At 67.2% G+C, this 55422-nt stretch carries 55 protein-coding genes (2 of these 55 only partly in view); 34 read left to right on the top strand and 21 right to left on the bottom strand.

Annotated elements, in window-relative coordinates:
• The 4 genes in view from coxB to N7607_RS11550 are tightly spaced (at most 12 nt apart) and all read left to right on the top strand, a layout consistent with a single transcriptional unit that may run on beyond the window.
• On the top strand, positions 1 to 128 hold the 3' end of the coding sequence (gene coxB / locus N7607_RS11565; RefSeq protein ID WP_279865876.1) for a cytochrome c oxidase subunit II. It extends 997 nt beyond the left edge of the window; only the last 128 of its 1125 coding nucleotides appear in the window; its start codon lies beyond the left edge, outside the window; its stop codon occupies positions 126 to 128.
• 4 nt (positions 129 to 132) lie between these two features.
• Positions 133 to 1737 carry a cytochrome c oxidase subunit I gene (gene ctaD / locus N7607_RS11560; RefSeq protein ID WP_279865877.1) on the top strand — a complete coding sequence of 535 codons (1605 nt, stop codon included), beginning with the start codon at positions 133 to 135 and terminating at the stop codon, positions 1735 to 1737.
• 10 nt (positions 1738 to 1747) lie between these two features.
• A complete protein-coding gene (locus tag N7607_RS11555; protein WP_279865878.1) occupies positions 1748 to 2326 on the top strand; it encodes a cytochrome c oxidase assembly protein in 579 nt (192 codons plus the stop codon).
• Between the two features lie 12 nt (positions 2327 to 2338).
• Positions 2339 to 3226, top strand: a complete 888-nt coding sequence (locus N7607_RS11550; protein WP_279865879.1) for a cytochrome c oxidase subunit 3 — start codon at positions 2339 to 2341, stop codon at positions 3224 to 3226.
• Between the two features lie 6 nt (positions 3227 to 3232).
• Here N7607_RS11550 and N7607_RS11545 read toward each other — a convergent pair whose 3' ends face one another.
• Positions 3233 to 3436 carry a twin transmembrane helix small protein gene (locus N7607_RS11545; protein ID WP_192398903.1) on the bottom strand — a complete coding sequence of 68 codons (204 nt, stop codon included), beginning with the start codon at positions 3434 to 3436 and terminating at the stop codon, positions 3233 to 3235.
• Positions 3437 to 3779: 343 nt separating this feature from the next.
• Between N7607_RS11545 and N7607_RS11540 the strand changes: the two genes are divergently transcribed.
• The 5 genes from N7607_RS11540 to N7607_RS11520 all read left to right on the top strand — a co-directional run bounded on the left by N7607_RS11540 (position 3780) and on the right by N7607_RS11520 (position 7813).
• A complete protein-coding gene (locus N7607_RS11540) occupies positions 3780 to 4535 on the top strand; it encodes an SURF1 family protein (RefSeq protein ID WP_279865880.1) in 756 nt (251 codons plus the stop codon).
• Positions 4498 to 5091, top strand: a complete 594-nt coding sequence (locus N7607_RS11535; RefSeq protein WP_225592285.1) for a hypothetical protein — start codon at positions 4498 to 4500, stop codon at positions 5089 to 5091. The genes N7607_RS11540 and N7607_RS11535 overlap by 38 nt, the downstream gene beginning before the upstream one ends.
• 42 nt (positions 5092 to 5133) lie before the next feature.
• Complete coding sequence (locus N7607_RS11530; RefSeq protein WP_279865881.1) at positions 5134 to 6192, top strand: COX15/CtaA family protein; 1059 nt, start codon at positions 5134 to 5136, stop codon at positions 6190 to 6192.
• A 15-nt stretch (positions 6193 to 6207) separates the two neighbouring features.
• On the top strand, positions 6208 to 7107 hold the full coding sequence (cyoE, locus tag N7607_RS11525) for a heme o synthase (protein WP_279865882.1): 900 nt from the start codon (positions 6208 to 6210) through the stop codon (positions 7105 to 7107).
• 70 nt (positions 7108 to 7177) lie between these two features.
• The gene (locus N7607_RS11520) at positions 7178 to 7813 is read left to right on the top strand and encodes an SCO family protein (protein ID WP_279865884.1); all 636 of its coding nucleotides are present in this window, start codon (positions 7178 to 7180) and stop codon (positions 7811 to 7813) included.
• 212 nt (positions 7814 to 8025) lie between these two features.
• Here the strand turns inward: N7607_RS11520 and N7607_RS11515 are convergent, their stop codons facing one another.
• From N7607_RS11515 to N7607_RS11485, 7 genes are all read right to left on the bottom strand, one after another.
• Positions 8026 to 8805 (bottom strand): MetQ/NlpA family ABC transporter substrate-binding protein, encoded by a 780-nt coding sequence (locus N7607_RS11515; RefSeq protein WP_279865885.1) that lies wholly within the window; start codon positions 8803 to 8805, stop codon positions 8026 to 8028.
• Positions 8806 to 8873: 68 nt separating this feature from the next.
• Entirely contained in the window at positions 8874 to 9554 is a 681-nt protein-coding gene (locus tag N7607_RS11510) for an ABC transporter permease (protein WP_279865886.1), read from the bottom strand.
• Positions 9554 to 10561 (bottom strand): methionine ABC transporter ATP-binding protein, encoded by a 1008-nt coding sequence (locus tag N7607_RS11505; RefSeq protein ID WP_279865887.1) that lies wholly within the window; start codon positions 10559 to 10561, stop codon positions 9554 to 9556. The genes N7607_RS11510 and N7607_RS11505 overlap by 1 nt, the downstream gene beginning before the upstream one ends.
• A gap of 208 nt (positions 10562 to 10769) precedes the next feature.
• Positions 10770 to 11777 carry a hypothetical protein gene (locus tag N7607_RS11500; RefSeq protein ID WP_279865888.1) on the bottom strand — a complete coding sequence of 336 codons (1008 nt, stop codon included), beginning with the start codon at positions 11775 to 11777 and terminating at the stop codon, positions 10770 to 10772.
• A 53-nt stretch (positions 11778 to 11830) separates the two neighbouring features.
• A complete protein-coding gene (gene znuB / locus N7607_RS11495; RefSeq protein WP_279865889.1) occupies positions 11831 to 12619 on the bottom strand; it encodes a zinc ABC transporter permease subunit ZnuB in 789 nt (262 codons plus the stop codon).
• Positions 12619 to 13410, bottom strand: a complete 792-nt coding sequence (gene znuC, locus N7607_RS11490) for a zinc ABC transporter ATP-binding protein ZnuC (RefSeq protein WP_279865891.1) — start codon at positions 13408 to 13410, stop codon at positions 12619 to 12621. Before znuC ends, znuB begins: the two co-directional genes overlap by 1 nt.
• On the bottom strand, positions 13407 to 13907 hold the full coding sequence (locus N7607_RS11485) for a Fur family transcriptional regulator (protein ID WP_279865892.1): 501 nt from the start codon (positions 13905 to 13907) through the stop codon (positions 13407 to 13409). The genes znuC and N7607_RS11485 overlap by 4 nt, the downstream gene beginning before the upstream one ends.
• Before the next feature lie 64 nt (positions 13908 to 13971).
• On the opposite strand from N7607_RS11485, the gene N7607_RS11480 reads away from it, so the two are divergent.
• Entirely contained in the window at positions 13972 to 14874 is a 903-nt protein-coding gene (locus N7607_RS11480) for a zinc ABC transporter substrate-binding protein (RefSeq protein ID WP_279865894.1), read from the top strand.
• Positions 14875 to 14883: 9 nt separating this feature from the next.
• The gene (locus N7607_RS11475) at positions 14884 to 15234 is read left to right on the top strand and encodes a hypothetical protein (protein ID WP_279865896.1); all 351 of its coding nucleotides are present in this window, start codon (positions 14884 to 14886) and stop codon (positions 15232 to 15234) included.
• 127 nt (positions 15235 to 15361) lie between these two features.
• On the opposite strand, the gene N7607_RS11470 is transcribed toward N7607_RS11475, so the two are convergent.
• Both N7607_RS11470 and N7607_RS11465 read right to left on the bottom strand, forming a co-directional pair.
• Positions 15362 to 16312 (bottom strand): homoserine kinase, encoded by a 951-nt coding sequence (locus tag N7607_RS11470; protein ID WP_279865898.1) that lies wholly within the window; start codon positions 16310 to 16312, stop codon positions 15362 to 15364.
• Between the two features lie 6 nt (positions 16313 to 16318).
• The gene (locus tag N7607_RS11465) at positions 16319 to 16603 is read right to left on the bottom strand and encodes a DUF2782 domain-containing protein (RefSeq protein WP_279865900.1); all 285 of its coding nucleotides are present in this window, start codon (positions 16601 to 16603) and stop codon (positions 16319 to 16321) included.
• Between the two features lie 74 nt (positions 16604 to 16677).
• Between N7607_RS11465 and polA the strand changes: the two genes are divergently transcribed.
• Positions 16678 to 19449 carry a DNA polymerase I gene (polA, locus tag N7607_RS11460; protein ID WP_279865902.1) on the top strand — a complete coding sequence of 924 codons (2772 nt, stop codon included), beginning with the start codon at positions 16678 to 16680 and terminating at the stop codon, positions 19447 to 19449.
• Between the two features lie 354 nt (positions 19450 to 19803).
• On the opposite strand, the gene yihA is transcribed toward polA, so the two are convergent.
• Positions 19804 to 20454 carry a ribosome biogenesis GTP-binding protein YihA/YsxC gene (gene yihA, locus N7607_RS11455; RefSeq protein WP_279865905.1) on the bottom strand — a complete coding sequence of 217 codons (651 nt, stop codon included), beginning with the start codon at positions 20452 to 20454 and terminating at the stop codon, positions 19804 to 19806.
• A gap of 203 nt (positions 20455 to 20657) precedes the next feature.
• Here yihA and N7607_RS11450 point away from each other — a divergent pair, with 203 nt between their 5' ends.
• From N7607_RS11450 to N7607_RS11430, 5 genes are all read left to right on the top strand, one after another.
• Entirely contained in the window at positions 20658 to 20951 is a 294-nt protein-coding gene (locus N7607_RS11450) for a c-type cytochrome (protein ID WP_279865907.1), read from the top strand.
• A gap of 45 nt (positions 20952 to 20996) precedes the next feature.
• Positions 20997 to 21620: a c-type cytochrome gene (locus N7607_RS11445; RefSeq protein ID WP_279865909.1), complete on the top strand. Its 624-nt coding sequence runs from the start codon at positions 20997 to 20999 to the stop codon at positions 21618 to 21620.
• A gap of 146 nt (positions 21621 to 21766) precedes the next feature.
• Positions 21767 to 22396 carry a thiol:disulfide interchange protein DsbA/DsbL gene (locus N7607_RS11440; RefSeq protein ID WP_279865911.1) on the top strand — a complete coding sequence of 210 codons (630 nt, stop codon included), beginning with the start codon at positions 21767 to 21769 and terminating at the stop codon, positions 22394 to 22396.
• Positions 22397 to 22406: 10 nt separating this feature from the next.
• Complete coding sequence (locus N7607_RS11435; protein WP_279865913.1) at positions 22407 to 23252, top strand: endonuclease/exonuclease/phosphatase family protein; 846 nt, start codon at positions 22407 to 22409, stop codon at positions 23250 to 23252.
• 24 nt (positions 23253 to 23276) lie between these two features.
• The gene (locus N7607_RS11430) at positions 23277 to 25205 is read left to right on the top strand and encodes a diguanylate cyclase (RefSeq protein WP_279865915.1); all 1929 of its coding nucleotides are present in this window, start codon (positions 23277 to 23279) and stop codon (positions 25203 to 25205) included.
• A gap of 24 nt (positions 25206 to 25229) precedes the next feature.
• Here N7607_RS11430 and N7607_RS11425 read toward each other — a convergent pair whose 3' ends face one another.
• The gene (locus tag N7607_RS11425) at positions 25230 to 26651 is read right to left on the bottom strand and encodes a DASH family cryptochrome (protein WP_279865917.1); all 1422 of its coding nucleotides are present in this window, start codon (positions 26649 to 26651) and stop codon (positions 25230 to 25232) included.
• Between the two features lie 188 nt (positions 26652 to 26839).
• Here N7607_RS11425 and N7607_RS11420 point away from each other — a divergent pair, with 188 nt between their 5' ends.
• The 3 genes from N7607_RS11420 to N7607_RS11410 all read left to right on the top strand — a co-directional run bounded on the left by N7607_RS11420 (position 26840) and on the right by N7607_RS11410 (position 30095).
• Positions 26840 to 27433, top strand: a complete 594-nt coding sequence (locus tag N7607_RS11420) for a MarC family protein (RefSeq protein ID WP_137973836.1) — start codon at positions 26840 to 26842, stop codon at positions 27431 to 27433.
• A gap of 35 nt (positions 27434 to 27468) precedes the next feature.
• Positions 27469 to 28242, top strand: a complete 774-nt coding sequence (locus N7607_RS11415; RefSeq protein ID WP_279865919.1) for an N-acetylmuramoyl-L-alanine amidase — start codon at positions 27469 to 27471, stop codon at positions 28240 to 28242.
• Positions 28243 to 28520: 278 nt separating this feature from the next.
• Positions 28521 to 30095 (top strand): EAL domain-containing protein, encoded by a 1575-nt coding sequence (locus N7607_RS11410; protein WP_279865921.1) that lies wholly within the window; start codon positions 28521 to 28523, stop codon positions 30093 to 30095.
• On the opposite strand, the gene N7607_RS11405 is transcribed toward N7607_RS11410, so the two are convergent.
• From N7607_RS11405 to N7607_RS11395, 3 genes are all read right to left on the bottom strand, one after another.
• Complete coding sequence (locus tag N7607_RS11405) at positions 30092 to 30502, bottom strand: DUF1330 domain-containing protein (protein ID WP_279865923.1); 411 nt, start codon at positions 30500 to 30502, stop codon at positions 30092 to 30094. The two genes, N7607_RS11410 and N7607_RS11405, sit on opposite strands and share 4 nt — an antisense overlap.
• A gap of 86 nt (positions 30503 to 30588) precedes the next feature.
• Positions 30589 to 31245, bottom strand: a complete 657-nt coding sequence (locus N7607_RS11400; RefSeq protein ID WP_279865925.1) for a DUF3313 domain-containing protein — start codon at positions 31243 to 31245, stop codon at positions 30589 to 30591.
• A gap of 66 nt (positions 31246 to 31311) precedes the next feature.
• Complete coding sequence (locus N7607_RS11395; protein ID WP_279865926.1) at positions 31312 to 31701, bottom strand: response regulator; 390 nt, start codon at positions 31699 to 31701, stop codon at positions 31312 to 31314.
• A gap of 113 nt (positions 31702 to 31814) precedes the next feature.
• On the opposite strand from N7607_RS11395, the gene N7607_RS11390 reads away from it, so the two are divergent.
• The 6 genes from N7607_RS11390 to N7607_RS11365 all read left to right on the top strand — a co-directional run bounded on the left by N7607_RS11390 (position 31815) and on the right by N7607_RS11365 (position 38586).
• Positions 31815 to 35312 (top strand): response regulator, encoded by a 3498-nt coding sequence (locus N7607_RS11390; protein ID WP_279865927.1) that lies wholly within the window; start codon positions 31815 to 31817, stop codon positions 35310 to 35312.
• The gene (locus N7607_RS11385; RefSeq protein WP_279865929.1) at positions 35313 to 36122 is read left to right on the top strand and encodes a protein-glutamate O-methyltransferase CheR; all 810 of its coding nucleotides are present in this window, start codon (positions 35313 to 35315) and stop codon (positions 36120 to 36122) included.
• Positions 36119 to 36733 (top strand): chemotaxis protein CheB, encoded by a 615-nt coding sequence (locus N7607_RS11380; RefSeq protein WP_279924023.1) that lies wholly within the window; start codon positions 36119 to 36121, stop codon positions 36731 to 36733. Before N7607_RS11385 ends, N7607_RS11380 begins: the two co-directional genes overlap by 4 nt.
• A complete protein-coding gene (locus N7607_RS11375) occupies positions 36727 to 37914 on the top strand; it encodes a hybrid sensor histidine kinase/response regulator (RefSeq protein ID WP_279867909.1) in 1188 nt (395 codons plus the stop codon). The genes N7607_RS11380 and N7607_RS11375 overlap by 7 nt, the downstream gene beginning before the upstream one ends.
• A 171-nt stretch (positions 37915 to 38085) precedes the next feature.
• Positions 38086 to 38382, top strand: coding sequence for a hypothetical protein (locus N7607_RS11370; protein ID WP_279867908.1), 297 nt, complete (start codon positions 38086 to 38088; stop codon positions 38380 to 38382).
• Positions 38383 to 38400: 18 nt separating this feature from the next.
• Positions 38401 to 38586 carry a PA3371 family protein gene (locus N7607_RS11365; protein ID WP_279867907.1) on the top strand — a complete coding sequence of 62 codons (186 nt, stop codon included), beginning with the start codon at positions 38401 to 38403 and terminating at the stop codon, positions 38584 to 38586.
• A 26-nt stretch (positions 38587 to 38612) separates the two neighbouring features.
• Here N7607_RS11365 and N7607_RS11360 read toward each other — a convergent pair whose 3' ends face one another.
• Both N7607_RS11360 and algB read right to left on the bottom strand, forming a co-directional pair.
• Positions 38613 to 40436, bottom strand: coding sequence for an ATP-binding protein (locus N7607_RS11360; RefSeq protein ID WP_279867906.1), 1824 nt, complete (start codon positions 40434 to 40436; stop codon positions 38613 to 38615).
• A gap of 12 nt (positions 40437 to 40448) precedes the next feature.
• Entirely contained in the window at positions 40449 to 41801 is a 1353-nt protein-coding gene (algB, locus tag N7607_RS11355; protein ID WP_279867904.1) for a sigma-54-dependent response regulator transcription factor AlgB, read from the bottom strand.
• A 213-nt stretch (positions 41802 to 42014) separates the two neighbouring features.
• On the opposite strand from algB, the gene N7607_RS11350 reads away from it, so the two are divergent.
• From N7607_RS11350 to N7607_RS11335, 4 genes are all read left to right on the top strand, one after another.
• Positions 42015 to 42449 carry a PA2169 family four-helix-bundle protein gene (locus N7607_RS11350; RefSeq protein ID WP_279867903.1) on the top strand — a complete coding sequence of 145 codons (435 nt, stop codon included), beginning with the start codon at positions 42015 to 42017 and terminating at the stop codon, positions 42447 to 42449.
• 41 nt (positions 42450 to 42490) lie between these two features.
• A complete protein-coding gene (locus tag N7607_RS11345; RefSeq protein ID WP_279867902.1) occupies positions 42491 to 42622 on the top strand; it encodes a hypothetical protein in 132 nt (43 codons plus the stop codon).
• Between the two features lie 34 nt (positions 42623 to 42656).
• Positions 42657 to 42818, top strand: a complete 162-nt coding sequence (locus N7607_RS11340; RefSeq protein WP_192313808.1) for a DUF1328 domain-containing protein — start codon at positions 42657 to 42659, stop codon at positions 42816 to 42818.
• A 256-nt stretch (positions 42819 to 43074) separates the two neighbouring features.
• A complete protein-coding gene (locus tag N7607_RS11335) occupies positions 43075 to 44301 on the top strand; it encodes a nucleoside recognition domain-containing protein (protein ID WP_279867898.1) in 1227 nt (408 codons plus the stop codon).
• Positions 44302 to 44434: 133 nt separating this feature from the next.
• Here N7607_RS11335 and norR read toward each other — a convergent pair whose 3' ends face one another.
• On the bottom strand, positions 44435 to 46000 hold the full coding sequence (norR, locus tag N7607_RS11330; protein ID WP_279867896.1) for a nitric oxide reductase transcriptional regulator NorR: 1566 nt from the start codon (positions 45998 to 46000) through the stop codon (positions 44435 to 44437).
• 141 nt (positions 46001 to 46141) lie between these two features.
• On the opposite strand from norR, the gene hmpA reads away from it, so the two are divergent.
• A complete protein-coding gene (hmpA, locus tag N7607_RS11325) occupies positions 46142 to 47323 on the top strand; it encodes an NO-inducible flavohemoprotein (RefSeq protein WP_279867895.1) in 1182 nt (393 codons plus the stop codon).
• Between the two features lie 107 nt (positions 47324 to 47430).
• Entirely contained in the window at positions 47431 to 49047 is a 1617-nt protein-coding gene (locus N7607_RS11320; protein ID WP_279867893.1) for a methyl-accepting chemotaxis protein, read from the top strand.
• Positions 49048 to 49051: 4 nt separating this feature from the next.
• Here N7607_RS11320 and N7607_RS11315 read toward each other — a convergent pair whose 3' ends face one another.
• Complete coding sequence (locus N7607_RS11315) at positions 49052 to 49657, bottom strand: hypothetical protein (protein WP_279867892.1); 606 nt, start codon at positions 49655 to 49657, stop codon at positions 49052 to 49054.
• Between the two features lie 62 nt (positions 49658 to 49719).
• The gene (locus N7607_RS11310) at positions 49720 to 50724 is read right to left on the bottom strand and encodes a DUF5924 family protein (RefSeq protein WP_279867891.1); all 1005 of its coding nucleotides are present in this window, start codon (positions 50722 to 50724) and stop codon (positions 49720 to 49722) included.
• A gap of 180 nt (positions 50725 to 50904) precedes the next feature.
• Between N7607_RS11310 and N7607_RS11305 the strand changes: the two genes are divergently transcribed.
• The gene (locus N7607_RS11305) at positions 50905 to 51579 is read left to right on the top strand and encodes a transporter substrate-binding domain-containing protein (RefSeq protein ID WP_279867889.1); all 675 of its coding nucleotides are present in this window, start codon (positions 50905 to 50907) and stop codon (positions 51577 to 51579) included.
• 3 nt (positions 51580 to 51582) lie between these two features.
• Here N7607_RS11305 and N7607_RS11300 read toward each other — a convergent pair whose 3' ends face one another.
• Positions 51583 to 53256, bottom strand: a complete 1674-nt coding sequence (locus tag N7607_RS11300; protein WP_279867887.1) for a Na/Pi cotransporter family protein — start codon at positions 53254 to 53256, stop codon at positions 51583 to 51585.
• A gap of 213 nt (positions 53257 to 53469) precedes the next feature.
• Here N7607_RS11300 and recC point away from each other — a divergent pair, with 213 nt between their 5' ends.
• Positions 53470 to 55422: the 5' portion of an exodeoxyribonuclease V subunit gamma gene (recC, locus tag N7607_RS11295; RefSeq protein ID WP_279867886.1), read on the top strand. 1320 nt of this gene lie beyond the right edge of the window; the window shows 1953 of its 3273 coding nt (coding positions 1-1953); its start codon is at positions 53470 to 53472; its stop codon lies off the right edge, out of view.

Here is a 55422-nt window from a genome sequence, read left to right as displayed (position 1 = left end):
TCGGCAAGCAGCTGTCGGAAGTCGACCTCGCCGCCATCATCACCTACGAGCGCAACGCCTGGGGCAACGCCATGAACGACATGGTCACGCCGAAGGACATCCTCGCGTTCAAACAGGCTCAGGAGTAAGGACATGAGTGCAGTGATCGATCCGGGCCATGCTGGCCACGGTCATGCCGGACATGACCATCACCATGGCCCTGCCAAGGGCCTGATGCGCTGGGTGCTGACCACCAACCACAAGGACATCGGCACGATGTACCTGTGGTTCAGCTTCGCCATGTTCCTGCTCGGCGGGTCCATGGCCATGGTGATCCGCGCCGAACTGTTCCAGCCCGGCCTGCAGATCGTCGAGCCGGCCTTCTTCAACCAGATGACCACCATGCACGGCCTGATCATGGTGTTCGGCGCCGTGATGCCGGCCTTCGTCGGCCTGGCCAACTGGATGATCCCGCTGATGGTCGGCGCGCCGGACATGGCCCTGCCGCGGATGAACAACTTCAGCTTCTGGTTGCTGCCGGCGGCCTTCGGCCTGCTGGTCAGCACCCTGTTCACCGAGGGCGGCGGGCCGAACTTCGGCTGGACCTTCTACGCGCCGCTGTCGACCACCTACGCGCCGGAGTCGGTGACCTTCTTCATCTTCGCCGTGCACCTGATGGGCATCAGTTCGATCATGGGCGCGATCAACGTGATCGCCACCATCCTGAACCTGCGTGCCCCCGGCATGACCCTGATGAAGATGCCGCTGTTCGTCTGGACCTGGCTGATCACCGCCTTCCTGCTGATCGCGGTGATGCCGGTGCTGGCCGGGGTGGTGACCATGATGCTGATGGACATCCACTTCGGTACCAGCTTCTTCAGCGCAGCCGGCGGCGGCGACCCGGTGCTGTTCCAGCACGTGTTCTGGTTCTTCGGTCATCCCGAGGTGTACATCATGATCCTGCCGGCCTTCGGCGCCGTCAGCGCGATCATCCCGGCCTTCGCGCGCAAGCCGCTGTTCGGCTACACCTCGATGGTCTACGCCACCGCCTCGATCGCCTTCCTGTCGTTCATCGTCTGGGCGCACCACATGTTCACCGTCGGCATTCCGCTGACCGGCGAGCTGTTTTTCATGTACGCCACCATGCTGATCGCCGTGCCCACCGGGGTGAAGGTGTTCAACTGGGTGAGCACCATGTGGCAGGGCTCGATGACTTTCGAGACGCCGATGCTGTTCGCCGTGGCCTTCGTCATCCTGTTCACCATCGGCGGCTTCTCCGGGTTGATGCTGGCCATCGCCCCGGCGGACTTCCAGTACCACGACACCTACTTCGTGGTGGCGCACTTCCACTACGTGCTGGTGCCCGGGGCGATCTTCGGCATCTTCGCCTCGGCGTATTACTGGTTGCCCAAGTGGACCGGCCACATGTACGACGAGACCCTCGGCAAGCTGCACTTCTGGATGAGCTTCATCGGCATGAACCTGGCGTTCTTCCCGATGCACTTCGTCGGCCTGGCCGGCATGCCGCGGCGGATTCCGGATTACAACCTGCAGTTCGCCGACTTCAACATGATCTCGTCGGTCGGTGCCTTCACCTTCGGCGCTACCCAGTTCCTCTTCCTGTTCATCGTCATCAAGTGCATCCGCAGCGGCAAACCGGCCGCGGCCAAGCCGTGGGACGGTGCCGAGGGGCTGGAGTGGACGGTGCCGTCGCCGGCGCCCTACCACACCTTCACCACTCCGCCGGAAGTGAAGTAGGAGCACGCCCGTGAGCGAAGCCCTGGACACTCGCCGCCTCGTCACTCGCCTGCTGGCGGTGGTGGTCGGCATGTTTGCCTTCGGCTTCCTCCTGGTGCCGATCTACGACGTGATGTGCCAGGCCTTCGGCATCAATGGCAAGACCGCCTCGGCCTACCAGGGCGTACAGGCGGTGGACGAGACGCGCCAGGTGCGTGTGCAGTTTCTCGCCACCAACGCCGCGGACATGGTCTGGGAGTTCCGCCCCAAGGCGGACGAGTTGACGGTAGTGGCGGGTGCGAGCAACGAGATGCTGTTCGTTGCCTACAACCCGACCAATAAGCCGATGACCGCCCAGGCCATCCCCAGCGTGGCACCGTCCAAGGCCGCCGCCTTCTTCCACAAGACCGAGTGCTTCTGCTTCACCCAGCAGGTGCTGCAGCCCGGTGAGCGCATCGAGATGCCGGTGCGCTTCATCGTCGACAGAGATCTACCCAAGGATGTGAAGCACCTGACCCTGGCCTACACCCTGTTCGATATCACTGCGCGCAAACCACCCGTCGCGCAGGCGACTCTTGCCCAGACAGCCCCTAGCCGGGCGGCTCCATAAGGAGAACAAGAAATGTCGAGTCACGAGAACTACTACGTTCCCGCCCAGAGCAAGTGGCCGATCATCGCCACCATCGGCATGCTCGTCACCGTCTACGGTGTCGGCACCTGGTTCAACGACCTCAAGGCCGATCGCGCCGAATCCAACGGTCCGCTGATCTTCTTCATCGGCGGCCTGATCCTCGCCTACATGCTGTTCGGCTGGTTCGGCAACGTCATCAAGGAGAGCCGCGAAGGTCTGTACAGCCCGCAGATGGACCGCTCGTTCCGCTGGGGCATGAGCTGGTTCATCTTCTCCGAGGTGATGTTCTTCGCCGCCTTCTTCGGCGTGCTGTTCTACGTGCGCACCTGGGCTGCTCCCTGGCTCGGCGGTGAGGGCGACAAGGGCGTGTCCAACATGCTGTGGCCGAACTTCGAGTACACCTGGCCGCTGCTGAACAACCCGGACCCAAAACTCTTCCCGGCGCCCAGCGGCGTGATCTCGGCCTGGGGGCTGCCGCTGCTCAACACCATTCTGCTGGTGACTTCCAGCTTCACCGTGACCTTCGCCCACCACGCGCTGAAGAAGGACAACCGCAAGCAGCTGAAGATCTGGCTGGCACTGACAGTACTGCTCGGCATCGCCTTCCTGTTCTTCCAGGTCGAGGAGTACATCCACGCCTACAACGAGCTGGGCCTGACTCTGGGCTCGGGCATCTACGGCGCGACTTTCTTCATGCTCACCGGTTTCCACGGTGCGCACGTGACCCTGGGCGCGCTGATGCTCTCGATCATGCTGGTGCGGGTGTGGCGTGGGCACTTCAATGCCGATCAGCACTTCGCCTTCGAGGCTGCCAGCTGGTACTGGCACTTCGTCGACGTGGTGTGGATCGGCCTGTTCGTCTTCGTCTACATCCTGTAGCAGGGCTCACCAGGTGACATGAGAAACCAGCTGGCCGCTGAAGAAACCCCAGGAGATCAAGGCCAGGGTAGCGGCGGCCAGGATCACGCGAACGGTCAGGGCGTTGACCACTCGCGAACCGCGGCCCTCGTCCTTGACCAGGAAGAACAGGCCGCTGAACAGGCTGACCAGGGTGGCCAGCAGTAGGAGGATGATCGCGGCCTTGAGCATGCGTGACTCCGGGGGATGGGGGAGATGGTGTGCAGTTCCAGTATAGCCAGCTGCATCTAGGGTCGGCTCTTGCTCCGACGCGACCGCGCCGGGGCCAGTTTTTGCGCGGAGCTAGGCACGAGATGAGAAGTTTGGTTGTTCCAAATGAGTCATCGAGTAACGACGATCCGCGCAAAAACTGGCCCGGCCCTACGGGTTGCGCAGCAAAGCTCGCCATGCGTTGTTGCGGGACTTGCCAAGGGAGCGACCATTGCCTGCGTCCCGCGCCTAGCCTGGCGAGCTTTGTTGCGGCAACGCGGCTCGTGTCGGAGCGAGAGCCGACCCTAACTTTCGGGGGAAGGTCGTGAGTGGCTTCCGCCCGGGCGTGTTGCCCAGCATCGTGGTGGCTCTGCTGCTGCCGCTGCTGGTCGGCCTGGGTTTCTGGCAACTGGCGCGCGCCGAGGAGAAGCGCACCCTGCTCGCCGATTTCGAGGCACGCCAGCATGCCGAAGCTATTGACGTGACCGAGCTGGAGCGGCGCTCCGACCTTGCCCACCTGCGCATCCGCCTGCGGGGTCAGTTCGACGAACGCCACAGCCTGCTGCTGGACAACCGCCAGCGCGGCGGCCAGGTCGGCGTCGAGCTGCTGCAGCCCTTCTATGACCAACCCAGCGGTCTGTGGCTGCTGGTCAATCGCGGCTGGTTACCTTGGCCGGATCGACGCAGTCCTCCTGCTTTCACCACGCCCGAGCAGCCGCTGGAGCTGGTGGCACGAGTTTATGTGCCGGTCGGCGAGGCCTTCCAGCTGCAGGCCGACCCGGCGGTCGGCGACTGGCCGCGACTGATCACCGCCGTCGAGCCGGAGCGCCTGTGGCGCCAGCTCGGCCGTGGCGGCATGGACTATGAAGTACGCCTGGAACCCGGCCCCGCCGCCTACCAGGCCGAATGGCCGTTGGTGGCCATGGGCCCGGAGAAACACACCGGTTACGCCGTGCAGTGGTTCGCCCTGGCCGTCGCCCTGAGCGGCCTCTACCTCTATCTCGGCATACACAATTCAAGACAGATCGCGCGGGAGCAACAGCATGAGCACAGCCATGAATCCGGCCCTTTCCACTCCTGAGGCGCCGCCGGCGCGCGCCCGCGGGCGCTGGCAGCTGATCCTGCTGCTGCTGGTGGCGATCGGCCCGATGATCCTCGCCACCGCCATGTACCAGTGGCGCTTCTGGGTACCGGATGCGCGCAACTACCACGGTGCCCTGATCGGCGACGGCAGCCAGCTGGCCGACATCGGCGTGCAAGGCGCTGCCCAGGAACGCTGGCAACTGCTGGTGACCACTCCAGGCGATTGCGCCGACGACTGCCGCCAGCTGGTCTACACCGCCCGGCAAATCCATATTGGTCTGAATCGCGATGCCACCCGCGCCGCGCATGGCCTGGCCGTGGCCCGGCCGCTGGCGGCCGACTACGACCAGCAGTTGCAGCGCGAGTACCCGCAGCTGGGTCGTTACTCGCTGGACACTCTGCGCTACCAGAAAGCCGTGCCGGCTGGTGAAGGCGCCCAACTGTGGATAGTCGACCCGAACGGCAACCTGGTGCTGCGCTACGACGGCAAGACCAAGGGCAAGGACATCCTCAATGATCTGCGCCTGCTGCTGAAGCTGTCGCAGATCGGCTGACCGACTCGGACTGCTGGCCCATAACAATAAGAGAGGCCCCGGATGAGTGAACGCAAGACCCTGCCCGGCTACCGCCTGGCCCTGTTCGCCACCGCCCTGGCGGTGGTGGTGGTGCTGCTCGGTGCCTATACCCGGCTGACCCACGCCGGCCTCGGTTGTCCCGACTGGCCGGGCTGCTACGGCTTTATCGGAGTGCCGATGAGCGAGCACAAGCAGACCCTGGCCGAGGTGCGCTTCCCCGAAGCTCCGGTGGAGGTGGAGAAGGGCTGGAACGAGATGGTCCACCGCTACTTTGCCGGCACCCTTGGGCTGGTCATTCTCGGCCTGGCCGTGCAGGCCCTGCGTCGGCGCGGTGCCAACGGCCAGCCGCTGAAGCTGCCGCTGCTGCTGCTCGGCGTGGTCATCGCCCAGGCCGCCTTCGGCATGTGGACGGTCACTCTCAAGCTGTGGCCGCAGGTGGTCACCGCCCATCTGCTCGGTGGCTTCACCACTCTGGCTCTGCTGTTCCTGCTCAGCCTGCGCCTGTCCGGTGCGCTGCCGGTGTTGTCCGGCCTGTCCCTGCGCCTGCGCGCGCTGGCCGGCGTGGCACTGGTGCTGGCGGGCTGCCAGATCGCTCTCGGTGGCTGGGTCAGCTCTAACTACGCGGCGGTGGCCTGTGTCGACCTGCCGACCTGCCATGGCGAATGGTGGCCGGCGATGGACTTCGCCAACGGCTTCCACCTGAGCCAGCACATCGGCCCCAACTACCTCGGCGGTCAGCTGGACAGCGACGCCCGCACCGCCATCCATATGACCCATCGCCTCGGTGCCGTGGTGCTGAGCCTGGTCCTGCTGCTGCTGGCCTGGCGCTTGCGCGCCGCCGGCCTCGGGCGCCTGGCCGGCCTGTTGCTGCTGGCCCTGGCCACGCAGGTCAGCCTGGGCGTGAGCAACGTGCTGCTGCATCTGCCGTTGGCCGTGGCGGTGGCGCATAACGCTGGTGGCGCTGCCCTGCTGCTGGTGCTGGTACTGATCAACTATCGCCTGCGGGCGGTTCCCCTGGCGGCGAGTAAGCGTGTGGAGGCCAATGTGGCCGACGCCCGCCTCGCTCCGCTGGGTAAATAAGCAAGGAGATACGCCATGGCTACTGTGCTGCGAGCCCACTCCGAATCCGCCAGCTGGCGCGACTACCTGGAGCTGACCAAGCCCCGGGTGGTACTGCTGATGCTGATCACCTCGCTGGTCGGCATGTTCCTCGCCACCCGCGCCGGCGTGCCCTGGACCGTGCTGGTGTTCGGCAACCTCGGCATCGGCCTGTGTGCTGGTGCAGCGGCGGCGGTCAACCACGTGGTGGACCGGCGTATCGACTCGATCATGGCGCGCACCCACAAGCGCCCGGTTACCGCCGGGCGCCTGTCACCTGTGGCAGCGCTGGGTTTCGCCCTGCTGCTGGCGGTCGCCGGGATGGCGTTGCTGCTGAGTTTCACCAACGAGCTGGCTGCGTGGCTGACCCTGGCCTCGCTGCTCGGCTACGCGGTGCTCTACACCGGTTTCCTCAAGCGCGCCACGCCGCAGAACATCGTTATCGGCGGGTTGGCCGGCGCCGCGCCGCCGCTGCTCGGCTGGGTCGCCGTCACCGGGCATATCAGCGCCGAGCCGCTGCTGCTGGTGCTGATCATCTTCGCCTGGACGCCGCCGCACTTCTGGGCCCTGGCCATCCATCGCAAGGAGGAGTATGCGAAGGCCGATATCCCCATGCTGCCGGTGACCCATGGCGAGCACTACACCAAGGTGCATATCCTGCTGTACACCGCCGTGATGCTGGCCGTGACCCTGCTGCCTTACGCCATCCACATGAGCGGGCCGCTCTATCTCGCCGCCGCCCTGGTGCTCGGCGGACGCTTCATGTTCTGGGCCTGGGTGCTGTACCGTGACAGCCGGCCGCACGCGGCGATCAACACCTTCAAGTACAGTATCTGGTACCTGTTCCTGCTGTTCATCGCCCTGCTGGCGGACCACTACCTGCTGCTCAACCTCTGAGCGCAACGCCGCAGCATCCCTGGGCGGCCGCGAGAATCGCGAGCCGCCCGCCGCTTCGAAGAGAGAGTTCATGAGTCGTACGCAGAAAACCGTCGTCGTCCTCGCCGCCCTGGTCGCCCTGGTGCTGGGCCTCACCGTCAACAAGGTTCTCAACAGCAAGGGCGATGGCACCGACAAGGTGGCCTTGCTGGATGCCGGCATCGTCCTGTTGCCGCAGAGCCGCAGCCTGCCGTCGCTGGCGCTGACCGACCAGAACGGCCAGCCGCTGCAGGTCGATCAGTTGAAGGACAAGTGGAGCCTGCTGTTCTTCGGCTACACCTTCTGCCCGGACATCTGCCCGGCGACCCTGGCCCAGCTGCGCCAGCTGCAGGGCATGCTGCCGGCCGAGGCCAAGGACAAGCTGCGCGTGGTGCTGGTGACGGTCGACCCGCACCGCGACACCCCGGAGCAGCTGAAGAAATACCTGGGCTTCTTCGACCCAAGCTTCCTGGGCCTGACCGGCAGCCAGGAAGACCTGCAGAAGCTGGCCGCGGCGGTGAGCATTCCCTATATCCCCGCCGATATCAGCAAGGAGAACTACACCGTCGATCACAGCGGCAACCTGGTGATCATCGGCCCGGATGGCACCCAGCGCGGCTTTATCCGCGCCCCGGTGAACAACGACAAGCTGGCGGCCCAATTACCCTCGCTGTTGCAGACTCAGTAGCCCGGATGCAATCCGGGGAAGAAGCCGCCTGTGTCCCGGATTGCATCCGGGCTACGACTGGGGCTCGCATCCGGCCTCGCATGTAGGGTGGATGGCCGCAGCCATCCACCTGGCGGACAAGCCTTCGGCGTTGTCCACCCTACGAAGCGCAGCCTGCTGAAACGAAAAAGCCCGCTCTCGGAGCGGGCTTTTTGTTGGGCGGCGGACTGCGATCAGAACGCCGGCACAACGGCGCCCTTGTACTTGTCGGCGATGAATTGCTTCACTTCCGGGGTGTGCAGGGCCTTGGCCAGCTTCTGCAGGTCGGCGTTGTCTTTCTTCTCGCTGGTGGTCACCAGGATGTTGACGTACGGCGAGTCGGCGCCTTCGATCACCAAGGCGTCCTTGGTCGGATTGAGGCCGGCTTCCAGGGCGTAGTTGGTGTTGATCAGGGCCAGGTCGACCTGGGCCAGCACGCGCGGCAGGGTGGCCGCTTCCAACTCACGCACCTTGATCGCCTTCGGGTTTTCGGCGATGTCCTTGACGGTGGCGGTGATGCCGGCGCCGTCCTTCAGCTTGATCACGCCAGCCTTCTGCAGCAGCAGCAGGGCACGGCCGCCGTTGGTGGCGTCGTTGGGGATCACGACCTGGGCGCCCTGCGGCAGGTCGGCCAGGTTCTTGATCTTGCTGGAGTAGGCGCCGAAGGGCTCGACGTGCACGCCGGCGATGCTCACCAACTGGGTGCCACGCGAGGCGTTGAACTCGTCCAGGTACGGCTGGTGCTGGAAGAAGTTGGCGTCCAGGCGGCCTTCGGCGACCTGCACGTTGGGCTGCACGTAGTCGGTGAAGACCTTGATCTTCAGCTCGACGCCTTCTTTGGCCAGGGCCGGTTTGACGAACTCGAGGAGCTCCGCGTGCGGCACGGCGGTGGCCGCGACGCTGATCTCGCCAGCGTGGGCGGCGGCGGAGGTGAGGGCCGCAGCGGCGGCCAGGGCAGTCAGCAGTTTCTTCATGTTCAGCTCCTTGTGGGATATGGCGCGAGGTCCGACGGGTGGCCGGTCGCCCGCTGTTCTAGGTGGGGTTACTTGCGCGAGAAGTGGATGACCAGCTTATCGCCAACCATCTGCAGGACCTGCACCAGGATCAGCAGGAGGATGACGGTCACCGCCATTACGTCCGGCTGGTAGCGCTGGTAGCCGTAGCGCACGGCCAGGTCGCCGAGACCGCCGCCGCCGATCAGGCCGCTCATCGCGGTGTAGGACACCAGGGTAATGGCGGTCACGGTGGTGGCTGCGATCAGCCCCGGCAGCGCCTCCGGCAGCAGGGCGCGGAAGATGATCTGCAGGGTGCTGGCGCCCATCGCCTGGGTCGCCTCGATGATGCCGCGGTCGACTTCGCGCAGGGCGGTCTCCACCAGGCGAGCGAAGAACGGCGTGGCGCCCACCACCAGCGGCGGGATGGCGCCGGCCACGCCCAGCGAGGTGCCGGTGATCAGCACGGTCAGCGGGATCATCAGGATCAGCAGGATCACGAACGGCACTGAGCGCAGCACGTTGACCACCAGCGACAGCACGCCGTACAGCGCGCGCTGCTCGAACATCTGCCGCGGGCCGGTAAGGAAGAGCAGCACGCCCAGGGGAAGCCCCAGGAGTACGGTAAATAGCGTGGCGCCGCCGAGCATATTGAGGGTGTCGAGGCTGGCGTAGCCGATCTCTTCCCAGTCGACATTCGGTAGCCAGTTGGCCAGCAGTTGCTCGAGCATCAGCGCAGTACCTCCAGGTGCACGTCGGCGTCGCCGAAGCGCGCCAGCGCGGCGTCGATGTCGCCGCCGGTCAGGGCCAGGGTCAGCTGGCCGTAGGGGGTGTCCTTGATGCGGTCGATGCGCCCGGCCAAGATGCTGTAGTCGACCCCGGTCTCACGGGCCACGGTACCGAGCAACGGCGCATAGGTGGCCTCGCCTTGGAAGGTCAGGCGCAGGATCTTGCCGCTGACATGGGCGAAGTCGTCGCGCTGCTCGTTCTCGTCGATGTGCTCGTCTTCCTGCACGAAGCGGCGGGTGGTCGGGTGCTGCGGGTGGAGGAACACCTGGGCCACCGGGCCCTGCTCGACTATGGTGCCGGCGTCCATCACCGCCACCTGGTCGCAGACCCGGCGGATCACATCCATCTCGTGGGTGATGAGGACGATGGTCAGGCCCAGCTCGCGGTTGATCTCGGCCAGCAGCTGCAGGACCTGGGCGGTGGTCTGCGGGTCGAGGGCGCTGGTGGCCTCGTCGCACAACAGGATCTTCGGTCGGGTGGCCAGGGCGCGGGCGATGCCGACGCGCTGCTTCTGGCCACCGGACAGCTGCGCCGGAAACTTGTTGGCGTGATCGCTGAGGCCGACGCGGGCCAGCAGTTCGGCGACGCGCTGGTTGATCTCGCTGCGGCTCAACTCACCGGCCAGCTCCAGCGGCATAGCCACGTTGGCGGCGACGGTCTTCGACGACAGCAGGTTGAAGTGCTGGAAGATCATCCCGACCTGGCGGCGGAAGCGGCGCAGGCCGTTGGCATCCAGCGCGGTGACGTCTTCGCCATCGATCTCGATGCGGCCGCCGCTGGGCTCTTCCAGGCGGTTGATCAGGCGCAGCAGGGTGCTCTTGCCGGCGCCTGAGTGGCCGATCAGGCCGAACACCTGGCCGCGCTCGACGCGCAGGCTGGTGGGCTGCAAGGCAGGCACATCGCGCCCGGCGACCCGATAGGTCTTGTTGACGTGGTGAAACTCGATCACGGAGCGAACCTTGTGGGTACGTTGAAGGCTGTCTGCCGGCATGGAGGTGGGGCCGGCGATTTCAGCAAGCGTAGGCGGTTGGCCGAAAGCCGCGCATTTTAGCCGCTTTGTTTATGCGCTCTTAGTCTTTATTAGCCTGAATTGTTTTCAGAAGGGAATAAGAGCGAAACGGCCGCCTCATGGGCGGCCGTGGTCACACAGGTAGGAATCAGCCGTTGCTTTGCGGGCTCAGCACCAGGCGCGGCTCCTGATCCGGCTTGAGTACCGGCGAGAACTGCGGGGCGAAGGCGGGATCGAGCTTCTTGATCCGCGCCGAGAGCAGGGCGGCGACGAAGGGATAATCCTTGGCCTCGCGCACTTCCAGGCGCACCGCGCAATCGAAGGCCACCACGTCGGCGGCCACCTGGTCCAACAGGTTGCGCAGGCTGTCGCGATCATTGGCGTCGAGCATTGGCATGGGCACGCTGCTGCTGGCGGCGGCCGGATCGATCAGGCGTGCACGGGGAGTAGTGGCCACGGCCGGCTCGGCGGCTTCGACCTTGGCGACTGCAGGCGCCGGAGCGGCGACAGGTTGTGCGGCGGCAGCCTGCTGGGCACGGGCCTCGCGTTCGGCGGCGGCCTGTTCCTCGGCCAGCTTCTGCTGGCGGGCGCGCTCGGCTTCCTTCTTGGCGATGATCGCCTCGGCTTCCTGCAGGCGGCGCTCGACGTCCTCGCGACGCTCTGCGGGGTTCTCGGCGACGGCGGCCACCGTCGGCTTGGCCGCGACCTTGGCCGGAGCCGGAGCTGGCTGCGCTTGCGGTTTGGCGGCGGCCACCGCTGCCGGCTTGGCACCGCTCTCGGCGGCGCTGGCGGCCAGGCTGGCCTGGTATTCCTGCTTCAGCGCCGGGGAAGCCGCACTCAGGTGCTGCTGGCCCTGGCTCAGGGTGGCGTTGGCCGCAGCGGCATTGCCGGCCTGCAGCTGCTGGCGGCCCTGTTTCAGGTAGGCATTGGCCAGCTCGCGCTGGTACTGGCCGATGCGCACATCGTTGCTGGCGGTGTGCTGGCGCAGGGTACTGAGGCCGCTCTCGGCGGCCTGCAACTCGCCGCGGGAGATCTGTGCGGAGACCTGGCTGAAATCCTTTACCAGTTCGTCCACGGTCCAGTATTCGGCACGGGCTTCGCCCAGCAGCAGGCCGAGGCCGAGCGCGGCGAGATAACGATAGCTTCCCTTGTTCATCATGTGACCCGTTGGTTTTGGTGCGTTTTGGATTGGGCAAAAAACGCCCAATGCTAACGAGCCCGACGGGGCAGAGCAAAGCCTATGAGGAAAATTGCTGCCGCTGATACCACGATAGAAGGCCCGGCTGGCGTGTCCTGGAACCAGGAAAGGCTCAAGCCCGCGGCTACCGCGAGCATGCCGAGCAAACTGGCGCCGATCGCCATCTGTTCCGGGGTGCGTGCATGTCGCTGGGCGGCGGCCGCCGGAATGATCAGCAAGGAGGTGATCAGCAGCACCCCGACTATCTTCATGGCCACGGCGATGACCACCGCGATCAGCAGCATCAGTGCCAGGCGCAGGGGCGCCACCGGCAGGCCTTCGACCCGCGCCAGCTCCTCGTGCACGGTGATCGCCAGCAGACGCCGCCACAGTGGCAGCAGCAGGGCCATGACCAGGGCGCAGCCGCCGAGAATCCAGGCCAGATCGGTACTGCCGACGGCCAGCAGGTCGCCGAACAGGTAGCCCATCAGGTCGATGCGCACCTCGTCCATAAAGCTCAGTACGACGAGCCCCAGCGACAGGGTGGTCGGCGCCAGGATGCCCAGCAGGGTGTCCGAGGCCAGTGCCTGGCGCTGTTGCAGGGTGACCAGCAGCACGGCCAGCAGCAGGCAGCCGACCGTCACCGCCAGGGTCGGGTTGAGGTCGAGCAGAAAACCCAGGGCCACGCCGAGCAGGGCGGCGTGGGACAGGGTGTCGCCGAAATAGGCCATGCGCCGCCACACCACGAAGGAGCCGAGCGGGCCGGCCACCAGGGCCAGGGCCAGGCCGGCGAGCAATGCATTGAGGAGGAAATCGGGCATCAGTGCTTGCACCCTGGGCCGTGCACATGGGCCGGGCCGTGAATGGTCAGGCCGGGCGCCTCGACCACCGCGCCGTGCAGGTCGTGGCTGTGGTCGTGGTGGTGGTGGTAGATGGCCAGGCTCTTGGCGTCCTGGCCGAACATCTCGACGAAGGCCGGATCGTTGCTGACCTGTTCTGGGTGGCCGGAGCAGCACACATGGCGGTTCAGGCAGACCACCTGGTCGGTGGTGCTCATCACCAGGTGCAGGTCGTGGGAGACCATCAGCACGCCGCAGCCGTGGCGGTCGCGCAGGCGAGTGATCAGGCGGTACAGCTCGGCCTGGCCGGCCACGTCGACGCCCTGCACCGGCTCGTCGAGCACCAGCAGCTGGGGTTCGCGTAGCAGCGCGCGGGCCAGCAGCACGCGCTGCAGCTCGCCGCCGGAGATGCTCTGCAGCGGGCTGTCCAGCACCTGCTCGGCGCCCACCTCGGCCAGCGCGGCCATGGCGGCAGCGCGGTCCACGCCCGGCACCAGGCGCAGGAAGCGCAGCACCGACAGCGGCAGGGTCGGCTCGACGTGGAGCTTCTGCGGCATATAGCCGATGCGCAGGCGCGGCTTGCGCTGCACGCTGCCGCGGTCGGGCTTGAGCAGGCCGAGCACAGTGCGTACCAGGGTGGTCTTGCCGGCGCCGTTGGGGCCGATCAGGGTGACGATCTCGCCGGGGCGCACGGTCAGCTGCACGTCCTGCAGCACCGCCTGGCCGGCGAAACCGACCCCGACGCCGTCGAGATGGATCAGCGCCTCGCTCATCGCGGACCCTGGCAGCCGGCGCACAGGCCGACCACTTCGACGGTCTGACTCTCCACGGTGAAGCCGACCTGGCCGGCACCGCTGACGATGGCCTGGCTGATCGACGCCTGTTCCAGCTCTATGGCGGTGTGGCAGCTGCGGCAGATCAGGAACTGGCCCTGGTGCAGCTCGCCCGGATGCACGCAACCGATAAAGGCGTTGAGCGAGGCGATGCGATGCACCAGGCCGTTCTCCAGGAGGAAATCCAGGGCGCGATACACGGTGGGCGGCGCGGCACGGCGGCCGTCCTCGTCGCTGAGTACGCCGAGGATGTCGTAGGCGCCCAGCGGCTTGTGGCTGGCCCAGACCAGTTCCAGCACGCGCTTGCGCAGCGCGGTCAGGCGCGTGCCCTGCTTGGCGCACAGCGCCTCGGCCTCGGCCAGGGCGGCGGCCACGCAGCGCGAATGGTCGTGCGGCAGGCAGGCCAGCGGGGTGTTATCGGTCAGCGGCTTGAACATGACGAGGGACGTCCGGGTGAAGAGACGTTATTCTATAACTCTTTTCCTGCCGAGTCTTGCCGTCGTGTCGCGTCTGTTCGTTGTTCTCGCTTTCTCCCTGTTCAGCCTGGCCGCCCAGGCCGAGGTGCGCGTGCTGACCAGCATCAAGCCGCTGCAGCTGATCGCCGTCGCCGTGCAGGGCGATCTGGGTCAGCCCGAGGTGCTGCTGCCGCCGGGCGCCTCGCCGCACCACTTCGCCCTACGCCCCTCCGACGTGCGGCGGGTGCAGGGCGCCGACCTGCTGTACTGGATCGGCGCGGACATGGAGACCTTCCTGCCGCGCGTGCTGAGTGGTCGCGAGCAGCCGAGTGTGGCCGTGCAGGATTTGCCGGGCCTGACCCTGCGCCACTTCGGCGAAGGCGAACATGAGCACCACGACGAGCATGGCGCGGACGAGCACGACCACGAGCATCGTCCCGGCAGCCTGGATGCTCATCTGTGGCTCCTGCCGGCCAATGCGCGGGTGATCGCCGCGAAGATGGCCGCCGACCTGTCCGCCGCCGACCCGGTCAATGCCGCGCGTTACCAGGCCAACCTGCGGGCGTTCGAGCAGCGCCTGGCCGCCGCCGAGGCGGCGATCAAGACACGCCTGGCGCCGCTGGCCGGCAAGCCCTTCTTCGTCTTCCACCAGGCCTTCGATTACTTCGAGGCTGCCTACGGCCTGCAACACGCCGGTGTATTCAGCGCCGCCAGCGAGGTACAGCCGGGCGCGCGGCATGTGGCGGCGATGCGTGAGCGGCTCAAGGCGGCCGGACCGTCCTGCGTGTTCAGCGAACCGCCGCTGCGCCCGCGCCTGGCCGAGACCTTGTCCGCCGGCCTGCCGGTGCAGCTAGCCGAGCTGGATGCCCTGGGCGCCAAGGCCGAGAGTTATGAACAGCTACTGACAGAACTGAGCAGCGTCCTGGCCGGCTGCCTGGAAAGCCGCTGAGGAGTGAGCATGCGCAAGGGATGGCGCTGGCCAGTGGTGACGCTGGCGATGATGGGAGTCAGTGCACTGTTGGGTTACCAGGCCGCACGCTGGCAGGCCGGGTTGCAGGACATTCTGTGCCCCGGTGATTTCCGCGACTACCGCACCGAGGTGGCCCTGCACGATAGCGGTGGCCTGCAACTGCCCGCCGGCACGCGCCTGCGTGTGCGCTTCTGCGAGTACAACGCCCAGGCGCAGCTGGAGCTGCTGATCGACAAGAGCGAGTTCGGGCGGCTGCAGCCGCTGGACAATCCGCGCGGCGAGCGCTGGCTGTACAACCTGCAGCCGGCCTCAGAACCTGTTTCTGAGCTTCCGAATTAGAGTCAGGCAAGGCAAAGAGGCCGAGAAGCTCAGTTTACGAGCGGTAAATGAGCATTCCGACCGGGCTGGCGATCCAGGCCGCTTTTAACGCAGGCTGGCCGCGAGTCCGGAGGTCGGAAGCAGGTTCTCAGAGGGCGAACGGTAGCGGCAGCCTGACCTGCTGCCGTTGCGCCAGGCGGCGCTGGAACTCGCCGGGGTCCTTGACCAGCACATCGCGACCCTGGAAGCGGCGGGCGGCGATCAGCCTTGAGAGCCAGAAGCGCAGGCAGGCGATGCGCAGCATGGCCGGCCACAGCTCGGCCTCGGCGCGGGTGAACGGCCGCAGCGCGGCGTAGGCGCCGAGCAGGGCGCGACCACGGGCCAGGTCCAGATCGTCGTCGGCCTGGGAGCACCAGTCGTTGAGGGTGATGGCCAGGTCGTAGAGCATCGGCCCGGAGCAGGCGTTGTAGAAGTCGATCACCCCGGCCAGCTGGTTGCCGTCGAACAGCGCGTTGTCGCGGAACAGGTCGGCATGCAGGTTGGCGCGCGGCAGGGCGAGGATGCGCGCTTTCAGCTCACCCACCTCGTGCAGGCTGTCGCGCAGCAGCGGCAGTTGCTCGTCGTGCAGTTCCAGGGCCAGCACCGGGCCTTCTTCCAGCATCCAGTCGAGGCCGCGGTCGCTGCGCCGTTCGAGGATATTGTCGCGAGTCGCCAGGTGCAGACGCGCCAGCCAGGTGCCGACTTCCGCACAGTGATGGGCGTTGGGCTGGCTGACGTGCTTGCCGGCCAGGCGTGGCTGCAGGATGGCCGGCTTCTCGGCCAGTTCGCGCAGCGCCTCGCCGCTCTGCGTCGGCACCGCGTAGGGCACCGGCAGGCCAGCCTGGTGCAGGCGTTCGAGCAGGGCGATGAAGAATGGCATGTCGGACCGCGGGCCACGCTCGACCAGGGTCAGCACGAACTCGCCACCGTCCAGGCTGACGAAGAAGTTGCTGTTCTCGGTGCCGGCGGCGATGCCGCGGAAATCCTTCAGACGGCCGAGGCCGTAGGGAGCGAGGAAGACTTCCAGTTCATGGCGTTCGAGGGGCGTGAAGACCGACATGGCGGGTTACCAGCTGAAGATTTCCCAGGCGGGAATCAGCATGTCCGGTTGATCGGAGCGGATGAAGTTGCCCTCGCTGCCGTCGGCGCGCACCAGGAAGTACGGCTTGCCGTTCTTCGGCGTGACCTTGATGGCGTAGAGGAAGCCGTTCTGCCGGTATTCGGTGATGGTCTTGTCGTCTTCCTGGCGGATGGTCACGTCCGGATCGCCGGTGACCTCGTCCTCGGCCAGGGCGAGCGCGGGGCTGGCGGCCAGCAGGGTGGCCAGAGTCAGGCGGGTGAGCAGGCGCATGGTAACCTTGTCCCTTTCTTCAGGTTGATGCGCACATTCTAGCGCTCGCCCCCGGCAAAAGGTTGATCTTGCGCATGTCCAACGCCCCTCTGGTTCTGGTCGACGGCTCCTCCTATCTATACCGCGCCTTCCATGCCCTGCCGCCGCTGGCCACCTCCAAGGGCCTGCAGACCGGCGCGGTGAAGGGCGTGCTGAACATGCTCAAGAGCCTGCGCAAGCAGTATCCGGACAGCCCCTTCGCCGTGGTGTTCGACGCCAAGGGCGGTACCTTCCGCGACGCCATGTTCGCCGAGTACAAGGCCAATCGCCCGCCGATGCCGGAGGATCTGCGCGGCCAGGTCGAGCCGCTGCACGCCAGCGTGCGCGCCCTCGGTTACCCGCTGCTGTGCGTGGAGGGCGTGGAGGCCGACGACGTGATCGGTACCCTGGCGCGTCAGTGCGCGGCCCTCGGTCGCGACGTGGTGATCTCCACCGGTGACAAGGACATGGCCCAGCTGGTCTGTCCGCACGTCACCCTGGTCAACACCATGACCGGCAGCGTCTATGACATCGACGGGGTGAAGGCCAAGTTCGGCGTCGGCCCCGAGCTGATCATCGACTACCTGGCCCTGATGGGCGACAAGGTCGACAACATTCCCGGCGTGCCGGGTGTCGGCGAGAAGACCGCGCTGGGCCTGCTGGTCGGCGTCGGCGGTGGCCTTGAAGTGCTCTACGCCAACCTCGACAAGGTGCCCGAGCTGCCGATCCGCGGTGCCAAGACCCTGCCGGCCAAGCTGGCCGAACACAAGGACATGGCCTTCCTCTCCTACCAGCTGGCGACCATCAAGACCGATGTCGAGCTGAATATCCAGATCGAAGACCTGCATCCCGGCGAGCCGGATCGCGAGGCGCTGCTGCAGCTCTACACCGAGCTGGAGTTCAAGAGCTGGCAGGACGAGCTGATGCGTGAAAAGGCCAAGAATCCGCCGGCCCCGCCGATCAGCGGCGGCCTGTTCGACGAGGGCCCGCTGAGCGAGGCACCGGCCGTGGCCAGCAACTACGAGACGGTGCTGGAGCAGGCGCAGTTCGATGCCTGGCTGAAGAAGCTGGAAGCCGCCGAGCTGATCGCCTTCGACACCGAGACCACCAGCCTCGACCCGCAGCAGGCCCAGGTGGTCGGCGTGTCGTTCGCCGTCACCGCCGGCGAGGCGGCCTACGTGCCGCTGGCCCACTCCTATATGGGCGTGCCCGAGCAGCTCGATCGCGACGCGGTGCTGCGCGCGCTCAAGCCGATTCTCGAGGACCCGGCCAAGGCCAAGGTCGGCCAGCACGGCAAATACGACATGAACGTGCTGGCCAACGCCTCGACGCCGATCGCAGTGCAGGGCCTGGCCTTCGACACCATGCTCGAATCCTATGTGCTGGATTCCACCGCGACCCGCCACGACATGGACAGCCTGGCGCTCAAGTACCTGGAACACAGCACCATCCGTTTCGAGGACATCGCCGGCAAGGGGGCCAAGCAGCTGACCTTCGACCAGATCGCCATTGAGCAGGCCGGCCCCTACGCCGCCGAGGACGCCGACGTGACCCTGCGTCTGCACCAGACCCTGTGGGCCAAGCTGTCGGCGACGCCGGCGCTGGTCAAGGTGCTCAAGGAGATCGAGATGCCGCTGGTGCCGGTGCTGGCGCGCATCGAGCGCAACGGCGCGCTGGTCGACGCCAAGCTGCTCGGCCAGCAGAGCCTGGAGCTGGGCGAGAAGATGATCGGCCTGGAGCGCGAGGCCTATGCCATCGCCGAACAGGAATTCAACCTCGGTTCGCCCAAGCAGCTCGGCGCCATTCTCTATGAAAAGCTCGGCCTGCCGGTGTTGAGCAAGACCGCCACCGGCCAGCCCTCCACCGCCGAGAACGTGCTGGCCGAACTGGCCGAACAGGATTACGCGCTGCCCAAGGTGATCATGCAGTACCGCTCACTGAGCAAGCTGAAGAGCACCTACACCGACCGCCTGCCGGAGCAGATCAACCCGCGCACCGGGCGCATCCACACCAGCTACCACCAGGCGGTGGCCGCCACCGGGCGGCTGTCGTCGACCGACCCGAACCTGCAGAACATCCCGATCCGCACCGCCGAGGGGCGGCGTATCCGCCAGGCCTTCGTCGCGCCCAAGGGCTACAAGCTGATGTCGGCGGACTATTCGCAGATCGAGCTGCGCATCATGGCCCACCTGGCCAAGGACGAGGGTCTTCTGGATGCCTTCCGCCATGACCGCGACGTGCACCGCGCCACTGCCGCCGAAGTGTTCGGCGTTGCACTGGATGAGGTGAGTAATGACCAGCGCCGCAGCGCCAAGGCGATCAACTTCGGCCTGATCTACGGCATGAGCGCCTTCGGTCTGGCCAAGCAGATCGGCGTCGACCGCAAGCAGTCCCAGGCCTACATCGACCGCTACTTCGCCCGCTATCCCGGCGTGCTGGCCTACATGGAGCGTACTCGCGAGCAGGCCACCCAGCAGGGCTACGTCGAGACCCTGTTCGGCCGTCGTCTGTACCTGCCGGACATCCACGCGAAGAACCCATCCCTGCGCAAGGGCGCCGAGCGCACCGCGATCAACGCGCCGATGCAGGGCACGGCGGCGGACATCATGAAGCGCGCGATGGTCGCCGTGGACCAGTGGCTGCCGCAGTCCGGGCTGGATGCCAAAGTCATCCTGCAGGTACACGACGAGCTTGTTCTGGAGGTTCGCGAGGATCAGGTCGAGCAGCTCAGGGCGGGTCTGCTGCCGCTGATGAGCGGTGCCGCTGCACTGGATGTGCCACTGGTGGTGGAGGCCGGAGTGGGCGACAACTGGGACGAAGCGCATTGATCGGCTGCGGCATAAGGTCGCATGCCTTATGCTGCGTTACAGATTTATTGCCGTTTTTTATGGCAATGCGATTTAAAAAAAACTGAACTAACCGCCAGATTGGCAGGTCAGAGATCACGAATGGCATGCGTGCCTTTCGATGCTCCTAGCTGTGTTTTAGTGTTGGCAGATCTCTGAACCCCGCCCTAGCGGTTCAGAATTGAACCCCGGTCTTCTCCCTCCCCATACGAAGCCCGGGGTTTTTTTTGCTCGCGATTTGCTGCGCGTCGGCCGGGCGTTGTTGAAAGTGGTCTCGGGCTGCTCATTTACAACGCGTAAACTCCGCGCCCTCGCCCACTTTCGCCTAGCCCGGCTCTAGCTCGCGAAATCGCTGCCTTCTTCGCGTTCGATCAGCCCCAGCCACTGGGCCAGCACCAGCTGTGCCTCCTCCACGCCCATGCGCTTGGGCGCCGAGAACAACTGGATGCTGGCGACGTCATCGCCCCACTCCTTGCGGATCTCCTGGCGCACCTTGAGCAGGGTGTTCTTGGCGGCGCCGAAGGTCAGCTTGTCGGCCTTGGTCAGCAGGATATGCAGCGGCATGCCGCTGGCCTTGGACCAGTCCAGCATCATGCAGTCGAACTCGGTCAGCGGGTGGCGGATGTCCATCATCAGCACCAGTCCGGCCAGGCTTTCGCGGCTGCCCAGGTAGGCCTCCAGGTGCTTCTGCCAGTGCTGCTTGAGCGGAATCGGCACCTTGGCGTAGCCGTAGCCCGGCAGGTCGACCAGGCGGCGCTCATCGTCCAGGCGGAAGAAGTTGAGCAGCTGGGTGCGCCCCGGGGTCTTCGAGGTGCGCGCCAGGCTGGCGTGGGTCAGGGTATTCAGCGCGCTCGACTTGCCGGCGTTGGAGCGGCCGGCGAAGGCCACTTCCAGGCCCGAATCGTCCGGGCACTGGTCGACCTTGGCGGCGCTGATGAGGAAGGTTGCCTGCTGGCACAGGCCGAGAATGGGATTCTTGGATGACATGGGAAGTCCGTATGGGCGGGGAGCCGGAGCGCTCGGCGGCGGCCCGGGAGGCCCCGGGGCGCGGCATGCTGTCGCTTCCGTTTCAGCGACGCCAGTATATAATGCCGCAGATTTTGTGTGCGCTTTGTCCTTCCGCCGGGAACGAGACAGAACACGCTGCGCGACTAGACGCAGGCCGTTCCCTCCCTGATGAGGTTTAGGCTATGAATAGAGTGCTGATCGTCGGCGCGGCGTTGCTGTGGTTGTCGGGTGCCGCGAATGCGGCGCAGGATCCGGAAGCGGTTTATGCCAAGGCCTGTGCGGCCTGCCACAATGGTCAGTTGCCGATGGCGCCCAAGCGAGGCGACAAGGCAGCTTGGGAGCCACGCGTGGCCAAGGGCATGGACGCGATGGTGCAGAGCGTCACCAACGGTTTGAATGCCATGCCACCCCGTGGCCTGTGCATGGATTGCAGTGCCGAGGACTACCAGGCCGTCATCAAGTTGATGAGCGAGTAGTCCCGTAAGAAACCTAATTACCTCTAGCCGTTATTGGATTAGCTGATGAACAAAGTACTCGTGAGTCTCCTGTTGAGCCTGGGTGTCTCCGTGGCAGCGCAAGCCGCCGACGCTGGCAAGATCGTCGGCGATGCCGAAGCCGGCAAGGCCAAGACGGCTGTCTGTGGCGCCTGCCACGGTGCCGACGGCAACAGCGCCGCGCCGAACTTCCCCAAGCTGGCCGGCCAGGGCGAGCGTTACCTGCTGAAGCAGCTGAATGACATCAAGGGCGGCAAGCGCACGGTGCTGGAGATGACAGGCCTGCTGGACAACCTCAGCGAGCAGGACCTGGCCGATATCTCCGCCTTCTTCGCCAGCCAGCAGATGAGCGTCGGCGCCGCCGATCCCAAGCTGGTCGAGCGTGGCGAGGCTCTGTTCCGTGGCGGCAAGATCGCCGAGGGCATGCCGGCCTGCACCGGTTGCCACTCGCCGAACGGCGCCGGCCTGGCTGCTGCCAGCTTCCCCAAACTGGGCGGCCAGCATGCGACGTACGTGGCCAAGCAGCTGACCGACTTCCGCGAAGGCAACCGCACCAACGACGGCGACGCGATGATCATGCGCGCCATCGCTGCCAAGCTGAGCAACAAGGACATCGAAGCCGTGTCCAGCTACATCCAGGGCCTGCACTAAGCAGCCCTGACAAGCGGAAACAAAAGGGTGGCCACGGCCACCCTTTTTCGTTGGTGCTGCCGCTACAATGCCGGAACCCGCCGCTGCGCCGCCGGTCGAACCGAGCCGCGCCCGCCCGCGCGGTTCCCATCGTCAAGGAGTTCTGCATGCGTAACCTGATTCTCAGCGCCGCCTTCGCCAGCCTCAGCCTGCTGGGCCTGGGCGCCCAGGCCGAGAGCATCGAAGCCGGCCGCCAGTACGTCGAGCTGAGCAGCCCGGTACCGGTCTCGCAACCGGGCAAGGTCGAGGTGGTCGAGCTGTTCTGGTATGGCTGCCCGCACTGCTACCAGTTCGAGCCGACCCTCAATCCCTGGGTCGCTAAGCTGCCGGAAGACGTCAAATTCGTGCGCATCCCCGCCCTGTTCGGCGGCGTGTGGGACGTGCACGGCCAGCTGTTCATCACCCTCGAGTCCATGGGTGTCGAGCAGCAGGTGCACGAGGCGGTGTTCAGTGCCATCCACAAGGAAAAGCGCAAGCTGGAAACGCCCGAAGAAATGGCCGAGTTCCTCGCTGGTCATGGCGTGGACAAGGGCAAGTTCCTCAGCACCTTCAACTCCTTCGCCGTGAAGGGCCAGATGGCCAAGGCCAAGCAACTGGCGAAGGCCTACCAGATCACCGGCGTACCGGTGCTGATCGTGGGCGGCAAGTATCGCTTCGACATCCGCAGCGCTGGCGGACCGCAGGAAGCGCTGCAGGTCGCCGACTTCCTGATCCAGAAAGAGCGTTCCGCCAACTGAGTACCTAGCCATGCTGCGCCGCTGGAGTGCCGGGCGTTCCGCGGGCCTGCGTCAGACGCAGGTCAACGGTCTTTGCGCGGACTCCGGCGGCCACTGTGGCGATGGCCGTCTGCGCCTGCTCAGCTTCAACATCCAGGTCGGCATCAGCACCGAGCGCTACCATCACTACCTGACCCGTGGCTGGCAGCACCTGTTGCCGCACCCCGGCAGGGCCGGCAATCTGCAACGGATCGGCGCGCTGCTCGGTGACTACGACCTGGTCGCCCTGCAGGAAGTGGACGGCGGCAGCCTGCGCTCGGGCTACGTCAACCAGGTCGAGCGTCTGGCCGAGCTGGGTGCCTTCCCCTACTGGTACCAACAGCTCAACCGCAACCTCGGCCGCCTGGCCCAGCACAGCAATGGCGTGCTCAGCCGGCTGCGGCCCGACCAACTGGAAGATCACCCGCTACCCGGCCCGCCGGGGCGTGGCGCCGTGCTGCTGAAGTTCGGCGAGGGAGCGGATGCGCTGGTGGTGATCAACATGCACCTGGCCCTGGGGCCGCGTACCCGCACCCGCCAGCTGGCCTATGTGCGTGAGCTGATCGATGGCGCTCGCCACGTGGTGCTGATGGGTGACATGAACACCCATGCCATCGACCTGCTGCAGCACTCGCCACTGCGCGACCTGGGCCTGGTCGCCCCGCAGATCGACGCGACCTTTCCCAGCTGGCGTCCGCAGCGCTGTCTGGATCATATTCTGCTGAGTCCGGAGCTGGTGCTGGAACGGGTTGCCGTGCTCAGCCAGCCGATCTCCGATCATTTGCCGGTAGCGGTGGATATCCGCCTGCCGACCGGTCTCAACCTGCCTATGCTGTAGTGGCTTTGCCACTGGATCGCCACCATGACCGATGATGCCCAGCGCTGGAAAGCCAAGTACCTAGAGAGCCTGGAACAGCAGGAGCTGCAGGAGCAGCGCTGGAACGAGCGTCTCGACCTTTTGCGCCGCGGCCTGGTGCGCAGCTCCCTGGCGGCGGAAGGCAGCGACAAGGCGGTGGACCAGTGCATGCAGGAACTGCGTGACCTGATCCGCGGCGAGCAGATGGACAACGGCCTCTCAGCCCTGATCCCGCGCCTGGAGAAGGCGGTGCTGGATTCCGAGCAGCGTCGCCAGCAGCGGATCGAGCAGAACGTCGCCGGCATCACCGGCCTGACCCAGCAGCTGCTGGCCCTCGACCCGCCGCGCGAGGTGCGCAAGGCGCTCAAGCAGTTCGCCAAACGCATCGAGGAGCGTGCCAGTCAGCCACGCGAACTGCCGGCGTTGCTGGCCGAACTGAGCAGCCTGCAGGGCAAGGCCTTGAGCGTGCTGGGCAGCGAGCCGGTGGAGCGCCCCGGTCTGCTGCAGCGCCTGTTCGGCAGCGGTCGCGACGATGCGCCCGCTGACGCACCGGTCGAGCAGCCCCATGCGCAGCCGATTGCCGAGCAGGACTTCGAACTCGAGGACGACGAGCCGCCCGCGCAAGCCGCCCCCGCGCCGGCTCAGCCCACCGTTGCCGAGTTTGCTCCGATAACTCCCGCGGCCAGCCAGACGGCCGTCGCTGCCAACCCCGTCGCCGTTGAGCAGACGGTCGCGCGGGTCGAAGCCGACCAGCCGCAGCCATCCGCCGCCCCATCGGTCTCGCGTGCCGTGCCCTCGGTCGCCAGCCTGGACAGCCTGCCACTGGATGCACGCATCATCACCGGCGACGGCGACCCCGCGTTTGCCCTGCCCGAGCCTCCTGAGCCCGGTTACAGCGCCGTGGCGCCGCATATTGCCGACAGCCTGCTGGGCCTGCTCGACGAGCTGGAACTGCCGGAGCACCACCGACCCCAGGGCGATGCCCTGCGCGAGCGCCTGCATGGCGGCCTGAACTGGTACGAACTGGTGCCGCTGCTGGATGACCTGGCGGTGCTGGTGCTGGCCGTCACCGACAGCGGCCAGCGTGAGTTCGCCGGCTACCTCAAGCAGCTCAACGAGCGCCTGGCCGCCTTCCTCGGTACCCTGACCGAGGCCCACGAGGGCTACAGCGAGTCGGTGGAGAGCGCGCGCAACTTCAATCAGGAGCTGCGCGAGCAGGTCAGCGGATTACAGGCCAGCGTGCAGGAGGCGGTCGACCTGCCCAGTCTCAAGCGCGCCCTGGAGCAGCGCCTGGACGGGCTGCTCAGCACGGTGGGCGAACACCAGCGCCAGCGCGAGGGCCGCGAGGAGGAGGTGGCCGGGCGGCTCAAGGCGCTGTCACAGCGCGTCGCCGAGATGGAACAGGAGGCCCAGGGTTTCCGCGATCACCTCGAGGAGCAGCGGCAGAAGGCCCTGACCGATCCGCTCACCGGCCTGGCCAACCGTGCAGGCTGGGCCGAGCGCCTGGAGCTGGAGGTGGCGCGCTGGCGTCGCTACGGCGGCGAGCTGCTGCTGGCGGTGCTCGACATCGACCACTTCAAGCGCATCAACGATGGCTACGGCCATCTGGCCGGCGACAAGGTGCTGAAGATCATCGCCGGCGAGCTGGCCAAGCGCCTGCGCAAGACCGATTTCCTCGCTCGTTTCGGCGGCGAGGAGTTCGTCCTGCTGGTGCCGAGCACCCCGCTGGAAGGGGGGCAGCAGTTGCTGGAGACCCTGCGCAGCGCCGTCGAGTCCTGCCCGTTCCACTTCCGTGGTGAGCCGGTGACCATCACCCTGTCCGCTGGCCTGACCGCCTTCCTCTCCGGCGAGAGCGGCGAGGCCGCCTTCGGTCGCGCCGACCAGGCGCTGTACAAGGCCAAGCGCGAGGGGCGCAACCGCGTCGAGCTGGGCTAGCCGCCGGCGCTCGATGGTCGAGCGCTAGGCCGCGCTGGGCAGATAAGGCTTCCAGTCCTCGGGAATGCGCTCCAGGCGCGGATAGCCCATGGCGTCCAGCTGTAGGTGCGACAGCAGGAACGGCGTGTGCCGCAGGTGCTGCGGCACATCGCGCAGCTCCGGCAGCCACAGGCTGACGTAGGCGGCGCTGGGGTCGTACTGGCGGGCCTGGCGCAGTGCATTGGCCAGGTGCTGGCGATGCGGGTCGCTGGCGACGCCGGCCAGGTAGGCCCAGTTGCCCCAGTTGCTGGCCGGGTCGTAGTCCAGCAGATGCTCCTCGAACCAGGCGGCACCGTGCCGCCAGTCCTGTTGCAGGTTGCCGACCAGGTAACTGGCGACTATCTGCCGGCCGCGGTTGGACATGAAGCCGGTGGCGGCCAGCTCGCGCATGTTGGCGTCCACCAGCGGCATGCCGGTACGTCCCTGGCACCACTGCTCGAAGCGCTCGTCCAGCTGTTGTGGCGCGCGTGCCGTGGCCTTCAGTCCGTCGGCGCGGAACAGCGCGTCGCCATGGCGCACCAGGGTCCAGCGGAAGAACTCGCGCCAGAGCATTTCCTGCCACAGGGCGCGGGTCGAATCGTTCTGCCCGTACTGCGACTCGTGGCGACGCAGCTCGGCCACCACCCGCCGCGGCGAGAGCGCGCCGTTGGCCAGCCAGGGTGAGAGCTTGGACGAGTACTCGCTGCCGATCATGCCGTTGCGCGTCTCGCGGTAGCTGCGCACGCCCTGGGTCAGCCACAGGTAGTCGCGCAGGCGCGCCTGGGCCGCGGGTTCGCCGCCGGAGAAGGGGAAGGCGCTGTTGGGCACGCTGAGCGGCTCGCCGAGGCCCAGTTGGGACAGGCTGGGTAGGGCGGCGAAATAGGCGCTGGCGTTGTCCGGCAGGGGCGGCAGGCGCATCGCCGCCGGGCGCGGCTGGAAGACCGGCAGGCGCTGTTCGACGCGCTCGCGGAACTGGCTGAACACCTGTGGCAGCTCGTGCGGCGCGCACGGCAGGTCGGCGGCGTGCAGCAGATGGTTGCCCGGCAGCTCATGCAGCTGCACCGGGCCGAGGGCCTGGCGCAGGGCGTCGAGCTGGGCGCGCTGCTGCGGTGCGATCTCCTCCAGGGTCAGCACCTCGTCGAGATCGAGCTGCTCGGCCAGGCGCGGGATCAGCTGCTCGGCGTGGCCCTGCAACACCAGCAGGCCGGAGCCGCGCTGGCGCAGCTCGCCGTCGAGGGCGGCCAGGCTCTCCATCAGGAAGCGCGCGCGGTGCACGCCGAGGCGGCGGCAGCCGAGCGGGCCGGGTTGCAGCAGGTCGGGGTCGAACACGTACAGCGGCAGTACCCGGTCGGCGTCCATGGCGGCCTGCAGGGCCGGGTGGTCGTCGAGGCGCAGATCCTGCTTGAACCAGAGCAGCACGCGGCGCATGGCGTCATCCTCGGGGAGGCATGAATTGACGATACGACTGCTATGACCGCGGCGCATGGCCGTTTGTCCGCGTACCACTTCCCTGCGTCCGAAGTGTCGAACGATTGTGATGAGTGTCACGTTTGCTGGTCGCGCAGACGCGCGTGGCGGCGGCGGATAAACTGTGCGCATTCCCCGAGGAGCGCTACATGGACATTTTCGGCATCGCCGTGCTGATCTTTCTGGTCACCGATCCGTTCGGCAATATCGCCATCTACCTGGCCGCGCTGAAGAACGTCGCGCCCGAGCGGCGCATGCGCGTGGCCCTGCGCGAGCTGCTGCTGGCCCTGGTGCTGCTGATGGTATTCCTCACCTTCGGCGACAAGATCCTCAGCGGCCTGGGCCTGTCGCGCGAGGCCACCGCCATCGCTGGCGGCATCATCCTGTTCGTCATTGCCATGCGCCTGATCTTCCCGCGTCCGGAGGGTGTGCTGGGCGACCTGCCGGACGGCGAACCGCTGCTGGTGCCGCTGGCCACCCCGGCGGTGGCCGGGCCCTCCGCCCTGGCCGTGCTGATGACCCTGCGCAGTACCTACGAGGGACCGCTGTGGGAGCTGTACCTGGCCGTCGGCCTGGCCTGGCTGGCTACCGCCAGCATCCTGCTGCAGGCCTCCTGGCTGCAGAAGTTCCTCGGCCCCCGTGGCCTCACCGCAGTGGAGCGCCTGACCGGCATGCTGCTGATCATGCTGAGTGTCGACATGTTGCTGGACAACCTGCAGAGCGTTCTGCACATCGCCCCCTGAGGTACACTGCCGCCCCGACCTGCCGTGCCGATCCCATGAGACTCGCCGCCCTCGCCCTGTTCGCCCTGCTCCTCGCCGGCTGCGCCAGCGGCCCGCAGATTGACGACAGCCTGCGTGCCCAGGGCCAGAGCAGCCGCGTGCAGTACATCGTGCTGCACTACACCTCCACCGACCTGGTGCGCTCGCTGGCCCTGCTGACCCGGGGCGAAGTCAGTGCCCACTACCTGATCGACGATGGCGCCGCCAAGGTCTACCGCCTGGTCGACGAAGACCGCCGCGCCTGGCATGCCGGCGATAGCCAATGGCAGGGCCGCACCTGGCTCAACGCCAGCACCATCGGCATCGAGCTGGTCAACCAGGGCTACTACCAGGGCCCGGCCGGGCGCTACTGGCAGCCCTATGGCGAGGCGCAGATACAGGCGCTGATCGTGCTGCTCAAGGACCTGGTCAAGCGCCACGACCTGCCGATCGACAGCATCATCGGCCACAGCGACATCGCCCCCCAGCGCAAGGTCGACCCGGGCCCGCTGTTCCCCTGGAAGCGTCTGGCCGATGCCGGGCTGATCCGCTGGCCGGAGGCCGCCGCCGTGGCCCGCGAGCAGGCGCGCTTCGCCGCCGCGCTACCTGACATCGTCTGGTTCCAGGCGCAGCTGCATGAGCTTGGCTACCAAGTGCCGCGCAACGGTGTGCTCGATGCGGCCACGCGCAACGTGCTGATCGCCTTCCAGATGAAGTACCGCCCGGCCCGTTACGACGGCGAGGCGGATGCCGAGAGTGCGGCGATCCTGCAGGTGCTCAACCAGCGCTGAGAACCTTCCACGATCTGCTGCACGTCGGAAAAACTGCGTTAAAGGCGGCCTGGGTCGCCAGCTCGGTCGGAATGCTCATTTACCGCTTGTAAACCCGAGTGCGGGCCCAGTCCGTTCCTCAGCCGCTTTTGCCTTGTTTTTCTCTAGCTCGCGAGATCGTGAATAGGTTCTGAGGGCGGCGTGCACCGTCCGTCGCGTGCGCTGCGGACAAACCCGCTAGGCCGCGTCGGGCGCAGCCGCTGGGCTATACCTGAAGGGTTCCCAACGGAGCTCCAGCCATGTCCACCAGCCTGCGCCGCCTGCTCTTCCGCCCCTGGCCGGCGGCGCTATTGGCTACCTGCCTCGGCCTCCTGCTGTTCGGCCTGGCCGGTCTGTGGCTGGCCAACAACCAGGCCCAGCGCGCCGAGGCCGAGCGCCTGCAGGTGCAGGGCCAGCGCTTTCTGCAGCGTATCGAGCAGATCTTCGGCCAGCTCGGCATGGCCCTCGACGAACTGGAGCAGCAACCCCTGCGCGGCTGCGACCTGGCCATGGTGGAGACCCTGCGCCGCGTGGTGTTCCAGCACCGCTTCGTCTACGAGGCGGCCTTTATCGGCGGCGACCAGCGCTGCTCGTCGTCGCCGCGGCGCAGCTCGCTGGGGCCGGAGCGCGCGCCGGACCTGGAAGGCGAGCGCCAGCGCTACTGGCTGAACACCACCGCCCAGCCCGACGACGACCTCGCCGCGCTGGTGGTCGGTCGCGGCTACTTCCGCCTGTCCACCTCGCGCGGGCACCTGGCCGACATGGTCGAGCTGCCGGCTGGCGGCAGCCTGATGATCGTGCCGCGCAATGGCGCCAAGGCCCTGCCGATCCTCGGCGCGGCGCAGCCCTGGCCGCCGGCCGCCCATTGGCCGGAGGGCCAAGAGCTGCAGCTGACCCCGGGCCAGCTGATCTACCGCATGCCGACCAACAGCCCGGACTTCGACCTGGTGCTGTTCGCCGACCGCAGCCTGCTCCAGCAGCGCCTGCACGAGGGTCTGTTCGGCTGGCTGCCGGTGGCCCTGCTGCTGGCCCTGCTCGCCGGGCTGAGCACCTATCACCTGGTCAGCTACCGCCAGTCACTCGGGGGCTCGCTGACCTCCGCCCTGCGTCGCCGCGCCCTGCGCGTGCGCTACCAGCCGATCTTCGATCTGGAAAGCCGCCGCTGCGTCGGTGCCGAGGCCCTGGTGCGCTGGCGCCGGGCCGACGGCAAGCTGCTCGGCCCCGACCACTTCATCCCCATGGCCGAGAGCAGCGGGCAGATTCGCGAGATCACCGACTACATGCTGGAGCAGGTATTGACCCAGCTCGGCGACCTGCTGCGCCAGCAGCCGCGGCTGTACATCTCGATCAACCTGGCCGCCTGCGATATCGCCGAGCCGCGCATCAGCCTGCTGGCCGCGCGCCTGCTGCTGCAGCACCGGGTTGCGGCGGGGCAGATCGCCTTCGAGGTCACCGAGTCCGGCCTGGCCGATATCCAGGCGGCCAAGGGCGTGCTGGCGCAATTGCGCGAGAGCGGCCACCGGGTGCTGATCGACGACTTCGGCACCGGCTACTCCAGCCTGGCCTACCTGCAGGAGCTGCCGGCCGACGTGCTGAAGATCGACAAGTCCTTCGTCGACGCCCTCGGCCACGACGCCGCCAGCAGCGGGGTGGCGCCGCACATCATCCAGATGGCTGCGGCGCTGCAGCTCAAGGTGGTGGCCGAAGGCATCGAGCACGAGGCCCAGGCGGTGTTCCTCGCCGCCCAGGGCGCCCAGTGCGGGCAGGGCTGGCTGTTCGCCAAGCCGCTGACCGCCCGCCAGTTCCGCCGCCTGGTGGAGCGCCAGGTCGGTTAGGCCTGTGGCGGCAGGCAGCCGATCAGTCGCGAGTCGGCCAGGGCCGCCGTGCGGTGCACGGTGGCGGCCTGGTACTCGGCATCGGCGAGCATGCCGAGAAAGGCCTGGCGCGACGGGTAATGCACCAGCAGCACCTCGTCCCACTGCTCGCCGGCCGGGGCGATCAGCGCCGCCCTGGCCTGGGCCAGCAGCTGCACCCGTCCACCCACGCCACGCACCTTGGCCAGCGCCGTGCGGCTGTAGCGCGCATAGGCCTCGCGGCCGCTGCAGGGCGTATGCGGACTGTCCGCGGGATAGCGGGCGTCGGCGTGGTAGCGCAGCAGGTTGAGCATGAGGATCGGCTGGTCCGCGGGCATGTCGGCGGCGAAGGCGGCCAGTTGCTCGCGGCTGGGGTTGATGCTGGACATGGCGATCTCCGGAAATGACTGCGGCCAGCCTGGAGGGGCTGGCCGCAGCGGTCAATCACCATCCACGGGCCGCATGGCCCGTGATATCAGGGGCGGAAGGCGCGGGCGTCGCGGGCCCAGACATCCAGTGCCGGCTTGAGGTCGTTGAGGGTCAGCTGGGTGCTGCTGTTCTCCAGCTGCAGGCCATGGCCCTTGCGCACTACCCGGACCATCGGCTGGCTGGTGCGGGCATCGAGCGCTTCCAGTTCGACATAGATATCGGTGTCGCGGTCGCGGGTGCCGGCGGCGGTGCTGGCAGCGGCGGCGACCAGGGCGATCGGGATCACCTCGTAGAACTTCAGGCCTTCGGCCGAGGTACTGACCCCGGTGATGGCGCTGCGCAGCACCAGGCTGTCGGTGTCGGGCTGGTCGACCACGGTCATGCGGCTGGACAGCTCGCGGCGCATGGCCTGCTGCAGGTAGCCGGTGATCTGGTCGAGGGTGGCCTGGCTGACTTCGTCGCTGGGCTTGGGCTCGGGGTGGAACACCGGCTTCTCGATGTACACCGAGCGGTAGTTGCCGGCGTTATAGTCCGCCGACACCCAGCGCAGCACCGGCGCGCCGCTGGCCGAGGTGGCCGGCTGCAGCTGCGAATAGTCGGAAAGGAAACCGGAGTACTGGGAAGGCTGGGTGGTATTGCTGGCGCAGCCGGTGAGCAGCAGACCGGCGAGCAGACCGAAACAGAGCGGATTGAGGCGGGACATCGGAACTCTCCTGAGTAAAGGCCCCGTCCATCCTAGATGCCGCTTCGTTTCTACGCCAGGCTCGGTTCAGTCGGCGGTGAGCTCGTCCAGGCGATTGGCCAGCAGCGCCAGGTCATAGGGCTTGACGATACCATCGGTGCGGGCCTCGACATCGCGGGCGCGGACCTGGTCGATCAGCTCGCGTTCGCCATAGCCGCTGGCGAACAGCACCGGCAATGTCGGCCGCAGCTGGCGTGCCATCTCGACCAGGTGCGGGCCGTCCATGCCGGGCAGGCTGATATCGCTCATCAACAGGTCGCACGCCAGGCCATTGCGCAGCGCTTCCAGTGCGCTGGGGGCATCGCGCAGGGCGTGCACCCGATAGCCGAACTCCTCCAGCACCTCCGCGGTGAGATGGCGGACGACGTCGTCGTCTTCGACCAGCAGAACGGTCTTGGCGGCAGGTGTGGTGCTCATCGGAGTCCTCTGTGGTTTGCAGTACGCAGAGCGGGCAAATGTTTGGCAAACTTCGCGGCGCGCACGCTGTCAGTGTGCCACGCGCCCAGGAATAGACGTAGCGAGAACAGCGAATGGACGTACCCCTGTCGAATCAGTCCGCCATGGACGAAGAAAGTTTCCGCCGCATTCTCAGCCGCAACGTTGGCCTGCCCCTGGGGCTCGGGCTGATCAGCGCGCTGTTCTTCGCCGGCGTGATCGGCTATCTGCTCAACGTGGTCAAGTGGGTGGAGCACACCGACCAGGTGCTCAACCACGCCAACGAGGTGTACAAGCAGACCCTGGACATGGAAACCGGCATGCGCGGCTTCCTGCTCAGCGGCAACGAGGAATACCTCAAGCCCTACGAGCTGGCGCGCGGCAAGTTCCAGCCGCAGCTGGAGCAGCTCGCCGAGCGCGTCGCCGACAACCCGCCGCAGGTGCAGCGTGCCCAGCGCGTGCTGGCCTTGCAGAAGCAGTGGGACGAGTACGCCCAGGAAGTGATCGTCGCCCGGCGCAAGGGCGGCGATTTCCTGCCCGAGGTGATCCGCGGGCGCGGCAAGAACCTGACCGACGCCATCCGTGGCGAGATGGAAGCGTTCATCACCACCGAGCGCGCGCTGCGCCAGCAACGCAATACCGACGTCAGCACCACCACCACCTGGGGCACCGGCGCCTACCTGCTGGTCAGCATCCTGTTCAGCGGCCTGCTGGCGCTGTTTGGCCGCCGCGAGTTGGTCAACCTGTCGAACGTCTACTCGGCGGCGATGGCCAAGCAGGGCGAATACGCCGAGGAGCAGCGCCAGCGCGCCTGGCTGCGCGGCGGCCAGACCCTGCTGGCGGAGCGCCTGCTCGGCCAGCAGCAGGTGCGCGGCCTGGCCGACCGCTCCCTGGAATTCCTCGCCGAGTACCTCGGCTGCGTGGTGGCCGCCCTCTACCTGCGCGACCTGCAGAACGGCGACCTGCAGCGCATCTCCGGCTACGGCTTCAGCAGCGACGAGATCTCCGGCCAGCAGTTCTACCGCAACGACGGCCTGGTCGGGCAGGTGGCCCAGGGCCGTCGCCCGGTGCAGCTGGACAACCTGCCGCCCGACTACATCAAGGTGGCTTCCGGCCTCGGCGAAGGGCAGCCGGCCACCGTGATACTGGTGCCGCTGCATGCCGACGACCGCACCAACGGCGTGCTCGAACTGGCCTTCATGCGCCCGCTGGGCGAGCGCGACCGCGAGTTCCTCGATTCCATCGCCGGCAGTGTCGGCACGGCCCTGGAGGCGGCGCGCTACCGCCAGCGCCTGCAGGAGGTGCTGGCCGAGACCCAGCAGCTCAACGAAGAGCTGCAGACCCAGCAGGAGGAACTGCGCGCGGCCAACGAGGAGCTGGAGCAGCAGGCCCGCGTGCTCAAGGAGTCCCAGGCACACCTGGAGACGCAGCAGGCCGAGCTGGAGCAGACCAACGAGAAGCTCTCCGAGCAGACCCAGGTGCTGGCCGACCAGCGCGACGAACTGGATCAGCGCAACATCAGCCTCGGCCGCATCCAGGCGCAGCTGGAGGAGCGTGCCGAGGAGCTGCAGCGCGCCAGCCGCTACAAGTCGGAATTCCTCGCCAACATGAGCCACGAGCTGCGCACCCCGCTGAACAGCTCGCTGATCCTGGCCAAGCTGCTGGCGGAGAACCCGCAGGGCAATCTGGACGGCGAGCAGGTGAAGTTCGCCGAGTCGATCTACGCGGCCGGCAACGATCTGCTCAACCTGATCAACGACATCCTCGACATTGCCAAGGTCGAGGCTGGCAAGCTCGAGGTGCGTCCGGAGCGCACGCCATTGTCCGGGGTGCTGGACGGCCTGCGCGATGCCTTCGTGCCGCTGGCCGGCGAACGCGGGCTGGACTTCCGCGTGGAACTGCACGCCGGCGTGCCGGAGCAGCTGTTCACCGACCGCCAGCGCCTGGAGCAGATCCTGCGCAACCTGCTGTCCAACGCCTTCAAGTTCACCGAGCGCGGCGCCGTCACCCTCGGGGTGGCGCGCCACGACGAACGCACCCTGGCCTTCAGCGTGCGCGATACCGGCATCGGCATCGCCGCCGACCAGCAGGAGGTGATCTTCGAGGCGTTCCGCCAGGCCGACGGCACCACCAATCGGCGCTACGGCGGCACCGGCCTCGGCCTGTCCATCTCGCGTGACCTCGCGCGCCTGCTCGGCGGCAGCATCGCCGTCAGCAGCGTGCCGGGCGAGGGCAGCTGCTTCACCCTGCTGCTGGCCGAACAGCTCAATCCAGCGGCGCAGGGTGAGGCCAGGCCGCTGGCGCCCGCCACGTTCATCCCGGCTGCCGCGCCGGCGCCGGCCCCCGTTGCGCCGCAGCGCCCGGCGGCGCTGTTCCCCGATGACCGCGAGCACCTGGCCGAGCACGGCGGGCGCTGCGTGCTGGTGGTGGAGGACGAGGCGCGCTTCGCCCGCATCCTCTTCGACCTGGCCAAGGAGCTGGGCTACGCCTGCCTGGTGGCGCCGGGTGCCGACGAGGGCCTGGAACTGGCCCGCCAGTACCGTCCGGACGCCATCCTGCTGGACATGCGCCTGCCCGACGGCTCCGGTCTCGGTGTGCTGCAGCGCCTGAAGGACGACGCCTCGACCCGGCACATCCCGGTGCACGTGGTGTCGGTCGAGGACCAGAGCGAGGCGGCGCTGCACCTCGGCGCCGTCGGCTATGCGTTCAAGCCCACCAGCCGCGAGCAGCTCAAGGAGGTGTTCGGCAAGCTGGAGGCCAAGCTCAACCAGCAGGTCAAGCGCGTGCTGCTGGTGGAGGACGACCAGTTGCAGCGCGACAGCATCGCCCGCCTGATCGGCGACGAGGACATCGAGATCACCGCCGTGGCGTTCGCCGGCGAGGCCCTGGAGAAGCTACGCGAGACGGTGTTCGACTGCATGATCATCGACCTCAAGCTCCCCGACATGCAGGGCAACGAGCTGCTGCGCCGCATGTCCGAGGAGGACATCTGCTCCTTCCCGCCGGTGATCGTCTACACCGGGCGCAACCTGACCCGCGACGAGGAAGCCGAGCTGATGAAGTATTCGCGCTCGATCATCATCAAGGGCGCGCGCTCGCCGGAGCGCCTGCTCGACGAGGTCACCCTGTTCCTGCACAAGGTCGAGTCCGAGCTGTCCAGCGAGCGCCAGCGCATGCTCAAGACCGCGCGCAGCCGCGACAAGCTGTTCGAGGGCCGGCGCCTGCTGCTGGTCGACGACGACGTGCGCAATATCTTCGCCCTGTCCAGTGCGCTGGAGCAGAAGGGTGCGCTGGTGGAAGTGGCGCGTAACGGCCACGAGGCGCTGGCCAGGCTGCGCGAGCACGACGACATCGACCTGGTGCTGATGGACGTGATGATGCCGGAGATGGACGGCTACGAGGCCACCCGGCAGATCCGCCAGGAGGCGCGCTGGGAGAACCTGCCGATCATCGCGGTGACCGCCAAGGCGATGAAGGACGATCAGGAGCGCTGCCGCGAGGCCGGCGCCAACGACTACCTGGCCAAACCCATCGAGCTGGATCGGCTGTTCTCGCTGATCCGGGTGTGGATGCCCAAGCTGGAACGCCTCTGAATGCCCGACGAGATCGAACTGCGCCTGCTGATCGAGGCCGTCTACCTGCGCTACAGCTACGACTTCCGCGATTACGCGGGGGCCTCGCTGAAGCGCCGCGTGCGCCAGGCCCAGGCGCAACTGGACTGCCCGACCATTTCCGCCCTGCAGGAGCGCATCCTGCACGACCCGCAGGCGTTCATGCAGCTGCTGCAGTACCTCACCATCCCGGTCAGCGAGATGTTTCGCGATCCCGGCTATTTCCTCGCCCTGCGCGAACAGGTGGTGCCGCTGCTGCACACCTACCCGTCGCTGAAGATCTGGGTGGCCGGTTGCAGCACCGGCGAGGAGGTGTACTCGCTGGCCATTCTGCTGCGCGAGGAAGGCCTGCTCGAACGCACCATGATCTATGCCACCGACATCAACCCGCATTCGCTGGCGAAGGCCGAACAGGGCATCTTCTCCCTCGAACAGGTGCGTACCTACACCGAGAACTACCAGCGCTCCGGCGGCAAGCGCGCCTTCTCCGACTACTACACAGCGGCCTACGACCGTGCCCTGTTCGACAAGTCGCTGCGCGCCAACGTGACCTTCGCCGACCATAGCCTGGCCACCGACAGCGTGTTCGCCGAGACCCACCTGGTGTCCTGTCGCAACGTGTTGATCTACTTCAACCGCGCCCTGCAGGACCGCGCCCTCGGCCTGTTCCACGAGTCGCTGTGCCACCGCGGCTTCCTCGGGCTGGGCAGCAAGGAAAGCATCGACTTCTCCGGCTATGCCCAGCAGTTCGAGGCGGTGGCGCGCCAGGAACGGATCTTCCGCAAGCGATGAGCGGCGCGCCGAAAATCCGTCTGCGCGGCATCCTCCGCGCCCCGCTGGAGGCCCTGGTGATCGGCGCCTCGGCCGGCGGCGTGGAGGCCCTGCTGCGCCTGCTCGGCGAGCTGCCGGCGGACTACCGCCTGCCGGTGGTGTGCCTGCTGCACATGCCCGATCGCAACGACAGCCTGCTGGCCGACCTGCTCGCCCGGCGCCTGCCGTTGCCGGCCAAGGAGGCCGCGGACAAGGAGCATTTGCGCGCCGGTGTCGTGTATGTCGCGCCGGCCGGCTACCATCTGTCCATCGAGAGTGATCACAGTTTCTCCCTCAGCCGCGAGGAGGTGCGCCATTTCGCGCGGCCGTCGATCGACATCCTCTTCGAGTCCGCCGCCGACGCCTATGGCGAGCGGCTGGCCGGGGCGCTGCTCACCGGCGCCAACGAAGACGGTGCCGCCGGCCTGCTGGCGATCCAGCAGGCCGGCGGGCTGACCCTGGTACAGGCACCGGCCGATGCCCAGGTGCCGACCATGCCGGAGGCGGCGCTGGCGTTGCTGAAACCGGACTTTATTCTGACCCTCGATGCCATGCGTACGCTGCTGGCCGAACTGGATGCCCCGCCATGCTGAGGATGATCGAAGCCAAGCTGTTGATAGTCGACGACCTGCCGGAGAACCTGCTGGCCCTGCAGTCGTTGATCCAGGGCGATGAGCGCACGGTGTTCCAGGCCACCAGTGCCGACGCGGCGCTGTCGCTACTGCTGGAGCACGAGTTCGCCCTGGCCATCCTCGATGTGAAGATGCCGGGCATGAACGGGTTCGAACTGGCCGAGCTGATGCGCGGCACGGAAAAGACCCGGCACATCCCGATCATCTTCGTCAGTGCCGTCGGCCCCGAACTCGACTACGCCTTCAAGGGCTACGAGCGCGGCGCGGTGGATTTCCTGCACAAGCCGCTGTCGCCCTACGAGGTGCGTAGCAAGGTGTCGATGTTCGTCGACCTGTACCGCCACCGGAAGGCGCTCAGCACCCAGCTGGAGGCGATGGAGGCCGCCCGGCGCGAGCAGGAAGCGCTGCTCGAGGAGCTGCGCGAGACCCAGGCCGAGCTGCAGAAGGCGGTGCAGATGCGCGACGAGTTCATGTCCATCGTCTCCCACGAACTGCGCACGCCACTCAACGGCCTGATCCTCGACGTGCAGCTGCGCAAGTTGCGTCTGCAGCAGGGGCGCAGCGACGCCTTCAGCGCAGACAATCTGCGCGAGATGACCAACCGTGACGAGCGGCAGATCCGCAGCCTGACCCGGCTGATCGACGACATGCTCGACGTTTCGCGCATTCGCACCGGCAAGCTGTCGATCCGCCCGCAACCGGCCGACCTCGGCGTGCTGGCCGGCAGCGTGGTGGAGAACCTGGCGGCGCAGTTCGTCAGCGCCGGCAGCCACGTGGAACTGGCTGTGGAGGGGCCGGCGCCGGTGCTGATCGACGAATTCCGTATCGAACAGGTGTTGGCCAACCTGCTGACCAACGCGCTGCGCTACGGCGGCGGCAAACCCGTACAGGTTCGCGTGTGGAGCGACGGCGAGCAGGTGTGCGTCGCCGTGCGTGACCAGGGCCAGGGCATCTCCGAGGGCGACCAGCGGCGCATCTTCGAGCAGTTCGAGCGAGGGTGCGATACCGGTGTGGCCCACGGCCTGGGCCTGGGTCTGTTCATCAGCGAGCAGATCGTTCAGGCCCATGAGGGCCGCATCGAACTGGAGAGCCGTCTTGGCGAGGGCTCCTGCTTCACCGTGGTCCTGCCCCGTCACGCTTGATCGTGCAAATTGCAATTGCCGAAATCGTGCATCTTGCAAAGCGCATGGCGCAGCCTGGTGCGGTTTAATTCAAGTTGTTGATTTATAAGGGTTTTTTAGGAATAAAAAAGCTGGCACGAGCGCTGCAGATTCAATCGCGTAGCCCGATTGATCCGCTGATGGAGAAGCGCCATGCACACCGTTCATCTGAGCCTGTTCTGCGCAGCTGCTTTCCTAATCAACGGTGCTCATGCCAGTGAATTCTCCGGATCGGCCGGTGCCGCCGCGAAGACTGCCGAGCTGACCGTTTCCGCCAGCCTGGTAAGCGAAGACCGTAGCACCCTGCTGGAGGGCCTCGGCGAATTGCGCCGCCAGGCCAGCCGCGCCGCCCATGAAGATCAGCACTGGGTGCGGATCGCCGACGACGAAACCGACACCGCCGTGCGCCCGCCGCGTCCTACTACCGGCAGCCCGCGCTGGGTGTTTTAACCCGACAGGAGTCTCAGCATGTCTCGAAGCGCCGTATTCCTGATGATCATGACCCTGATGAGCCTGGCCCCGCTGTGGCTGATCCCTGGACTGGAAGAGACCCCGACGCTGGCACTCAAGTGCTGTACCGGCTTCTTCGGCACCGCCTTCCTCATCGCGCTGATGGCGGGCCGTCGCTTCAAGTTCGATCCCATCCTGCGCTAAGCAAGCCGAGCTTCACCGTGAGCCGCCTACGGGCGGCTTACTGCTGTCTGCACCGCCGGCAGGCTGAGGTAGAAGTTGGCACCCTGGCCGGGGCGCGAATACACCCCGATGCGCCCGCCATGCAGCTGCACGATCTCGCGCGCCAGCGCCAGGCCCAGGCCGACACCGCCCTTGCGCCGGCCGACCTGGACGAAGGGTTCGAAGATGCGCCCCTGTTGGCCGAAGTCGATACCCTCGCCGCGGTCCTGAACGCTGAGAATCACCTGCTCGCCATGGCGGCGGACCTGCAGCTGTACTTCGCCGCCCGGGTTGCTGTGGCGCATCGCATTGCTGAGCAGATTGTTCAGCACCCGTTCCAGCTGCTGCACGTCCACACTCAGCTGTGGCAGCGGCCCATGCGCCTCGCTGGTGAGGGTCAGGCCGCGCTCCAGGGCTTCGTCGGCGAAGCGCTCGCGGGCCTGCTCGATCAGCTGGGCGAGGTCGCAGGGAACCCGGCGCAGGGTCTGCAGGCCGTTCTGGTAGCGGGAGAAGTTCAACAGGTCGTCGATCAGCTGCACCAGCCGGCGCATCTCCTCGTCGACGGTGCGCATCAGGTCCTGCTCGCGGCTGCCCAGTTGCGCCGGCAGGCGCTCGCGTAGCAGGCTGAAAGCCATGTGGATGCCGGTGATCGGGGTGCGCAGTTCGTGGGAGGCGCGCAGGATGAACTCGCTGCGCACGCGCTCGAAGGCGCGCTGCTCGGTGACGTCGCGCAGCACCATCACCGCGCCGACGCTGCCGCCCTCGTGCAACTGCACCGGCGTCAGCGCCCAGGCCAGCAGGCGCTGGTCGCCGTTGCGGTCGATCTGCAGGTCGGCCGGCTGCTGGCGCAGCAATTCGCCGGCCAGCACCTGTCGCAACGCCTCGTCTACCGCGTGGCCCGGCAGCAGCGGGCCGATCGGCTGGCCGATCACCTCGGCGCTCCACGACAGCTGGCGCAGGGCCACCGGGTTGGCATGCTCGATGCGGCCGTGGGCGTCGAGGATCACCAGGCCGTCATCGATGCTATCGAGCACGGCCTTCAGGCGTCCCTCGCTGTTCAGCAACTGGCTGAGGTTGCTGGAGTGGTACTGGCGCAGGGCCTCGGTCATCAGGCCGAAGCGCCGGCTGAGGGCGGCCAGTTCGACCACCGGCGATACCGGCAGGACCACGTCGTACTGGCCGAGACCGACTTGGTCGGCGGCGCGTGCCAGCAGGTCGATCGGCGCGCCGAAGCGGCGGGCGATGCCGTTGGCGGTGAGCACGCCGATGCCCAGCACCGACAGGCCCATGAGGCCGAGCAACACGGCGATCAGTCGCGAGCGTTCGCCGGCCCTGCGCTCGTTCTCGATGACCCGACTCACCACCTGGTCCTGCTCGCTACGGATCTGATCGCGCAGGCGCTCGAATGCGGCGGTGAAGGACTCGTAGCGGGCCAGGTTGTGGGGCACCTCGCCGGCCGGTGTGCTGCTCTGCACCACCCGCTGCATCTCGTCGTACAGGGCAGCGGATTCGCGCAGGCCGTCTTCGTAGCGCCGCCCCAGCCCGGCGTTGAAGCCCTGTTCGAGGGTGTCGAGGAAGCGTTGGTGGACCTGGGCGAGGCGCGCGGGGTCGGGCCGGTCGTCATCGACCAGCAACAACAGCTCGTCGCCCAGGTGCTGGCGCAGCTTCTGGCTGATCTGCACGGCGCTGAAACCACGCTGGATCAGGTCGCTCTGGCTGCGTGCCATCTGCGTGACGCTGAACAGACCGAGCAGCAGCCCCAGCAATGCCACGGTGATCAGCGCCGAGATGCTGAGGAACAGGCGAGTGCGGAGCCTCATCGGCAGCTTCATGGATGCCCCAGGTCAGAGGTTGTATTGCTTGCGTTTACGGTAGAGCGTGGAGGCGTCTATGCCCAGTGTCTTGGCCGCCAGGTCCAGGGTGCTGCTGCTGGCCAGCACGGCGGCGATATGCGCCTTCTCCAGCTCCTCCAGGCTCATCGGCGCGCCGACCCGCGCCGCGCCGCTGTTGTTCTCGGCGTTGCCGCCGAGGCCCAGGTGGCTGACCTCCACGGTGTCGTGCTGGCAAATGATGCTGGCGCGCTCGATCACGTTGCGCAGCTCGCGAATATTGCCCGGCCAATGGTAGGCCTGCAGCGCGCCGATTGCCTCGGAGCTGAAGGCGCAGGCCGGGCGGCCGTAGTCGGTGACGAAGCGCGCGAGGAAGCGCTCGGCCAGGGTCAGTACGTCTTCCTGGCGCTCGCGCAGCGGCGGCAGCTTGAGGGTGATGACGTTGAGGCGGTACAGCAGGTCTTCGCGGAAGCGCCCCTCGCGCACCATTTCGTCCAGGTCGAGGTTGGTGGCCGCGACGATGCGCACGTCGGCGCGGCGAGTCACCGGGTCGCCGACCCGCTCATATTCCTTGTCCTGGATAAAGCGCAGCAACTTGGGCTGCAGGGTCAGCGGGAAGTCGCCGATTTCGTCGAGGAACAGGGTGCCGCCGTCGGCCTGGCTGACGCGCCCCTGGGTGCTCTCGCTGGCGCCGGTGAAGGAGCCGCGGGCGTGGCCGAACAGCTCGCTCTCCATCAGCTCGGCGGTCAGCGACGGGCAGTTGATGGTCACGCAGGTGCGTTTGGCGCGGCGGCTCCAGCCGTGGATGGCGCGCGCCAGCTCGCCCTTGCCGGTGCCGGACTCGCCGAGGATAAGGATATTGGCATCGGTGGTGGCGACCTGCCGTGCGGTCTCCAGGACGGTCATCATCGTCGGGCTGTGCGAATCGAGTCCGTCCTTGGCCTTGCGCACTTCGCCTTCCAGGGCTTCCAGGCGCGCAGCCAGGGCGCGCACCTCCAACTGCTTGGCGGCGGCCAGGCGCAGCTGGTCGGGAGAGCAGGGTTTGACCAGGTAATCGGCTGCGCCGGCCTGGATGGCGTCGACCGCGGTATCCACCGCGGAGTGGGCGGTGATGATCACCACGCGCATCCACGGCGCCTGGATACGCATCTGCGCCAGCAGGTCCAGGCCGCTGTCTTCGCCCAGGCGCAGGTCGAGGAAGCACAGGTCGAAGACCTGGCGCAGCAGCAGATTGTCCGCCTGCGCGGCGCTGCTGGCGGTGGCGACACTGTAGCCATCGTCCTCCAGGCAATAGCGGAAGGTGCGGAGAATGGCGGACTCGTCATCCACCAACAGGATCCGTCCTTTGTTATCTGCTTCTTCTTGCATCTTTTCCTTCTCTCGGTGCGTCGGCCTGAGGGTTAGTCTCGAAAGTTTCGTGCAAGTTGCACGGATATTTTTGCACGATCCTGCAGCCTGCATGCCTGTGAAACCGATGCTGTTCTCTATGTAATTGAAAATAAAGGAATTTTAATAATAAAAATTTGGCATGCGAATTGAAAATACCAGCTCAGGGCGGACGATCCGCCGATGGAGAGCGACATGACCAGTCAAGCCAACGTGCTCAACCAGCTGATAGAGATCACCCGCGACGGTGAGCACTTCTATCGGCACGCGGAGGCCGCCGTGGAAGACCAGCGCCTCAAGGCAGTGTTCCATGACATGGCCCAGGCCAAGGTCGGCATCATCCAGGCCCTGGCGCTGAAGGTCGCGGAAAACCACGACTATCCGGCCGAGTCCGGCACCCTCAGCGGCAGCCTGCACCGCCTCTACGCGCAGACCCGTGCGCGCATGGCGAGCGACGGCGAGGCCACCTATGTGGCGGAGTTGGAATCGGCCGAGGATCGCCTGCTGCATGCCTTCGAGGAAGCCCTGGAAGAAGCCGATGACGACCTGCGTACCGTGCTGGCACCGGAGGTGCCGAAACTGCGTGCCAGCCACGAACGCATGAGCGAATTGAAAAGAACCTTGAACTAAGGAGCCGAAAAGCTCCCCTCACATTCAGAGGAGATATGGAAATGCTCATCCCGATCCTTGCTTTGCTGGTTGCCGTGTTCGGTGTTGTAGGCAGCGTCGTGAGTCTGGGGCGAGCCATGTTCTTCAGTCTGGATACCGAATCCGAGGATGGACCGGCCGACGACCTGGTCTGACCTCTGGGATGTTGAAATAGAAGGAGACGCCATCATGCTGAGTTGGGCTATTACATTTCTGATCATTGCCATCATCGCCGCAGTTCTTGGCTTCGGTGGCATCGCCGGCACCGCCACGGGCATCGCGAAGATTCTCTTCGTGGTCTTCTTGGTGATGTTCATCGTATCCATGGTCTTCGGACGCAGGGCTCCCTGACGTTCCGTGAGAGGAGGCGCGCGCTATCCGCGCGCATGACCAGGGGTCGGGACGCTCTGCTTGCCGGAGTGACCTAGGGGTACAGGGAGGACCCCCGCAAGGGCCGGGTCAGGTCGCAACGTCGGCGTAAGCGCCGCCATTTCCCTCGGGAAGGCGGCGCTTACGCCGCGTTCATTTCGGCACCGGCTATTTGTGGCGGCGCTCGCCGCGTTCCGGTCTGACCGTTATCATCGGCCTCCGAACGGGGGAACTGACGATGCTCAACGGCCTGTGGCTGGGATTCTTCGTGGTGGCCGCGCTGGCCGCTGCGATGCGTTGGATAGGCGGGGATGCCGCGGTGTGGGCGGCTATGGTGGAAAGCCTGTTCACCATGGCCAAGACCTCCGTCGATGTGATGATCCTGCTGTTCGGCACGCTCACCCTGTGGCTCGGCTTCCTGCGCATCGCCGAGAAGGCCGGGCTGGTCGAGGTGCTGGCACGCCTGCTCGGCCCGCTGTTCGCCCGGCTGATGCCGGATGTGCCGCGCGGCCACCACTCGCTCGGCCTGGTCACCCTCAGCTTCACCGCCAACGGCCTTGGCCTGGACAACGCCGCCACGCCCATCGGCCTGCGCGCGATGAAGGCGCTGCAGGAACTCAACCCTAATCCCACCTCGGCGACCAACGCCCAGGTGCTGTTCATGGTGATGAACGCCTCGTCGTTCGTCCTGCTGCCGGTGTCGATCTTCATGTACCGCGCGCAGCAGGGGGCGGAAGACCCGGCCCTGGTGTTCCTGCCGATCCTCCTGGCCAATGCCGTGTCCACCCTCAGCGCCCTGCTGGCGGTGGGTGTGATGCAGCGCCTGCGCCTGTGGGACCCGGTGCTGCTGGCCTGGTTCGGCGGCGCCGCACTGTTGATCGGCGGCTTTATGGCGATCCTCGCCGGCCTCTCCGCCACCGCGCTGACCGCGCTGTCGTCGCTGCTCGGCAACCTCACCCTGTTCGGTCTGATCTTGTGCTTCCTGCTGCTCGGTGCACTGAAGCGCGTGCCGGTGTACGAGAGCTTCGTCGAGGGCGCCAAGGAAGGGTTCGAGGTGGCCAAGAACCTGCTGCCCTACCTGGTCGCCATGCTCTGCGCGGTCGGCGTGCTGCGGGCCTCGGGGGCGCTCGACGTGCTGCTCGACGGCATCCGCTGGTGCGTCGAGGGCCTGGGCTGGGACAGCCGCTTCGTCGAGGCGCTGCCCACCGGCCTGGTCAAGCCATTCTCCGGCAGCGCGGCGCGGGCCATGCTGATCGAGACCATGCAGACCCAGGGCGTGGACAGCTTCCCGGCGCTGATCGCGGCGACCATGCAGGGCAGCACCGAGACCACCTTCTACGTGCTGGCCGTGTACTTCGGCTCGGTCGGCATCCAGCGCGCCCGCCATGCGGTGGGCTGCGCCCTGTTCGCCGACCTGGTCGGAGTGATCGCCTCGATCCTGATCTGCTACTGGTTCTTCGGCTGACGTTGCCTGCTTCGGTGTGCTGCCTGCGGCGAGCGGCAGGCGCTACCCAAGCGCCGCATCCAGTACCGAGTGGGCGCCCGGCGTAGGGTGGCCGCGCCCGCGCAGCGGGCAGCCCGCCTTCACATCCCCACCCTTACTTGAGCCCCAGCCGCGTCGCCAGGCGATGCAGGTTGGCGCGGTCGAGGCCCAGCTCGCGGGCGGCGGCGGCCCAGTTGTCCTGCTGTCGACGCAGGGCCGCCTGGATCAGCTGGCGCTGGTAGGCGTCCACCGCCAGGCGCAGATCGCCCACCGCTGCCTGCCCTGCTCCAGCGTCTGTCTGAACGGCGGCAACCGCCACGGCCGGCACCTGCGCCTGCGGCGCCAGATCCAGGTCGCAGGCCTCGAGCGTGAGGATGCGCGGGCGCTCCGGCTGGCGCGCCAGGGCCTTGAGCGCGGCGCGGCCGAGCAGATGTTCCAGCTCGCGCACATTGCCCGGCCAGGCGTGGCCGAGCAGCGCCGCCTGGGCCTCGGCGGCCAGGCGCAGGCCGCGCAAATGCAGGCGGGCGCGGTTCTGTTCGAGGAAGTGCCCGGCCAGCAGCAGCACGTCGCGGCCGCGCTCGCGTAGCGGCGGCACCTGCAGCGGATAGACGCTGAGGCGGTGATAGAGGTCGGCGCGGAAACGCCCGGTGCGCACCTCCTCGGCCAGGTCGCGGTTGGTGGCGGCGAGGATGCGCACGTCCACCCGGTGCTCGCGATCCGAACCCAGGCGCTGCAGTTGGCCGCTCTGCAGCACGCGCAGCAGCTTGGCCTGCACCGGCAGCGGCAGCTCGCCTACCTCGTCGAGGAACAGGGTGCCGCCGTCGGCCAGTTCGAACTTGCCGCTGCGCTCGCCACTGGCGCCGGTGAAGGCGCCGCGCACATGGCCGAACAGCTCGCTCTCCACCAATTGCTCCGGCAGCGCCGCGCAGTTGATGCTGATCAGCGGCTTGCCGGCGCGCGGCGAGCGGCCGTGGATGGCCTGGGCCACCAGCTCCTTGCCGACCCCGGTCTCGCCGGCGATCAGCACGGTCAGGTCGCTGCCGGCCACCGTGTCGATCTCCGCCTGCAGGCGCTTGTGCGCCGTGCTCTGGCCGATCAGCTCGGCATGCACGGCCTGGCCGGCCACCTCGCGAAAGCGTGCGGCCAGCTGGCGCTCGGCCTCGGCGCGCTGGGTCAGGCTGAGCAGGCGGTCATTGGCTTTCACCGAGGCGGCGGCCAGGCGGGCGAAGGCCTCCAGATTGTCCAGGTCGCTCTGGGCGAAGCTGCCGGGCTGCATGCTGTCGAGGGTGATCAGGCCCCAGGGGCGGTCGTCGATGAACAGCGGGCAACCCAGGCAGTCGTGTACTTCCAGATGGCCGACATGTTCTTCCACCAGGCCATCGTAGGGATCGGGCAGGTCGCTGTCGGCGGCGAAGCGGGTCGGCCGACGATCACCGAGCAGCACCTCGAAGCGCGGGTGCTCGGCCAGGGCGAAGCGGCGGCCCAGGGTGTCGGCGCTGAGGCCGTCCACCGCCAGCGGAATCAGCTGCTCGCCGTCCAGACGCAGCAGCGCGGTGGCATCGCAGGGGATCAGCGCGCGCAGGGCGCTGAGCAGGCGCCGGTAGCGCTCCTCCTCGGCCAATTCGCGGCTGAGATCGTCGACCAGCGGTAGCAGGGCCTGCAGCAATGGATGCGTGGTCATCATGACTCCATGATGTCGGTATGACACGTTGTCTTATCGACTATTTATGCAATAAATATATGATTTATAAAGATAAATAGTCTGGCACGAATACTGATATTCCCTCCGCAGAAAAACCCTGCGTGCAAGAGGAATACCCATATGTTGTCCAACGAACACATCGCTCTCGTCAAGGCCACCGTGCCCCTGCTGGAAAGTGGCGGCGAGGCCCTGACCACCCATTTCTACCGCATGATGCTCGGCGAATATCCGCAGGTGCGCCCGCTGTTTAACCAGGCGCATCAGGCCAGCGGCGACCAGCCGCGGGCCCTGGCCAACGGCGTGCTGATGTATGCCAAGCACATCGACCGCCTGCAGGCCCTCGGTCCGCTGGTCGGGCAGATCGTGCAGAAGCATGTGTCGCTGCAGATCCTTCCCGAGCATTACCCGATCGTCGGCAGCTGCCTGCTGCGCGCGATCCGCGAGGTGCTCGGCGCCGAGGTCGCTACCGATGAGGTGATCGCCGCCTGGGCCGCCGCCTACGGCCAGCTGGCCGACCTGCTGATCGGCGCCGAGGAAGAGGTTTACTCCGCCAGCGAGCGTGCCGAGGGTGGCTGGCGTGGCGCGCGGGCCTTCCGCGTGGCGCGCAAGGTGCGCGAGAGCGAGGAGATCACCTCGTTCCATCTGCAGCCGGTCGATGGCGGCGCGATTCTAGACTTCATCCCCGGCCAGTACATCGGCCTGCGCCTCGAGCTGGAGGGCGAGGAAGTGCGCCGCAACTATTCGCTGTCCGCCGCGCCCGATGGCCGCGAGTACCGCATCAGCGTCAAGCGCGAGCCGGGCGGCCGGGTGTCCAACCACCTGCACGACCGCGTCGGCGAAGGCGACCAGCTGGAGCTGTTCATCCCGGCCGGCGAGTTCACCCTCAGCCCTTCCAGCAAACCGCTGGTGCTGATCGGCGCCGGGGTCGGCATCACTCCGCTGATGACCATGCTCGAAGCGGCGGTACACAGCGGCCGGCCGATCCGCTTTATCCACTGCGCGCGCAATGCCGGCGTGCAGGCCTTCGCCGCACGGGTGGACGAGCTGGCGGCGGCGCATCCGCAGCTGCAACGCTTCTACTGCTTCGACGAGGCGCGCCCGGACGATGGCGCCGACGCCCACGGCCGCCTCTCCCTGGAGCGCCTGCGCGCCTGGCTGCCGGCCGAGCGCGACCTGGATGCCTACTTCCTCGGCCCCAAGCCGTTCATGGCCGCGCTCAAGCGCAACCTGCGCGAGCTGGGCGTGCCGGAAGCGCAGACGCGCTACGAGTTCTTCGGCCCGGCTTCCGCGCTGGAGGCGTGAGACCAGCGGTCGGCGTCATGCCCGCTGCGGCATGGCACCGGCCGGCACTGCTGGCAAAACGCAGCTATGGTTCTGGTAGGCATTGCGCCTGTAGTAGGTGACCTACCATGAAAAACTGGACTATTCGGACAAGGTTGTTCGTCCTCATCGTCCTGATGATGGCGGGCAGCTTGGCTATCGGCATCTCCGGCCTCACCGGCCTGCGCGGTGTACTCGACGGCCTCAACAGCGTTTACCTGGATCGTGTGGTGCCGTTGCGCGACCTCAAGGTGATCGCCGATCTCTACGCGGTGAACATAGTCGACGCCAGCCACAAGGCGCGCAACGGCGGCCTCCCTGCCAGCGAGGCGGCCAGCCAGGTGGAGCAGGCGGAAGGCAAGATTCAGCAGCTCTGGCAGGCCTACCTGGCCACCCACCTGATCGACGACGAGAAGCGTCTGATCGACCAGATCCAACCCCTGATGCAGCAGGCCCATGAGCCGATCCAACGACTCAAGGCGATCCTGCGTGCCGACGACGGCGAGGCCCTGGCAGCCTTCACCGCCAAGGAGCTGTATCCGCACATCGACCCGCTGTCGGAGCAGTTCGGCAAGCTGATCGAGGTGCAGCTGCAGGAGTCGGAGCGTCAGTACGAACAGGGCCTGGCGCTGTACCAGCGCAACTTCAACCTGGTCGCCGGGCTGCTGGCACTGCTGCTGATCGGCGGCGGGGTGCAGGCCTGGACGATGAGTCGCGGCATCAACCTGCGTCTCACCGAGCTGCGCGAGGTGGTGGCACGCAACGCCGCCGGCGATCTCAGCCAGCCGGTGCAATGCAGTGGCGGCGACGAGATCACCGAGGTGCAGGCCTCGTTCAAGCTGATGCAGGAGAACCTGCGCGACACCCTGCAGGGCATCCAGGGCGCCGCCACCCAGCTGGCCTCGGCGGCCGAGGAGTTGCACGCGGTTACCGAGCAATCGGCCCAGGGCATCAACCGGCAGAACGACGAGATCCAGATGGCCGCCACCGCGGTTACCGAGATGTCGGCGGCGGTGGACGAGGTGGCGCGCAACGCCAACCACACCTCGGACTCTTCCCGCGAGGCGGAGCAGACCGCCGAGGCCGGGCGCCAGCAGGTGAGCACCACGCGCAGCACCATCGAGCAGCTCAGCGAACGCCTGCAGATCACCTCGGGCACCATTGCTCGCCTGGCCGACGAGGCCATCGCCATCGGCCGGGTGCTGGAGGTGATCCGTACCATTGCCGAGCAGACCAACCTGCTGGCGCTCAACGCCGCCATCGAGGCGGCGCGGGCCGGCGATCAGGGCCGTGGCTTCGCCGTGGTGGCCGACGAGGTACGCGCGCTGGCCCAGCGCACGCAGAGTTCGACCCAGGAGATCGAGCGGATGATCAGCGCGATCCAGAGCGCCAGTCAGGAGTCGGTGGACGCCATGGGCGCCAGCAGCGAGTACGCCAGCCGCAGCAGTGAGATGGCCAGCCAGGCGGACGGCGCGCTGGCGCTGATCGCCGAGCGGGTCGGGCAGATCAACGAGATGAACCTGGTGATCGCCAGCGCCGCCGAGGAACAGGCCCAGGTGGCGCGCGAGGTGGACCGCAACCTGGTGGCGATCCGCCATATCGCCGAGCAGAACTCCACCGGAGCCCAGGAAACCTCCGTGGCCAGCGACCAGCTGGCGCGCCTGGCCAGCGAGCTGAACGGCATGGTGCAGCGCTTCCGCCTGTAGCGGCTCAGCGCGCTTCCTGTTCGCCGTCGTCCTCGTCGGCGAACAGGCCCTTGCCCCAGCCCACGATGGGGTCGTCGTACTGGTGCGCTTCGAGGGCGGCCAGCTTGGGCTCGATAAAGGCCTCGAACTCGGCGCCTGAGTCGAAATAGTGCTGGCCGGTGAATACGGTGAACTGCAGCTTCTTGCCGGTGCTGACGGAGAACATGTTGCCGATCGGCTCGCCGTCCTTGCGCAGCAGGATCAGCTTGGCGTGGCTGCCCAGCTTGCGGGTCAGCTCGATCTCTTCCTCGGTCACCCCTTCACCCAGCAGGCCCAGGGCGATGCCGGCGCCCTGCAGCGAGCTGTAGCTGGACATCAGCGCCTCGCCGGCGCTGGAGGTGAGCGACACGGTGCTGTGCAGGTAGAGGCCGCTGAGCGGCTCGGAGTCGTAGCTCAGGTCCGTGGTGCGGGTCCAGTAGGTGGTGGTCTTGCCGAAGTAGCCGGCATCCTCGCCATAGCCGAAGTCGGCGCCGGTGAGCAGCAACTGGCGCTCCGCCGCGCTGGGTTGCGAGTCGTCGCTGCAGCCGCCCAGCAGCAGGGCGAGCAGCAGACAGGTGATGGTTCTGAGCATGGTGCGATCCTTGCGATGTGCCTGGCCGCAGCTTGCCCCAGCGCTCCTGTCCTGGCTAGCGACTAGTCGACGCGGAAGCGCAGCACGCCGATCTGCTGGCCGGCCTCGGTCACCACCTGCACCTGCCAGTCGCCGGCGGGCTCACTCGGGAAGTTGCGCTTGTGGGTCCAGGCCCGGTAGCCGGCCTTGCGTCCGCCGTGGATATCCAGGGCGATGCGGTCCATCTCCACGCCGTCGCGCTTCCACACGTGGTAGATGCGTTCGTTCAGTCCGCGCGGCGCGCTGATCGCGGTGTAGGCGTAGAGCCCGGCCTGTTGCAGCTGGGCGGCGGAAACCTGCTCGAGACTGCGCCCGGGCTTGCGCTCCTGCAGCTGTTCGGTGACCGCCACCTGGGTCAGCCACAGGGTCGCCGGCGGCACCCAGGGGCGCGCCAGCCAGGCGCCGACACCGAGGGCGGCGACCAGCCCGGCCAGGGTCGCCCAGCGCCAGCCGCGCTGGATGCGCAGGCTGCTGCCGAGACTCGGCAGGGTCACTATCAGGGCGATGCCCAGGGCCAGGCGATAGCTCTCGGCGGTGGTCAGGTGGACGATCAGCGGCAGCGCCACCAGCAGCACGGCGAACAGCGCCAGGCTGTGGAAGCTCAGGTACAGCCAGCGCCGCGCGGCCAGCCACTTGTAGTAGAGCGGGTCGATGATCGCCAGCAGCGCCGCCGCGCCGAGCAGGCCGGTGAACAGCGCCTGGCCGCTGTTCCAGGCGGTGGTGACGAAGAAGAACGGCAGGGCGAAGAACAGGCTTTCCTGGTGGATCAGCTGGGTCAGGTAGCGCAGCAGCAGCGGCGGCACCTCGATCCCCAGCCAGCGCGCCGCGCTGCGAGTCAGCAGGCTCTCCAGCAACAGCCAGACCCAGCTCAGCAGCATCAGCACGGCAATCACCTTGCCCACGCCCGCCTGGCGGTCGACCAGGATGAAGCTGGCCACGCCCGAGCAGAAGCCGAACGCGGCGATCAGGCCGGGGTAGCGTTGCAGCAGGGCGAGCAGGCGAAGCAGGTGGGGTTTCCAGTGCGGCATCGGCGGCGGGACGAGGGATGAGGGAGGGGTCGGCAGGATACCAGCAGGACTGCCGCCGCGCTGGCGCGACGCGATGGCCGGGTCAACACTGAGGGCTTGGACGGAGGGCTGTGGATGGCGTGTCGGCGACGAATATCGGCCTGGCGATCGGCCTGGGGCGTTCTGGCAGCGGCGCTGGCAATGACGGGTCAGGCGGCCGAACAGCTGCCGCTGTATCTGATGGAGGTGCCGCCGATCACCATCAACCAACCCGAGCGCAAGGGCATAGTCGGCGACGTCACCCTCGAGGCTCTGCGGCGCGCCGGCTTTGCCTACCAGCTCGTCGTGGTGCCCAGTCCGCGGGCGCTTGCCGTGGTGCCGGAACTGCGGGACACCCTGATCATCCCCCTGGCGCGATTGCCCGAGCGCGAGGCCAATTTCACCTGGATCGCCGAGATCGTGCGTGTGGAGCGGGCCTTCTACACCCGTGCGCGCAGGCTCGGCTCCTTCGCCGAAGCCAGCGGACTGCGCAGCATCGCCGTATCGCGTGGCTCCGCCGGGCACAGCATCCTGCTCGCCCGCGGCTTCGCGCCAGCGCAGATAGTCGAGGTCAACCAGGGCCCCTCGGCGCTGCACATGGTGCGCGCCGGGCGGGTCGATGCCTGGTACAACCCGGTGCTGGAGGCCGAGCTGCTGCAGCGCCAGGAAGGTGGCCTGCACCTGGTGCAGAGTGAGTTGCTCGGCTCCACGGCGCAGTATCTGGCCTGCTCGCGGCGCTGCGACCGACGCCTGGTGGAGCGCCTGGCGGCAGCCGTACAGAGCATGCGCGAGGATGGCAGCCTGGAGCGTATCGAGGCCGGCTACCCGAGGCACTGAGCCTCAGTGGAGCGGTGGCGCCACGGGTGGCGAGGATAGCGGCGCTTCCTCGGCCTCCAGCGCGGGGCTGTCGTCCCCTTCCAGCACCACATAGGCACTGCCGCAGAACAGCGAATTGAGGCGCTTCATGTCGGCGATCAGTTCCAGGTGCAGGGCGCTGGTCTCGATGCTCTGCACCACCTGGCGGCTGAGGCGGCCGACATGGGCGTGGGCCAGCTTGCGCTCCTCGCGACGGAAGTGGCGTTTCTCCTGCAGCAGGCGCTGGGCATTGTCGCGGTTGCCGTTGAGGAACACGTTGAGGCCCAGGCGCAGGTTGTTGGCCAGCAGTTCGTGCAGCCCGCTGAGCTCCTCCAGGCCGCTGTCGGAGAAGCTGTAGTGGCGGGCGCGCTTGTGGTTGTCGAGCTTGCCGACCATCTGCTCGATCAGGTCGCCGGCATGCTCCAGGTTCACCGCCAGCTCGATGATCTCCGCCCAGCGCCGACTGTCGTGGGCCGGCAGGTCGTCGCGCGGCATCTGCGCCAGATACAGCTTGACCGCGCCGTACAGCGCATCGACGTCATCGTCCAGGCGGCGCACCTGCTGGCTGGCCTCGCTGGAGCCGCCGCGCAGCACCTCGCGCAGGTGCACCAGCATCTGCTCCACCAGGTCGCCGATGCGCAGGGTCTCGCGCACCGCGTTGGCCAGGGCCAGGCTCGGTGTCTCCAGTGCAGTACGGTCGAGGTGGCGTGGCCGGGCCACGCCTTCGTCACGCGCCCGTTCCGGCAGCAGCAGGCTGCACAGGCGTGCCATCCAGCCCACGGTCGGCAGCATCAGCAGGCAGCGCAGGCTGTTGTAGGCCAGGTGGAAGCTGATCACCAGGGTCGCGGCGGACCAGTCCAGCTTTTCCATCCACTGCACAAGCGGTTCTACCAGCGGCAACACCAGGAGCAGGCCGAGCAGCTTGTACAGCAGGCTGCCCAGGGCCACCCGGCGCCCGGCCGCCGACTGCATGCTGCTGTTGATCAGCGCCAGCACGCCGCTGCCGATGTTGGCGCCGATAACCAGGCCGATGGCCACCGGCAGGCTGATCATGCCGCTGCCGGCCAGGGTCGCGGTGAGCAGCACGGCGGCCAGGCTGGAGTAGGTGATCAGGGCGAACAGCGCGCCAACCAGGGCGTCCAGCAGCAGGTCGCCGGTCAGCGAGGCGAACAGCGCCTCGATGCTGTGGGATTCGGCAATTGGTTTGGCCGCCTGGACGATCAGTTGCAGCGCCAGGATCAGCAGGCCGAGGCCGATCGCCACCCGGCCGATCTGACCCAGGCGACTCTGCTTGCGCGAGAGAAACAGCACCACGCCGACGAAGATCAGCAGCGGCGACAGCCAGGACAGGTCGAGGGTTAGCACCCGCGCCATCAGCGCGGTGCCGACGTCGGCACCGAGCATGATCGCCAGGGCTGGGGCCAGCGCCATCAGGTCCTGGGCGACGAAGGAGGTCACTAGCAGGGCGGTGGCGTTGCTGCTCTGCACCAGGGCGGTGACGCCGATGCCGGCGGCGAATGCCTGCGGCCGCCGCGCCACGCTGTGGCTGAGGATGCGCCGCAGCTGCGAGCCATACACCCGCAGGATGCCGGTGCGCACGATATGGGTGCCCCACACCAGCAGGGCGATGGCGGATAGCAGATTGAGCAGGGTCAGCATGGCGCAGCCTCGGGGCTCGCTCTTCTTCGACGGGCACGATTTTCCGGCGCCCTCCTGTTTAGCTTTAGTTGTAGATCGGTGAAGGCGCCAGGCGTTCAGCCTCCGTTGCCGCTGCTCGTTGGGCAGGTTCATGCGCGGATCTGAGCGCTGCCGGAGCGGCCATTGCGCGGCCATGAACTGCTACCCTAGCGGCCTACCACCGGACGCCACCCCATGCTCAGCCTGTACCACGCCCCCGACCTTGAAACCCTCGGCTTGCTGGCCTGCAAGCTGCTCGCCCAGCCGCAGGCGGACGTGCTGGCGCCGGCGCGGGTGGTGGTGCCGAGCCAGGGCATCGGCCGCTGGCTGACGTTGCAGCTGGCGCGCGAACAGGGCATCGCCATGCACCTGGAGGTGCAGCTGCCGTCGAGCTTCGTCTGGGCCCTGGCGCGCCAGGTGCTCGGCGCCCTGCCCGAGCAGTCGGCGTTCAACCCGCAGGCGATGACCTGGCGCCTGTACGACTGGCTGTGCGAGCCGGCCAACTTGGCCCGCGCCGAGCGCCTGCAGCGTTATCTGGAAGGTGGCGATGAGCGCCGCCGCCTGGCCCTGGCGGCGAAGATCGCCGACGTGTTCGACCAGTACCTGCTCTACCGCGACGACTGGCTGGCCGCCTGGGAGCGCGGCGAGACCTGCGACCTGGGGCCGGACGAGGCGTGGCAGGCGCTGCTGTGGCAGGAGCTGACCCGCGATGGCCACCCGCACCGTGCGCGCCTGCTCGGCGAACTGCTGGCGCGCCTGCACGCCGATACCCCCATCAAGGGCATGCCCGAACGCCTGCTGGTGTTCGGCATCAGCTCGCTGCCGCCGCACCACCTGCGCGTGCTGGAGGGGCTGGCGCGGCATACGGATATCATCGTGTTCGCTCTCAACCCCTGCCGCGAGGCCTGGGGCGAGATTCGCGACGTGCGCGAGCTGGCGCAATCCGAGGTCAGCCCGGATGACTGGTACCTCGATGTCGGCCACCCGCTGCTGGCCAGCCTGGGCAAGCAGGGCCGCGACTTCTTCGACAGCCTGCTCGGGCAGATCGCCGAGGAACACGGCATCTACCCGCAGGACAACGAGCTGGCCGACGACAGCCTGCTGCACGCCCTGCAGCAGGACATCCTGCGCCTGCGCACCCGCACTCCGGATGAGCGCCTGGTGCTGCGCGAGGACGACCGCTCGCTGGAGCTGCATATCGCCCACTCGCCGCTGCGCGAAGTGGAGATCCTGCATGACCAGTTGCTCGCCCGTTTCGCCGTCGACCCCCACCTGAGCCCGGACCAGGTGGTGGTGCTGACCCCGGATATCGAGCGCTACGCGCCCTATATCGAAGCCGTCTTCGCCCGTCGCGAAGGTGCGCCCTATGTGCCCTACAGCCTGGCCGACCGCAGCCTGCGCGCCGAGACGCCGCTGATCGAGGCTTTCCTCGGCCTGCTCAGCCTGCCGGAGAGCCGCTTCGCCGCCGAGGAAATCCTCGCCTGGCTGGAGCAGCCGGCCATCGCCCGTCGCGCCGGTATCGAACCCGAAGACCTGCCGCTGCTGCGCGACTGGCTGCGCCAGGCCGGCGTGCGTTGGGGCCGCGACGGTGGTCATCGGAAGGCGCTGGACCTGCCGGCCGACGACGCCTTCACCTGGCGCCAGGGCCTGGATCGCCTGCTGCTCGGCTTCACCGCGCCGCCACAACTGGCCGGCGATGGCGTACCGCTGCTCGGCGACAGCCTCCCCTTGGATGCCCTGGAAGGCGCCCGCGCCCAGCTGCTCGGCCGCCTGTGCGCCTTCGTCGAGCAGCTCGCCGGCCTCGCCGAACGCCTGCAGCGGGCTCGCCCGCTGGGCGACTGGGCGCTGGACCTGCAGGGCCTGATCGACGTGCTGTTCGACGAGCGCGAGTCCGGCGACACCCTGCTCCTGCTCAGCCAGGCCTGTGCGGCCCTGGCGCGCCAGGCCGAGGACTCCGCCATCACCCGCCCGGTCGAGCTGGCGCTGGTGCGCCAGCAGCTCGGCGCGGCGCTGGAGAGCGGCAGCGGCGCCTCGGGCTTCCTCACCGGCGCAGTGACCTTCTGCACCATGGTGCCGATGCGCAGCCTGCCGTTCCGCCAGGTCTGCCTGCTCGGCCTGGACGACGGCGCCCTGCCCCGGCGCACGCCG

Source organism: Pseudomonas sp. GD04019 (genome assembly GCF_029837695.1).
Classification (GTDB): Bacteria; Pseudomonadota; Gammaproteobacteria; order Pseudomonadales; family Pseudomonadaceae; genus Aquipseudomonas.
This window is presented reverse-complemented; position numbering and strand designations above follow the sequence as displayed.

Coding starts and splice junctions, on each gene's coding strand:
- N7607_RS11485 (WP_279865892.1), bottom strand. CDS start 13,907: ATGTTCAAGCCGCTGACCGATAACACCCCGCTGGCCTGCCTGCCGCAC.
- N7607_RS11475 (WP_279865896.1), top strand. CDS start 14,884: ATGCGCAAGGGATGGCGCTGGCCAGTGGTGACGCTGGCGATGATGGGA.
- N7607_RS11320 (WP_279867893.1), top strand. CDS start 47,431: ATGAAAAACTGGACTATTCGGACAAGGTTGTTCGTCCTCATCGTCCTG.
- N7607_RS11435 (WP_279865913.1), top strand. CDS start 22,407: ATGCTGCGCCGCTGGAGTGCCGGGCGTTCCGCGGGCCTGCGTCAGACG.
- znuC (WP_279865891.1), bottom strand. CDS start 13,410: ATGAGCGAGGCGCTGATCCATCTCGACGGCGTCGGGGTCGGTTTCGCC.
- N7607_RS11405 (WP_279865923.1), bottom strand. CDS start 30,502: ATGTCCAGCATCAACCCCAGCCGCGAGCAACTGGCCGCCTTCGCCGCC.
- N7607_RS11300 (WP_279867887.1), bottom strand. CDS start 53,256: ATGCTGACCCTGCTCAATCTGCTATCCGCCATCGCCCTGCTGGTGTGG.
- N7607_RS11515 (WP_279865885.1), bottom strand. CDS start 8,805: ATGAAGAAACTGCTGACTGCCCTGGCCGCCGCTGCGGCCCTCACCTCC.
- N7607_RS11390 (WP_279865927.1), top strand. CDS start 31,815: ATGGACGTACCCCTGTCGAATCAGTCCGCCATGGACGAAGAAAGTTTC.
- N7607_RS11550 (WP_279865879.1), top strand. CDS start 2,339: ATGTCGAGTCACGAGAACTACTACGTTCCCGCCCAGAGCAAGTGGCCG.
- N7607_RS11395 (WP_279865926.1), bottom strand. CDS start 31,701: ATGAGCACCACACCTGCCGCCAAGACCGTTCTGCTGGTCGAAGACGAC.
- N7607_RS11445 (WP_279865909.1), top strand. CDS start 20,997: ATGAACAAAGTACTCGTGAGTCTCCTGTTGAGCCTGGGTGTCTCCGTG.
- cyoE (WP_279865882.1), top strand. CDS start 6,208: ATGGCTACTGTGCTGCGAGCCCACTCCGAATCCGCCAGCTGGCGCGAC.
- N7607_RS11370 (WP_279867908.1), top strand. CDS start 38,086: ATGCACACCGTTCATCTGAGCCTGTTCTGCGCAGCTGCTTTCCTAATC.
- algB (WP_279867904.1), bottom strand. CDS start 41,801: ATGCAAGAAGAAGCAGATAACAAAGGACGGATCCTGTTGGTGGATGAC.
- N7607_RS11440 (WP_279865911.1), top strand. CDS start 21,767: ATGCGTAACCTGATTCTCAGCGCCGCCTTCGCCAGCCTCAGCCTGCTG.
- N7607_RS11520 (WP_279865884.1), top strand. CDS start 7,178: ATGAGTCGTACGCAGAAAACCGTCGTCGTCCTCGCCGCCCTGGTCGCC.
- N7607_RS11375 (WP_279867909.1), top strand. CDS start 36,727: ATGCTGAGGATGATCGAAGCCAAGCTGTTGATAGTCGACGACCTGCCG.
- N7607_RS11450 (WP_279865907.1), top strand. CDS start 20,658: ATGAATAGAGTGCTGATCGTCGGCGCGGCGTTGCTGTGGTTGTCGGGT.
- ctaD (WP_279865877.1), top strand. CDS start 133: ATGAGTGCAGTGATCGATCCGGGCCATGCTGGCCACGGTCATGCCGGA.
- N7607_RS11510 (WP_279865886.1), bottom strand. CDS start 9,554: ATGCTCGAGCAACTGCTGGCCAACTGGCTACCGAATGTCGACTGGGAA.
- N7607_RS11465 (WP_279865900.1), bottom strand. CDS start 16,603: ATGCGCCTGCTCACCCGCCTGACTCTGGCCACCCTGCTGGCCGCCAGC.
- N7607_RS11500 (WP_279865888.1), bottom strand. CDS start 11,777: ATGAACAAGGGAAGCTATCGTTATCTCGCCGCGCTCGGCCTCGGCCTG.
- N7607_RS11350 (WP_279867903.1), top strand. CDS start 42,015: ATGACCAGTCAAGCCAACGTGCTCAACCAGCTGATAGAGATCACCCGC.
- N7607_RS11400 (WP_279865925.1), bottom strand. CDS start 31,245: ATGTCCCGCCTCAATCCGCTCTGTTTCGGTCTGCTCGCCGGTCTGCTG.
- N7607_RS11310 (WP_279867891.1), bottom strand. CDS start 50,724: ATGCCGCACTGGAAACCCCACCTGCTTCGCCTGCTCGCCCTGCTGCAA.
- hmpA (WP_279867895.1), top strand. CDS start 46,142: ATGTTGTCCAACGAACACATCGCTCTCGTCAAGGCCACCGTGCCCCTG.
- N7607_RS11345 (WP_279867902.1), top strand. CDS start 42,491: ATGCTCATCCCGATCCTTGCTTTGCTGGTTGCCGTGTTCGGTGTTGTA.
- N7607_RS11530 (WP_279865881.1), top strand. CDS start 5,134: ATGAGTGAACGCAAGACCCTGCCCGGCTACCGCCTGGCCCTGTTCGCC.
- N7607_RS11415 (WP_279865919.1), top strand. CDS start 27,469: ATGAGACTCGCCGCCCTCGCCCTGTTCGCCCTGCTCCTCGCCGGCTGC.
- znuB (WP_279865889.1), bottom strand. CDS start 12,619: ATGCCCGATTTCCTCCTCAATGCATTGCTCGCCGGCCTGGCCCTGGCC.
- N7607_RS11385 (WP_279865929.1), top strand. CDS start 35,313: ATGCCCGACGAGATCGAACTGCGCCTGCTGATCGAGGCCGTCTACCTG.
- polA (WP_279865902.1), top strand. CDS start 16,678: ATGTCCAACGCCCCTCTGGTTCTGGTCGACGGCTCCTCCTATCTATAC.
- yihA (WP_279865905.1), bottom strand. CDS start 20,454: ATGTCATCCAAGAATCCCATTCTCGGCCTGTGCCAGCAGGCAACCTTC.
- N7607_RS11360 (WP_279867906.1), bottom strand. CDS start 40,436: ATGAAGCTGCCGATGAGGCTCCGCACTCGCCTGTTCCTCAGCATCTCG.
- N7607_RS11410 (WP_279865921.1), top strand. CDS start 28,521: ATGTCCACCAGCCTGCGCCGCCTGCTCTTCCGCCCCTGGCCGGCGGCG.
- N7607_RS11335 (WP_279867898.1), top strand. CDS start 43,075: ATGCTCAACGGCCTGTGGCTGGGATTCTTCGTGGTGGCCGCGCTGGCC.
- N7607_RS11365 (WP_279867907.1), top strand. CDS start 38,401: ATGTCTCGAAGCGCCGTATTCCTGATGATCATGACCCTGATGAGCCTG.
- N7607_RS11380 (WP_279924023.1), top strand. CDS start 36,119: ATGAGCGGCGCGCCGAAAATCCGTCTGCGCGGCATCCTCCGCGCCCCG.
- N7607_RS11315 (WP_279867892.1), bottom strand. CDS start 49,657: ATGCTCAGAACCATCACCTGTCTGCTGCTCGCCCTGCTGCTGGGCGGC.
- N7607_RS11305 (WP_279867889.1), top strand. CDS start 50,905: ATGACGGGTCAGGCGGCCGAACAGCTGCCGCTGTATCTGATGGAGGTG.
- norR (WP_279867896.1), bottom strand. CDS start 46,000: ATGACCACGCATCCATTGCTGCAGGCCCTGCTACCGCTGGTCGACGAT.
- N7607_RS11425 (WP_279865917.1), bottom strand. CDS start 26,651: ATGCGCCGCGTGCTGCTCTGGTTCAAGCAGGATCTGCGCCTCGACGAC.
- N7607_RS11470 (WP_279865898.1), bottom strand. CDS start 16,312: ATGTCGGTCTTCACGCCCCTCGAACGCCATGAACTGGAAGTCTTCCTC.
- N7607_RS11340 (WP_192313808.1), top strand. CDS start 42,657: ATGCTGAGTTGGGCTATTACATTTCTGATCATTGCCATCATCGCCGCA.
- N7607_RS11420 (WP_137973836.1), top strand. CDS start 26,840: ATGGACATTTTCGGCATCGCCGTGCTGATCTTTCTGGTCACCGATCCG.
- N7607_RS11430 (WP_279865915.1), top strand. CDS start 23,277: ATGACCGATGATGCCCAGCGCTGGAAAGCCAAGTACCTAGAGAGCCTG.
- N7607_RS11535 (WP_225592285.1), top strand. CDS start 4,498: ATGAGCACAGCCATGAATCCGGCCCTTTCCACTCCTGAGGCGCCGCCG.
- N7607_RS11545 (WP_192398903.1), bottom strand. CDS start 3,436: ATGCTCAAGGCCGCGATCATCCTCCTACTGCTGGCCACCCTGGTCAGC.